Raw genomic sequence first — 53465 nt, forward strand, 5'->3', positions numbered from 1 at the left:
TGTTTCGGCTCGAAGCACGGGATCTCCCAGTGCGTCCGCAGGCTCGACACACGATTTGCCGTAAACGACAGTCCTGTGGCCGTTGTACGTCCTTGGCGATTGAGGATGCCGGCGATCTTGGTGTCGGGATAATGTGCAGCCAGTCGCCGCAGCAGATCGATCGTATCGTCGGCGGTGCGGATCGGCGATGGATGCGAGTGCGGCAATGGGACATTAACGTCACTGAAGGGACCGCCGTGCCAACGCAGCGTCAGGTGAGCGTTGTATTTATCGCGCTCGACTCTCAAGGTGACATCGTCGAGCAGCGTGCGGAGCAACTCCTTGCGATCGCGATCGCTCGTCGTGGGAGCGAACCAGATACGCTTGAGGTCTTTACCGAGTGCAAGAATCGCGTCGCGTTCTTCGTGCGTAAGCGAGTGCGGTCGGGCATGTTCGCGGTCCGAGAGTTCGGATTCGGCAGTCTTCAGTTCCAGCAGAGCGCTTTCCCATTCTGCTTCGAGTCCACGCGCGACGAGTCTATTCTCCGGGTCCACGGCGCGATAGCGTCGCTCGGCGCGCTGCGCGTTGTAGCGCGCACGCTCGACGTCGCGACGGAACTGCGCGAGAGTCGTCTCGTGATCGGCGTCGAATTGCTCGATCGCCTGGAGCGAGGCTTCCAGGCCTGCGGGCGCGAGAGCCGCAAGGAACGCTTCGGCAACAGCCGCATCGATCTGCACACCGCCGATGTTGAGGCAGTACTCGCCCCGGCCGTTGACGATGTTCTTGCCGGCGCAGTGATATCCGGGCGCCGAGAACCGGCCGCTGTAGTGTACGGCCAGGCGCCGACCGCAGTGTCCGCATACGGCGAGGCCTTGCAGGAGTGCTGCGCCTTCTCTCACGGCACCCCCGCTCTGGTGCGATCGAGGACGGATGTTCTGCGCCAGGCGCTTCTGGTTCGCCTCGAAGGTATTCCAATCGATGTATCCGGCATGATGGTCACGAATGAACACCGGCCACTGCTCGCGGTCGCGTTGTCTGATGCGCTTTCGGATTCGACCGCCGACATCGAGATAGCATGTCTGCTGGGTGCGGCCATACACATAAACGCCGGCATAGAACGGGTTGGTGAGGACCTGGTGGATCTTTGTGTAAGTGGGGGCGACCCAGCGGAGATCGACAAGGCTGTTGGAGTGCAGCGGAAAGCGCAGGCCTTGCGAGCGGAACCACAGTCACACGCGTCGTGCCGAGCCGAATTCGGCAAAGCGGTCGAAGACAGCATGGATCGCGGCTTGCACCGACTCGTCAGGATGCAACAGCACCTCCCCGTCGGCGTCGCCCCGTACCAGACCCACCGGCAGCCCGCGGTGCAGTTCTCCGCGTGCGGCCTTGTTGCGGATGCCACCGAGCAGCCGCGCACGCAGCACATGCAGCTCTGCCTCTGACATCGTACCTTTGAGCCCGAGCACCAGGCGGTCATTGAACAAGCCCGGATGATAAATCCCATCTCCATCACCGATGAGCGTGTGGGTCAGGCCACATAGATCGAGCAGACGGTACCAATCAGCATTATTGCGCGCTAGTCGCGAGACTTCCAAGCCGAGCACGATGCCCACCCGGCCGAGGCCGACCTCCGCGGTCATACGCGCGAAGCCGGTGCGCTCGGAAAGGCCGGAACCGGAAATACCGAGGTCCTCATCGATGACCTTCACCTGATCGCGTCGCCAACCGAGCCTCGCGGCGCGTTCGGCTAACTCGTACTGACGGGCAGTGGACTCGCGATTATGCTCGACCTGCGTCGTACTGGACTGACGCACGTAGACGATTGCGCATCGGCAGAGGTGCTCAGCGGTGATCTTGCTCAATTCGTTCATCGTTGTGATCTCCGGCAGTGGCGATTGCTCGGGCGATTAGTCGGGCGAGTCGCAGCACGAGATGTGCGCGCTGCTCTTTATCGAGGGCCTCCCATACGGGTGCGGCCCCGCGCTGAGGTGGTGGGTCGAGAAAGCTTACCTGCTGCATGGCTGTCCTCCGCTTCCGGTGGCAGGACAGTATGCGCGGCATCCAATTGCCGCAGCAAAGCGTCGACGATCGTCCGGGCGTGCTGCAGCTCGGCGTGGGAAGCCAGGAATGCCGCTCGAGCGCATTGCGGGCTTGCACGCGGTAAATGTTGTGCGATAGGCAGATCCGTCCACGCGGCCGGTACAAGGGCACGGGCACCATCGGGCAGTACAAGCGTCAGATGAAGTTCGCCGCGTCGATGACACCAGCCAAGCACATTAAGCGCAGATCCCTCAAAGGGATGGCGCGACCGAACGATGGTTACCTGATCGGGATAGTCGTCGAGATGATGAGTGCGGTGGTGGGTAGTCTGTCGAGTAGCCTTTCGACCGGGTCAACCACGACATCCTGATGAGGCTCGTTGCCAAGCGGGTGACTGACAAGCGCCTCCTGAAGCTGATCCGCGGAGTCCTGAATGCGGGTGTGCTGGAGAGAGGGCTGGTCAGTCCGACGGAAGAGGGTACGCCGCAGGGCGGTCCGCTCTCGCCGCTATTGTCGAACCTGATGCTGGATGTGCTGGACAGGGAACTGGAAAGACGCGGCCATCGCTTCGTGCGCTACGCCGATGACTGTGCGCCACGACGGCGCGGAGGAGGTGTGATGTAGAGCACGTTTGAGCAGCCTTGCTGCACAGAAGATGGGGGTCGGCCCCTCGAACTCGGGTTGCAGGATCAGGGTTCAAACCACCGGCTGCTGCTTCGGCCCAATGGTCGAGGTGGTGAGCGAGACCGGAAAAGGCAGAGCAAGACTCTGTCAGGTAAGGATCGAGGAGACGAGCGCAAGCGAACCACCGATGAACTGTCGAAAGCGTAGGGAAGACGTCAAAACCAAGGGGTAGTCGTTATCTTGGGATCAGTCTGAGCGATACCTGTTTACGGCTCAGGCGGCGTCCGGCAGGCGAGGTGGCGTGACCTCGGTTCAGGCTTCTGTGCGGAACGTGGGAACCTGTATCGCGATGCCAAGGGAATGGTTCAAGTGGAAGCCCCACAAGAGTCTGAGTACCAATGCGCGATGCAGGGACGGAGCCGTGTGTAGTAGTGACGAAGGCACTGTAATGGTGGCGGAGCGAAGGCACGGCACTGTCCCGCTTGATTGGAAGAGCAACCGGAAACGGGAGGACTCTTTTGCGTCAAGCAAAGCCGTATGACATGCCCAAGCGCTGGGTTTGGGAGGCGTACAAACGGGTTAAAGCAAATCGGGGCGCAGCCGGTGTGGACGAGCAGTCGATCGAGGTGTTCGAGGCAGACTTGCAGAGCAATCTGTACAAGCTCTGGAATCGAATGTCTTCGGGTAGCTACTTTCCACCGCCGGTCAAGCGTGTGCAGATCGACAAGCGCGACGGCGGGAAGAGGCCGCTAGGAATTCCTACGGTGTCGGATCGCGTTGCTCAGGCGGTCGTCAAAGGATATCTGGAGCCGGATTTGGAGAAACACTTTCATCCAGACTCGTTCGGATATCGACCCGGAAAATCGGCGCTCGATGCCGTTGGGGTTGCTCGCCAGCGATGCTGGCGGCATCCCTTCGTGCTCGATCTCGACATTCGGGCCTATTTTGACTCGATATCGCATGAGCTTTTGCTCAAGGCGATTCGGAAGCACACGGACTGCGCTTGGGTGTTGTTGTACATTGAACGGTGGCTTAAAGCTCCCGTTCAACTGGAAGACGGCACCCCTGAACCCCGAGAGAAGGGCACGCCGCAGGGCTCGGTGGTATCACCGCTGATGGCGAATCTCTTTCTCCACTATGCGTTCGACATGTGGATGCGAAGAAATCATCCGAGCATCCCGTTCGAGCGTTATGCCGATGATATTCTCTGCCATTGCGACAGTGAGCGGCAGGCACAAGAACTGAAGGAGGCGCTTGCGAAGCGCTTTGCCGAATGCGGACTGGAGCTTCATCCGGACAAGACGAAGATAGTCTATTGTAAGGATGACGACCGGCGAGGTGATTATCCTGAACAGAAATTCGACTTTTTGGGCTACACGTTCCGTGCCCGTCGGTCGAAGAATCGTTGGGGAAAGCACTTCGTCAACTTCAGCCCCGGTGTCAGCAATGCCGCGACGAAGGCAATCCGACAGGAAATCCGTGCCTGGCAACTACGCTGCCGGGTGGATAAGAGGATCGACGACCTGGCGAGGATGTTCAACCCGATCATTCGAGGCTGGATGAACTACTATGGTCGGTACTACAAGTCGGCGCTTTATCCGACACTACGCCATCTCGACCGATGTCTCGCGCGATGGGCGATGTCGAAATACAAACGTCTGCGGCGACATCGAAGACGGGCAGAGCACTGGGTACGGGACATTGCGTGCCGCACCCCCACGCTGTTGGCCCATTGGCCGATGCTGCACAAGACGGCGGCTGGACGGTAAGAGCCGGATGAGCGGAGACGTTCACGTCCGGATCTGTGAGCGCCTGGGGGTGAAACTCCCCCGGGCGACTCGACGGTTGGTACATTGTCGGAATGAGATGGAGGCGCGCAAAGCGTTCGCGAAGCGCTCCAGGCTCGGCTGGCGAAGTGCCGCCTGGAATTGCATCCTACGAAGACGAGGATCGTCTACTGCAAGGATGATCGACGCCGAGGTAAAAGCGAGACGGTCATGTTTGACTTTCTCGGTTATTGCTTCCGGCCACGATCGGTCCCTGGGGCCGCATTCGCAGAAGATGTTCTGTGGGTTCACCCCAGCGGTCAGCAAACCAGCGCTGAACGCCATGCGGGCAACGGTCCGAGGCTTGAAACTTCGCAGGCGAACCGAGGTGACGCTGGACGATATTGCTCGCGAGCTAAACCCGATGGTTAGGGGGTGGATCGCTTATTATGGGCAATACACGCGCTCAGCGCTTTATCCTTTGGCACGCTACATCAACCAGACGTTAGCTATTTGGCTGAAGCGAAAGTACAAGCGCTTCCATCACCGTTTAGGACGCGCGCGTCTCTTCCTGGAGAAGATCGCGCGTGAGAAGCGCAGGCTCTTTGTGCAGTGGCAACTCGGCGATGGCGGCAAGCTTGCCTGATGGGAGCCGGGTGAGGCGAGAGTCTCACGCCCGGTTCTGCGAGAGGCTGGAGGTGAAATCCCTCCGGCCTACTCACCCGACGGTGCCGGTGCTGGCCAAGCTTAAGACGGTTACCGGCCGGATCTGGACTTATGTTCGCGATGACCGGCCGTTTGGCGGCACGGATCCGCCGGCGGCCCTGTTCTACTACTCACGCAACCGGGCTGGAGAACATCCGCAAAGCCATCTTGCCGGCTATGTGGGCCTCATGCAGGCCGATGCCTTCGATGGATATAACCAGCTCTACAAGGCCCAAAGGAAGCCGGCTCCGATCCTGGAAGCGGCCTGTTGGAGCCACGGCCGCAGAAAGTTCTTCGACCTGGCGAAGTCTGGAGAGGCGCCGATTGCCAGCGAGGCCGTGCGACGCATCGATACCTTGTTCGAGATCGAGCGCACCATCAACGGCAAAACGCCGGAACAGCGGCTTGCGACACGTCGTGATCAGTCGAGGCCGATCGTCGCCGATCTCGAAATCTGGATGCGCCAGCAGCGAACCTTGCTCTCATCAGGCAACGATACTGCGAAGGCGATCAACTACCTGCTCAACCGCTGGGCGGCGTTCACCCGCTTCCTGGACGATGGCCGCATCTGCCTCTCGAACAACGCTGCCGAACGAGCGCTACGCGGTGTGGCTGTTGGAAGACGAAATTGGACCTTCGCCGGTTCAGATGCTGGCGGCAATCGTGCCGCCGCTGTCTATACCCTGATCGAAACCTGCAAGATGAACGACGTTGATCCGCAAGCCTGGCTCGCTGACGTGCTGGCCAGGCTTCCTGATCACCCCGTCAACAAAGTCGCCGACCTGCTCCCGTGGAATTGGAAGGCGACCCAACAGTCCAAAGCGGCTGCTGCCTGAACGCCGCGGCAGACCGGCGCGACTGCCCGGGGTGCTGGCCGGATGCGTACCTCTTTGGCGATCGCGCGCACGCTCCAGTGTGTTGCGGCCTTGGGCTTGCGAGCGAGGCCACCGCCTCATCCTCAACGGTGCGGGGCCTGCCGCTACGCATCTCGTCGTAGAGCCCCTCAATCCGATCGGTGATGAAGCGCTTGCGCCATTTGCCGATCGTATGGGGACCGACGCCAAGCCGCGCCGCCACGACGGCGTTGCTGGGCTCGCGCTCGCTCGCCAGCACAATCTTCACTCGCAACGTCAGTGCCGCCGGCAACGAGCGCGACCGCGTTATGGCCAACAGATGCGTGCGTTCGTCGTTCGATATCGTCAGTGTCGCTTTTGGCCGTCCGGTTCGCATCGGACGGAACACTAGGGCACCGGGACCAATTCTCTTGGTGGCGGGCTGTAACAAGATACTGCCGCCAATCATTCATCAATCTAAAAAAAGTCAATCGATCTTTACAGACCTGCCCCTCCCCATACCGTCAAACAGCGCGTGGGTGATACACGATGGGACCAGAAAGGAAGCGCTGCGTCGACGAAATGCAGTATCCCCTCCCTTCAATCCGCAGTGTGCGGACAACAGTCTAGAGTCGGCAAGTGTGCATCTTCCGCAAAAAACATATCGCTTAAGCCAGACATCGCTCGACTGCAGTAAGGAAATGCGCATTCGCAGAACAAGCGAACACCTTGGCTGGTCGGATATCAATGTCAGCATAACGGCCACCCAACCACACAGCTATGAGATCGTACATAGAGCTATTCCCGATCTCTGGATCCATCTAGCTCTGGCACCGATGGACCTGTCCTTTGTCATAGGCCAAAAGCAAATGCGTTTGGTCGGGCCGCCGCACCGCATTTCGCTCGTTCCACCGGAGACGTTGGCCAAAGTGAGGCGACACACAGAGTCCGACGAGCTCCACACGTTTCTGAAATGCGACGTTCTCGCGGAGGTCGCTGGTGACGTGCTTGATCGCCATCTGGGAGACATGGAAATCGAATTGACGCTCAATTGCGATGACCACAGCATGAGTTGCCTCCTTCTTTCTTTGAAAGAGGCACTGTTTGAGCCGGCGGAACACTCAAGATTGAAAATCGAGTACGCTTCACGTGCGCTCGCTCTCGACGTTCTCGGCAAGCATGCTCGTCAAAGGCACGGCGCCGTTGGCGGTACGGAAGTGCATCAACGGTTGACCGTGAGTCAGGTTCGCCTGATCTCCGAGTACATTCGCGAAAATCTTTCCGCGGATATTTCACTGAATGACCTAGCGGGCTTTGCAAAGCTAAGCCGCACGCTCTTCATCCAACGCTTTAAGGCGTCATTTCGTCAAACCCCACATCAGTATTTGATAGCGGAGCGTGTACAACGGGGGAGGGAACTGCTGACTAACAGTAGCCTGCCAGTGACGCAAATTGCGCTGGCCTGCGGCTTCTCGGATCAGGCGCACTTCGGCATGTGTTTCAAGCGCGCAATGGGTATATCACCATCGGCGTATAGAGCAAATCTCGAATAAGCACAAATAGGATGAATGATCTACTCGTCAGACGCGAGCATCGGCCCAAGCAGCGCGACAGTGCCGCTGTTCATGTCCGAAACTAGACATCGGCGACATCGCAGGAAGTTGTGGTCTGCTTTGCACATCATCGCCTCGATCGTATCCGCCCGATGGAGCCAAGCTAAGGCCGTCAGGCGGCGTGTTTCCATGGCATAAGCACGTCGATTTCGCCGCTCGGCCAACCGTTGGCAATACGCTGAAGCGTGAGAGCGAGCCAGGCGAGCGGATCATCGGCATTGGGGACGGCGATGAGCAAACCGCGGGATGATCGCCAGAAAGACCTGCCGCTTCCGGCGCTAGATCAAATCATCGACATGCGCCACCCGCTGGTGCGGTTGGCGGGGCTAATCGACTGGAAGTTTCTGGATGACCGCTTTTGTTCGGTGTGCCAGACCGATTCAAGGCAACCTGGCCTGCCGACGCGACTTGTCGCCGGCCTGTTCATCCTGAAGCACATGCACAATCTCTCGGATGAGGTGCTGTGCGCCCGCTGGATCGAGAACCCCTACTACCAATACTTCTGCGGCGAGTTGAGCTTCTGCCACCGCCTGCCGTTCGATCGATCGTCGCTGACGCGCTGGCGGCAGCGGCTCGGCGAGGAGCAACTCGTCGCGCTGATCCAGGAAAGTCTGGCGGCGGCGCACAAGACTGGCGCCATTGGTCCTACCGACCTGGAGCGGGTGGCGGTCGACACTACGGTGCAGCCCAAGGCCGTTGCGCATCCGACCGACGCGGGGCTGATGCATCGGGCAATCACCAAGCTCGTTGGGCTCGCCAAGCGCAACCGGGTGCCGCTGCGCCAGAGCTATCTGCGGTTGGCCAAGCGTGCCGCCATCATGGTCGGCCGCTATACCCACGCTCACCAGTTCAAACGCGCCCGGCGCCAGCTCAAGTTCCTGCGGACTCGGCTTGGCCGGCTCATCCGCGACATCCGCCGCAAGATTGATGGCGATGCGGTGCTGGAAGCTCGCTTCGGCCCGCTGCTCGATCTGGCGCAGCGGGTGCGCAGCCAGGATCAGCATCAGCGCGGTCCAAAGGTCTATGCGTTACACGACGCCCCGGAGGTCGAGTGCATCGGCAAGGGCAAAGCCCGCGCGCCTTACGAGTTCGGCTGCAAGGTAATTATCGCCACCCCCGTTGACCTCCCCGAAGGGCGGACAGTTCGTGCTCCATGCCAAGGCACTGCACGGCAATCTCTTCGACGGGACACGCTCGGCCCGTGGGTCGCCGACATAGAGAAGCTCACCGGCGTGGAGGCTCGCCGCATCCATGTCGACAAAGGGTACCGCGGCCACAACCACCCGCATCGGTTCAGGGTCTGGATCTCGGGGCAGGTTCGCCGCGTCACGGCTTCCATCCGGCGCGAGATGAAGCGTCGTGCGGCTGTCGAGCCCGTCATCGGCCACGTCAAGGCCGAGCACCGCATGGACCGCAACTATCTCAAAGGCCGCGTCGGCGACCGCATCAGTGCCGTCCTCGCCGCGGCCGGGCACAACAACTTCGGCCTGCTCCTGCGATGGCTCGCAGAACTCTTGCGTGCCACCATCCGGACCTTTGCAAAAACTTTCCTGGGCCAAAACATCGCTTAAATCAGCGGTCGCCCGCTTTCTTCACGGAGGACTAGTGATCATCTGTCTGTCAATTTTAGATTGTGTTGTTGGCGCAGTAGTAGTATCGCATCAAGATACTACTAGAGCGAGATTGCTTAAGTTCGACGACGCAGTCGCGTTCTCATCTCAGCAAGGGATTGTGTCATGACCCAATACAACGGCGTGCTATTGCGACAAAATCTGCAGGATCAGGGTTTGCTGCCTCGGACGGGCGGCTGGACTGCGAGCCCCGACCTGATCGCTGCGGGGACGCAGCCGATCCAGAACCCGGCTGCCTACTACTCGTCGGCGGGCAGTATGGGCAAGGATTTGACGCAGCCGGTCGTCATCAATGCCACCAACTACTTCTACCTTCGTGGAAAGAACCTGGGCACCAAGACCGTCCCGGCGGAAGGGCGCATTTTCTTTGCCCCACAATCGCTATTCCTCTATCCGCAGCAGTGGCTCAACAACGGCATGAAGACGGCCAAGGGGGCCGAGTTCAGTGCAATCAGTTCGATCGAGCCCAATGCGATCGGAGTGACCACTGATCCGCTGATCTGGCTTGCCCCGAATACTTCGGAGCACACCTGCCTGATCGGCTTCATCTCGACGGCAGGTTTTCCGTTTGCGAGCCAGAGGCCGCCCAATGCGGTGCATTCGCTCGACGATCTGGCTGCCTGGATCGGCAAGAACGGCGGCACCGGCTGGCACAACGTGCAGTTCACCAGCGCGGGCTCGCCGACTTTCACCAACTACACGACCTATCCGGCCTCGTCGAAGCCGGCCAAGGTCCAATTCGTGATCACGTGCCTCGGTTGCCCGGTCAATTCCCAGGTATCGTTCTCCTGTGGCACTCCCTTGCCCGATGGCACTTACATCAATCTGCCGCTGACCACGGTGACCAAGTCCGATCAGTTCGGCGTGATGTTGCAGTACGACATCCCCGCTGGATGGACCTCGTCAGTCACCTATTCCTATAAGGATAATGGCCTTCCGCCGGGAGATAACTTCAGCGTCTCCATGAGTGCGTCGATCGTGGAAACCACGCCAGGCGGGCATGCCTTCTCCGCCTTCGCGCGACCGGCAGCGGAGGTTTTCCCGAACCACGTCGCGCTAAATCCGAAAACGCTCGCAGTGACGGATATGCCGGTCGGCCTCGTGTTGCCGGTGGGCAGCGACATGACCAAGCGTCCTTGATTGATCGCAGGGCCGCGCGCCGACCCGCGCGCGGCACTGATCGCGACCTGGTCTCTGGACTGGTCTCAACGTTCGTCGTCGGCGATGCGAAAGGTCGGCAATGGCCCCCGTTCCGTCAAATGTGAAGCAGGCGTTTGACGTCGTCGCTCAGAAAGGAGGGGCCTACGATAGGGAGGATTCTCCGACCGATCGGTATTACGCCTTTCTCTTCGATGTCGAGAACGCCGTCAATCCGAAGAGCGGCGCGAAGCTGTGGTCGGTGCAGTTCGAGATGGTGCCGTTCGAGTGGATGGAGTCCGCGGTCCTTTCGCAGGACGGGGTGACCAGGAGTCCGCCGCCGAGTGGTCCTGCGTCGCTTCTTGTGTTCGACGACGCAGCGCCCGACGACCTCGCCAAGGCGCTGGGTACCCCGGTTGATGAGATCGTTTCCGGCGAGTGGTACGTCATTACGCTGGGAAAGGGCGGCTTGTCGGCGCAGCGGGCGCGGCCGGTTGCGGTGCCAAGCGTGCGGCGAACGACGGCGAAGGGCTACAAGGTGCCGCGGCGCCAGATGCTAAAGCTGAACAAGCGTTTTCGGCCTGTCAGCAGGTTCTCTATCAGAGCGATCGTGAAGATGCTGAGGGCGCGGATAGCGCGCGAAGTTGGCGTGATGGATGTTGGCCAGGCGTCATGCAACCTCGTTTACGACGCTTTCGGCTCCCCGCAGTTCTACGTCGATGTTGGCCTGCCCATGTTTTTCAATTTTGCGAGCATGCCGCCGGTCAACGGGCTCGGAAACGTCGAAATACTCAACCCGGGGCCATGCCTTCAAAACAATCCGATCGTGATCGTGACTCATTTCCACTTTGATCATTATTCGATGGCGGCAATGTCGGCGAACTGGGCCGCTCTGGTGAACCGCAACTGGTTGGTGCCCAATCAGGTGGTGGGACCGGTGGCCTGGTTGGTGATTAACAATGTAAACGCCTCCGTCAACGGGCAGATCCACGTCTTTCCGGTTGCCTTGGCGGGCCTGGTTGGCGGGTACGTGAACATCATCCAGTGTGCGCCGGCGATGGGCATGGCGCCGGGCAACCTCAACAATACGGGACTCGCCGTGGTCGTGACGATCAACGACCTGTTGCAGACCAACTCCCTGTTGCCCGGCGACGCCGCGTTTCAGGCGATTCCGGGCGTTGGCGGAATAGCCGGACTACGTTGGCTGGTTGCATCGCATCACGGGTCCGATACCGATCTCATTCCAGCCGTTGGGCCGTCCCCCATTCCAGCGCCGAACGTCGCTAACCAGGGCCGTCTCTCCTATTCCTACGGCATCAATGGCGGTCCTCCGCTTGGCGTTCATTGTTATGGCCACCCGGATGCACCGGCTGTCGCGGCGTATATCGGCGTCGGCTGGGGGACAGCGCCGGCCTTCGTTGCCAGCACTGCAGAAACCGGCCCCAACACCAACGTCGCCGGGCGCGGCAACATCATGATGTGCAATAACGTCATCCCGCCCGCCTGCGGGGTGGCTAACTGTCCCTTCCATGCCTTTCCGAAGCGTTTGGTGTGATCTGGAAAGCCGACAGCGCCATGCCGCAGATCGCCACCTATGATGCTCTTGCGAAACTGGCTTCAGGTCTGAAGCCAGGCGATACGCTGACGGTCGGGCCGAATGATGTCGCGCCAGCGATGCTACAGATACTTGAGGACCTCACGCTGGTCTTCACTCTCTCGGTCACCAAAGCGACGGTTTCCGCGCAGCCACCGGTCGTCACCGTTGAGGGAACGACAACGCTGTTCGGCCTCGCCGATATGGCGACGACGCTGACTTTCGTGCCGGAAACCGACAAGACCTTGACAGGGCCCTTCCTGATGAGCGTCATCGGGTCCCCCCAACAGGGCACCGAATGGGACCTCCTCAGCAACTTCCAGCTCACCGGCATCAACCTCAACTTCGCGCCCAATCCGGCGATCGAAAACTATGACGCGAGCATAAGCTGCAACCTCGTCGTCGGTGCAGCGCACTCGCTGACTATGCCAGTGACGGTTGCGCTTCCGGCATATCCTGGCTTGGACTGGGTGATCACAGGGCAGTTTGCAAAGCAGCCCTTGTCTGCCGATGCCTTCGCGGCCCTCGGCGGCGGCCTGTCGCTTTCGAACTATTTGCCATCGCCGCTGGATACCTTGGCCAAATTCGGCTTAAGTGAGATCGAGGTCGCCTTCAATCCAACCGCCGGCCACCTGTCCTACGTGTTCCTGACCATCACCTACACCGACGCGTGGTCGGTGCTGGGCATCATGGACGTTCCCGCAGACGGTGTCGCGCTGCGGTTCATGGTGGATTTCCGGAAGACCGGCCAAAGCTATGTCGAACTGGAGGCACAATTCGAAATCGCGACCGTACCGGTCGACATCGGCGCGCACTTTGCGCCGGATGATTTCGTGGTCTGGGGGCGGCTGCAGGATGGTAAGACAGTCGGCATCACCGATCTGTTCAAGCACTTCAAGGTAATCCTGCCCGATAAGTTTCCCGAGATTGAGATCGATCGGCTCTCGGTGCTCGCCAGCATCAGTGCCGGGAGCTATGACTTCGAGCTGGTCGCGCGGGTCGATGCCGGAGTGCAGCTCAAGCTTGAGAATCTGACCGCCAAGGTCCATGTTGCGACCAAGCCCTCGACGGTGGTCGACGCCTCCTTTCTCGGCACCATGGTGCTTGCCGCGGACGCAAGCGTGTTTCTCTCGGCCAAATATGATGGCGGGGGCGGCGGGCTCACGCTGGTCGGCGACGCCGAGAACATCCCGATCGGTACGCTCATCAGCTACTGGGCCGACCGGTTTGGCATCAGCGATGTCCCCGAGCCGATCAGCTCGCTTCTCCTCAAGACGCTGACCATCAGTTACAACACCGCGAGCGGCGATCTGCATTTCAAGTGTGTCGGCGGCTTCACCGTCCACGATACCGCGGTGCAGGTGACCTTCACCGTCGACCTCGTCCACACGGCGAGCGGTGGGGCGATCCCGGCAGGGGCGAAAGTCGGCAGCAAGGGCTACAGCGCCACCTTCGGCGGCTCGGTGACTTTCGCCGATCTCGAATTCGACATTCGCTTCAACACCAAGGACACCGGCGAGAAGATCTTCATTGCCGACTATGTCGACAGCGGCACCGCGCACCAGGTCAAGCTGCATGATCTGGTCGCCGACGTGTCCGGCGATCTGGCTAAGCTCGTTCCCGACGACGTCGCGATCAGCCTGCACGTCGTCAAGTTCGCCTATTTCAAGGACAGCGGCGGGGCCAACCGTTTCCTGTTCGGCGCCGAGCTTGGATCCGAGATCAGCCTGACCACGATCCCGCTGATTGGCGACAAGCTTCCCGAAGATGCGACGGTGAAGTTCAGCCAGTTGCAGTTCGTCTATTCGGACTCCGCCTTGCTCAAGGACCAGGCCGCCTCGATCAATGCACTGTTTCCGCAGGGCGTAGGAGGGCTGCCCGCCGCGGGACTCGACAAGGGTGTCCTCGTCTCCGCCGATCTGCAACTCGGCTCCAGCCACAAGACGATCTCGCTTCCGATCGCGATCGGCAAAGACCAGGCGTCGGCGCTGCTGGTCGATGCGCGTCCGGGCGGTGAAGGCGTCGTGCCAGCCGCCGCGCCGTCCACCGCATCGGCGCCGGCGTCGCTGTCGATCAACATCCAGAAGCAGTTCGGTCCGGTCGCGATCGAGAAGCTAGGCCTGATGTACGACAATCAGGTGCTCTACGTCACCGGCGATATCGGGCTGACCGCGCAATTGCTGTCGATCGGTCTCATCGGCCTCGGCGTCGGGTCGAAGATCACCAGCTTCTCACCCGAGGTAACGCTGTCCGGCTTGACCATCACCGTGGATGATGGACCGGTGCAGGTCCGCGGCGGCCTGCTCGGATCGATCCATCCGCTGAACTTCTATGGGGCCTTGTCGGTCACCGTGCCGTCGATGTCGATCGGCGCGCTCGGCGGCTATGCCCAGCTCGGACCCGATCCGTCGTTCTTCCTCTATGCGTCGGTCAATCGGCCGCTGTTCGGCTATCCCTTCTTCTATGTCGACGGCCTGGCCGGCGGCCTCGGCTTCAATCGCGACCTCCTGACCCCGGGCATCGACGGCGTCGCGGGTTTCCCGCTGGTCAGTTGGGCGATGGGCAAGGACGTGCCGCCTGCGGATCCCTCAGGCAATATCGGAAGCCAGATCGAGACCGTGATCAAGTCGTTGGGCGACACCATTCCGCCGCGCGTAGGCGAGTACTGGATCGCGGCGGGCATCAAGTTCTCCTCGTTCAGTATCCTGCATTCCTTCGCGCTGCTGACTGTCTCGTTCGGGACCGATTTCAAGGTCGCACTGCTGGGACTGACCACCGCCAGCCTGCCACCCGACACCGCAGCCGGGGTGCCGCCGATCGGCTATGTCGAGATGGCGCTGGAGGCGGTGTTCTCGCCTGACAACGGCATCCTCGAGATCGCGGCAAAGGTGACGCCGGCGTCGTACATCTTGACCAAGGACTGCCACCTGACCGGTGGCGTCGCCTACTACTCCTGGTTCAAGGACAATCCGGCAAACGATCCCGCGTCCTATCACGCCGGCGATTTCGTGGTCACGCTCGGCGGCTACAATCCCGCTTACGCGCGACCGGCCTATTTCCCGGTCGAACCGCTGCTCGGCTTCAACTGGCAGGTCGACAGCAACACCAGCATCAAGGGCGGCATCTATTTCGCGATCACGCCTTCGGCGATGATGGCCGGCGGACGTCTTGAGGCGGTGTGGGAGAGCGGCGATCTCAAGGCGTGGTTCATCGCCCATGCCGATTTCCTGCTCTGCTGGAAACCGTTCCACTACGAGATCGAGATCGGGCTCAGCATCGGCGTCTCCTACAAGCTGGACCTGCTGTTCACCAGCGTCACCATCTCGGTCAGCATCGGCGTCGATCTGTCGCTGTGGGGACCGAAGTTCGGCGGCACCATCTATGTCGATCTATCGGTGATTTCGTTCACCGTCGGGATAGGCAATCGCGACAAGCCCAAGGCGAGGCCGATTCCATGGAGCGAGTTCAAGACCTCGTTCCTGCCGGCGCCGCAGGGCGGCGCTCATCTTGCGCTTGCCGCTGGCGCGCCTATCGTCACCGACAGCTATTGTCATTCGAGCGTTGCGGCGGGGCTCGTCACGGCTATGACGGCGGCCAAGGTCAACCCGACCGATCCGGATTGGGTGGTCAATTCCGAGACCTTGCAACTCATGACCTTCACCGTGTTCCCGGCCAAGACAGCGACCCTGACGACGGCCGGAACCAAGACCACGCCGCTGCCGACCGGTCAGAGCAATTTTGGCGTCGGCCCGGTGGATGTCTCGATCGATCATTTCACGTCCGAGCACGCCATCACGATCCAGCGGCTGGTGAAGGGACAACCCGATTCGGCCTTCAATCTTGCCGACGTTGCGACCATCGTGCCGGTTCTTGCCAACATTCCGGCCGCAACCTGGTCGGGCAAGCTGACGGTGAACCCGAATATCGGTGACATCAACAAGTCGCCCGCCAATGTCGGCGGCGTGCTGGTCGGGTTCTCGATCACCATGAAGCGACGGCCACCGGACCACACGCCGTTGCCCATCGACATCGCGATCCTGCAGCAGGAGTCCGAAGGCACGGTCGGGTTCAGCTGGACTACCCCGACCGTTCCGTCGATGGATTCATTCGACCAATCCACCGCGATGAAGACCTTCTCGGACACCCTAGTGTCGGCCAAGGCCAACCGCGAAGCGGTCATCGGCGCGCTCAATGGAACGGGCCTCGACCTCGGCGTCGATGCCGATGTCGACATTCGGCTGCTGGCCGAGCAGGCGCCCGCGACCCTGCTCAAGGCGCCGGGGCTCCGCTATCTGGGAGAACAACGTGCTGCTTGATATCGCCGCACCGGCGTCGCCGCAGGAGGTTGGTCATGAGCGATGATCCAACCCAGGAAACCGGCAAGATCACCTTCGTTGCCAGCCACCGCCCGCCGCTGGAAGACGGCGAATATTCCGTCACCATCGTGCAGACGGTCAAGAACAGCGATCCAAATCCGCCGAAAGATGCGGTGTTCGACGAGGCCTATACCAACACGCGGCGCTTTCAGGTGCGCGGCGAACGCTTCGCGGTCGACGCAGCCGAAATCAGCAGCGTGTTTCCGCCGTCGTCGAGCACCGGCGAATATGCCAACGTGCTGCCTCACATCGTGTTCAGCAGGGTGACGCTGCCCTGGGAGCGCTCGGTCGGCGACGCCGCCGACAGCTCCTGGCTGGCGCTGCTGCTGTTTGACGAGGACGATCCCGTGCCGGAGCCCAAGTCGGTGTTTGCCGGCGACTTGACCCCCAATCCATTCCCGCACGCCAAAGGCGGTCCCGATCAACCAAGCGCGCTGCCCACTGGGACCGTATCCTATCCCGGGTTGACCTTCGACTATGGCGAGTTTCCCTATCAGCCGTGCAACGTCATCGATGTGCCGGTCGCGCTGTTCAATCAGGTCGTGCCGGGGCAGGTCGACATGCCGTGGCTGGCGCATGCGCGGATCCTCACGACCGACAAGCCGGCGCGCATGGGACTAACCACGGATCCGGGCACCGAGGTCAAGACCTCGGTCATCGTCGGCAACCGCTTGCCGAATTCCAATGCGCGCTGCACCGTTCATCTCGTATCGCTGGAGGGGATGGCGAGCCTTCTCCCCGCCGGCGACGACTACACGCCGGCAGCGATCAAGTCGCCCAACGGCGGTGCCGCCGACGCGGTGCGGCTCGTCACGCTCGCCAACTGGAGCTATCAGTCGGTCGATCCGAAGCAGACCTTCTCGGAATTGCTCAAGGCGCTGGATGCGGACGATAACCTTCGGGTGTTTGCGATCGCCGATGGCAGCACTGGAACGGGCCCGGCCGACAGCTTTGTCGCCAACGCGCTGCACATGGGATACACGCCGCTCAATCATCAGACGCGACAGGGCAGCAAGACAGTGTCGTGGTATCGCGGCCCGTTGGTGCCGTTCGCGGTGCCGCCGGACAGCATCGTGCCGGTGCCTGGCGATGGGACGCATTCGGAACCGATCGCGACCGCGGACGAGGCCGTTCGCTATGATCCCGACAACGGCATGATGGACATCTCCTATGCTGCCGCCTGGCAGATCGGGCGGTTGCTGGCGCTGCAGGACCAGGGCTTCTCGCAGGCGCTTTATGAATGGAAGCGCAGCAACACCCTTGCGGTGGTGACGGCATTCGAACGCCAGGTGCTCGAGCGCGAGTTCGGTGCAACGCTGGGCGTCACGGCGGGGCGGCATTCCGCCGAGGCCAATTTGATGCATCATTTGACCAGCAGCTTCATTCGCACGCGGCTGAAACCGCATCTGATGCGCGGACAGGCGCGCCGCAATCCGCCAGGTGAGGTGCAGTGATGGCCCGGTTGCTCGACAGGCAGGCGCATCTCGAAAGCCTTGCAGCGACGTTCGCCAACCGCGAGGCGATCGCGGCCGCCACGGCGGACATCGATCCGACCGTGCAGTTGAGCGATTGGCTGAAGCGGCTGGAGCAACTGCACGGCCTGCCGTATCGCTATTTGGTTGCCAATGAGCGCTTCTTGCCGAACGAGTCGATCCGCTTCTTCCAGATCGACTTCAACTGGCTTCACGCGCTGGTGGAGGGAGCGTGCAGCATCGGCCATGCCAGCGATGCCGAGGCCGCACAGCACGCCGTCACGCGACAGAAATTGCACGCCTCGGCGCGGCGCGGCGTCTCGGCCGACGACAAACCGGTTGCGGTCACCGGCTTCCTGCTGCGCTCCCAGGTCGTTCCCGGCTGGCCCAAGCTGGAGATCGTTCCGTTTGACCAGGCGGGCACCGAGCTTACCGACGTGATACGCATGGACCTGCTGTCGCCGTCGATCCTGCTCTACATAGTGGTCGGAACGATCGACCATGTCGTGATCCGCGAGCCGGCGGTCGGGCTTCATTCCGGAATCGACGTCGATGGCGGCAAGCCGTTGCGCTACGTCACCGTGCCGGCCACCGCGCCGCCGGGGACCAGACCCGGCGACCAGCTCGAGGGCGTGTCCGCCGCTGTCGACTACCGCGCCGGCAACCGGCGCGCGCTGCGTATCAACAAGCTGGCCGGCAACGTCAAGGATCTCCTCGACAAAAACAAGGCGAACAACGCGCCCAATGGTGACGCGTTGCCTTTCACCGCGGCGGAGTTTGCGCTCGAGATGGTCGAAGGCACGCAAGAGGTCACGTTTCGCAGCAAACCTGCGGCAGCAAAGTAATCCGGCATGGCAACGCTCCCTTCGGCCCTGGTCGTCCCAATCGATCTCTCCGCGCTTTGCGTCGGCAAGACGGACGTCAACGGGTCCTCGACCCATCCCTACGGGACCAAGGATTTTGCGCGCCTGGCGCCCGACTTCTCGCTGCTGCCCTATGCCGATCAGGGCATCGCCAACAACCCCGGGCCCTATACCAGCGATCAGGTCCTCACCACGGCGTTCCAGCCGTCCTCGCAACCGCTCGATGTCGGCATCCATCTGCATTGGGCGCTTCCGCAAAGCCTCGCGCACGGCACCCAGGATGCCACCGGCAAGATCACGTTCCCACCTGCACCCAACCGCTGGCTGGTGGTGAGAATCGCTTCCAATACCGCGGTCGCCACGGCCCCGGTGACCGAACTGACCGGCTGGGTCGTCGAGAGTGACCGGCTCTGGGACAAGCGCAACGACACGGTCCTGTTGCCGGTCCAGAACGCGGTCAGCCTCGATATTCCGATCAAGCCGAATCCGATCGCCGCCAGCAACAAGTCGTTCAAGACGATTGGCAGGATATTTCCCTATGTGGGCTGGGCCGAGGACACCACCGCCGAACGCGGGCAACTGACGGCGCTCGGCTTCGGCGAGGCGCATTACGCGGCCAGCTCGCAATATTGCACCAACGTCTTCGGCATGTGGGATCCGCTCGGCGATATCGACCAGACGCGGTTCCCGCCGGCCACGACGCGGATGTCCTATCTTCTGATCGGATGGCATGCCGACATCGTCGACGACCCGCTGTCGCGGGTGACTTATCCGTCGCAGGCCGATAACAAGCAGAAGCTTGCGGCGATCGCGGCGCAGCTCGATTGGAGCTTTGCGCTCGCCGCCGGCGCATCGATGCCGACCCGGACCATCTACAGCGCGCTGACGACCGCAATCCCGTGGGATCCCGACCGGCATTTCATCGACCCGCATGCTGCGTCGTCGGATCTCGAGATCGCCGTCGGCAACACCTCCGCGGAGGCGGTGTCCGCGCTGCTCGCCGCGCAGCCCGACCTGAAGTCGCTGCCCAAGATCGAGTTCGTGTTGAATGCGCTGCAGACCGGGATCCTCAGCCGCCTCACGCTGCCGGGCGGATTGGCCGACATGGACGAGGTGCTGCACCAGGCCGACTTCACCAGCACCAATGTCGGCCAGATCTGGGTGATCGTGCCGGTGAAGGCGAAGGACGGCGAGGTCGGCGCGTCCGACAGGATGTTGGCTGCCGCGCGAAACCTGAAGAGGAGTTTACCGGCGGGGGCAGGCGATGCGCTGAACGCACTCAATGAGACGCAAAGCCTGCTCGATCGAACGACCCAGGAAGTCGAAAGCCTGCGCGCGCGCATCTTCGCGGACTGGTACCGCTACATGTCCATCGAATATCCGCCGGCCCAGGCCCCGCCGAGTCCGATCTCGCCGAACGATGCGCGCACGTTCATCGAATCCGAGATCGCCGAGCTGAACGTCATGCTCGGCTCCATCACCACGATCAGGAACGACGTCAAGACCCAGGGCGATGCGCTGAAGCAGCTGATCGGCCCCGACTATATGCTCGATATGACCAACGGCCCCCGCTACTGGAGCCCGAGCAATCCGGTGGTGCTGTTTTCGGGCTCCGACGTTCAATCGGCCTATCGCAACCGGATGCCGGCGGCGCGAGACCCGAGCGGCAACCTGGTCTGTCGAACCGGCGCCGATCTCGTCAGCGCGATGATCGCCGGCAGTAGTGCGTTCACGATCCACGCGGCGAACCTGCCGACGCTTGGTCAGGCCGATCCGGACGGCCTCGGCGACGTCGTAGCCGCGTTGGTCGGCGAGGGCTTTTTCGTCGACGTCTGGCAGGCGCCGGTGCTGGCGGCAGCGGTTGCCGCGCTCGGCGGCAGTGGCAACCCGGCGGCGGATTATGCCGGCCTGGTCAGCGCGATCACGAGTGCCCAGCAAGGCGAAGCCGGCGGCAAGCAGCCGTCGATCACATTTGTGGGTACGCCGGGGGCGGCTGGATCGGTCAAGCCGTGGAGCCTGCCATGGGTCCCGATCATCCTGCAATGGCAGAGCAGCTTCTATGCCAACGGACTGCCGCCCTACGATTCCGGTTTCATTCTCAAGAACTATCAGCTCGACGAGGCCGATATCGACCTGCAATTCAAGGGCACGATTCCGGTCGATCCGAAGTACGTGCGGACCTATCAGGGCACCATCGTTCTCTCGCACAATAGCGAGATCGACCTCGCGCAACAGATCAAGACCTACCTTGCGAACTTCCCTGACGACGATGTTGACGGTGAGCTGAAGACCGTTCTCGACAACCTCGACCTGTCGGCCCAGGCGCAGGCGTTGAGCGGCTTCAATCAGGCGTTCCTGATGCTCGATCGCGTGCTGCAGATGGAGGTGTCCGATCCGCTCGCGATCCTGCAGGGACTGTTCTTCTCCAACTTCACCAACAGGGACGTGAAGGATGCGGTGGGCGTGCAGAACGTCGACTCGCCGCGCGGCAACAACAGCTTCTGTCCGCTGCGCAACGGCGCGTTTGCGATCGACCGGCTGCGCGTCGTCGATGCCTTCGGTCAGGTGCTGGATATCGAGCGGCCGAAAGTGATCCGCGCCGAGAGCCTGATCGCTCCGGGTGACAGCTCCGGGCTGATCAATCTGCCGGTACGGCTCTCGCAGGCCGCAGCGCTGCGCTTCAACTGGCTGGCGGCCGACAACGATCGGGTCGAGACCAACAGCGATCCCGCCACCACTCCGGTCATCGGCTGGGTGCTCTACAACCATCTCGACCATGCGCTCGCGATCTACGATACCGCCGGGACGGCGATCGGATCGTTCAACCTGCTCGGTCCGTTCTGGCAGGGCGCGCCGGGCAACACCGCGAACTATGGCCAGCCGATCGAGAAGGCGTTCGCCTCCGCCAATCCGCATCTGCGCGATTTCGCGCTGGGATTGGCGGGCAGTCCGACGCCGGTCGACTACCTCGGCGAAATCCTGGCCGCCATCGACAATGCGGCGGGCTTCATCTCGCCGCGGACCTACAAGCAGGATGGTGGATTGTCGGTCCTGATCGGGCGGCCGATTGCGCTGGTTCGCGCCGCGGTGAAGCTCGACCTGCTGGGGTTGCCGGCGATGGACCAGAGCATGTCGGCGTTCGGCGCCGCGATCGCCAGCGACAACGTGCTGGAGCGCCAGGACGGCCAGCTGCCGCAACTGCAGGTGCCGGTCCGAATCGGCGAGCTCTCCGATATCGACGACGGCATGGTCGGTTACTTCATCGAGGACGGCGAACCCTCGACCTATCAAACCTTCTACTCGCCGGCGGCGCGGAGCAGCGACAGCCACGGCGTCAAGAAGCCATCGTTCGGACAGGTCGTTGTAACGGCCGACCGCAGCGTGCCGCCGGTGTTGCTGACCCTGCTGGTCGACCCGCATGCTTCCGTCCACGCCACGACCGGGCTGCTTCCGATGAAGGAGCTGACGATTCCTCCCGCCGTGATCGCCGATGATCTTGCGAACATGGCCGTGACGTTCCTGACCACGCCGTTCGTCTCCGGCGGGCCGCCCGAAATACCGGTGCCTGCCGAAAGCGGCTTTGTCTGGAATTGGGTGACGCAGCCGAGCGGCGCGGGCTGGACGATCGAGCCTGTCCAATCCGCGAGCGTTGCGATCTCGACGCTTCCGCGACGTGCGGTCGAGGGATGGCTGAGCTTGAGCCAGGCCAAGAAGTCCACCAACCGGTGAGGAGGGGCGCGATGGAGACGACAGCGAAACCTGCCGTGCAGTTCCAGTTGCAGAACGCGCAGGGACAGAGCGTCCTCTATGTGACGCAGGACACCAGCCAGAATGTGCTGACCTTCACCATCACCTATAGCGGGACGGCGGCGGTAACCGTGAAGGGCGGCGCGCCGGTCAGCGAGGACAAGATCACTCCGGCCGGCCCGACCAGCTTCTATTTCACCGTGTCGTCGGTTCTCAGTCCGAAGGAGTTCGCGACCATGCGGGTCACGCCTCCGGCCGGATGGCAGGCAGCGCTGTTCGGATCCTGGGCCCTGACGCCGATCGCCGACACCAAGCTGGAGCCAGGGCAGAGCCTGGTTTTCACCCTGACGAAGATCACCGCCAACGGGCGGCCCGGCCCCGGATCGTTCAACATCGACTATTACAACATCTCGACCGTCGCCAACTCCGGCACGCAGCTGCCGCTCTCGCTGCAGAACCTGCCCAATCTGCACAAGCGCCTTGCGGATTCGATGTTCATCTCGATGGTGGGGGGCAACTCGGTCTACATCGACGTCAACGACCAGCACCTCATTCCGCCCAACACGCTCGTTCTGCAGTTGAACAATTCGACCGGCGGGCCGCTGGTGCCGCCCGGCGCCAAGCAGGGGAAGCCGGTGTTCTACCTGACCTTTGTCAGCGCCAGCGGGGCGCCGGGCTATGGCGCATTGACCACGATCGACCGCCTGAAGAATATCGTCGTCGGCACCAATGGCGATTACGGCACCGTCTGGGATGTCCAGGATCATCGGCAGAATGATCCGCCGTACTGGGCGATCTACCCGAAGAGTCCGGAAATTCTCGGCACCGGCGCCTCCGCGATCGCTGAATTCAGGATCAGCAACATCGTCACCGACTTCGATCCGTCGTCGACAAATCTGTATCTGCAGTCGGTCGACATTCCGACTTACGACGACGGCAGCATGACGCAGCCGCTGGTGAAGGCGGTGCCGACGCTTGCGCTCCAGGGCGTCGGGCCGCTCAAGGACAACGTCCCGAGCGGCACTCAGGTCGGCCTGACCTGGACCAGTTTCAACGCGAACCGCTGCACGGTCAGCCCGGTCGATGGCGGCGAGGTGCCGGCGCCAGCGCAGCCGGACAAGACCGGGTTTCCGGTCACGGTGGCGCGCACCACGACGTTCACCGTGACCGCCTACAACGACGCGCTCGGGACCAAGACCAGCGGGCCGGCGACCGTGAACGTGCTGCCCGTGACGGTCAGCGAGGCGCTCACCGCGGTTCCCGCCACGGGCTATCATTTCGGCGATCGGGTTTCACTGTCCTGGGCGTTTTCGTCGGCGCAATCCTGCACCGTCGATCCGCCGATCAATGGAAGTGCGTCGGTGCCCGCGCAGTCCGATGGCACCGCGATCTTTCCGACCGCCGCCCAGCGCTACACCATCACGGCGCAGGGCCAGGCCGGGCCGGCCGCGACCTCGCTCGATATCATCCCGATTCCCAATGGCTGGAAATCGGTGCCGGGCGCCGGCCCCTGGGACACGCGCGGGCGGCCGGTCCTGCTGGCCGAATTTCTCGATCAGATCTGGTTCCTGGCCGGTGGCGCCGACGATCTCAAAAGCATCGTGTTCAGCAGCCGCGACGGATTTACCTGGTCGATCGTCAACAATGCCGCCGCATTCTCGCCGCGCACTTCAGCGGCCGGCTGCGTGTTCGCGGGCAAGCTGTGGCTCACGGGAGGCGCAACGCTGAATGGCGGCGTGCTCGACGAAATCTGGTCCAGCAGCGATGGCGTGACTTGGACGAAGGTCGCTGCCACACAACATTGGCCGGCCCGGGCAGACCATGGCTGCGTGGCGTTCGCCGGTAAGATCTGGGTGATGGGTGGGCGCAATGCGTCCGGCACGCTCATGAACGACATCTGGAGTTCGACGGACGGTGTGTCATGGACCTGCGTCAAGCCGTCCGCGGTCTGGTCGGCTCGGTCGGCGTTCGGTCTCGTCAATTTCGGTAACGGCATGTGTGTGATAGCCGGCAGTGGCGCCGGCGGAGTACTCGCCGACGTTTGGCAAAGCGGAGACGGCGCGACTTGGAACGGTCTGAGCAACACCGTGCCCTGGCCCGCACGCTCCAGTCCGGGTGTGGCCGTGCTCGGCGAGCAACTCTACGTCGTCGGCGGCATGAGTCAGGCGGGTTTGGCGTTTTCCGACAGCAACATCGCTGATCAGTCCGGCAACTGGTCCATGGGGCTTGGACCGAATTGGGGCGCGACCGTGCTCGATCTGGGCACTACCGCATTTCGCGATGCAATGTGGTTTGCAGGAGGCTCTGCAAACGGCTTACCCAACACGACGGTCTGGGGCTTCGGCACCTAACGAGAGCTTAAGTGATCGACAACGGCGGCTGAAGCTAACAACGTCGCGCGTTGTTTCGGCGCGGCGCTCAGCGGCCGCGCGACAGTCTCGTGGAGCGCCGGTGCGGACAATCTTGCTGAAGTCAGGCTCGTGAGAAGAAGCGTAAAAATACGACGAATACGGCCTGATTGACGCATGCGCGCGGGCACAGTGAGCTCTATGATTGCTTGGGTGAAGGTCAGGCAGCCTGCTGGCGGGCTTGTCGCCTTGGCGCAGGAGCTTCCATTCCCATATGTGGACGGCTCCCTCCTTGCAAGATATTGTTCAGTGATTTGACGGATCGCTTGCCTCCGTATGTCCGGCCTTTGCATGCGGTCGCACATGACCGCTGGCCAAGATGGGTTCCGCAACGCGTGTTCCTAACAAGGCAGCGCCCCTCGGAGGGCCACTGGGAATGACGGAGTGTCACGAGTTTTGGATCGATCGATCGCACCATCTGCTCTTCTCATGCAAGTTCACAGCATCAGCGCAACGCGGTAGTTTCTGTTCTCACCGTGGTCGCCAATCCTCTATATAGCCTTTGGCTGTTCCTCTATTCGCCGATACGTTTCACCGCTCACCATGAGTTTCCAGGCAACGCGGGCGATCTTGTTGCAAGCGCCACGGCGACAAGTTTGGGGCTTTTTCGTTGCAGCAGGTCGGCAAGCCATCGGGAGGCATGTTTGCTTCGACCTACTCTTACATGCTGAAGAAGAGCGGTCGCGCCGACCACCAATGTGCTCCTCAACATTTCGTCGCCGGCACGTGTAATGACCCCAAGCTTGACCTTGCCGGCCGTCGAATGATCTCTGGGTGTAAGCCCTATCCAAGCCGCACAATCGCGGCCAGACTTAAACATACGAGGATCTGGTGTCTTCATCATCAAGAGTGACGCACCAACAGGACCGGCACCGGGAATTTTTGCAAGACGCTTGCTGCATTCATCGGCGCGGTGCAGTTCCATTAGCGTTTTCTCGACCGACCTGATTTGCGACAGCAGATCTCGAGCCGCGCGATCTTGACGACATAGTGCGAGAGCGTGCTTCGTCGAGAGCAATCGCCACCCCTGTCTTTCACAAAATGATCAAGAAGCCTGATTTCGGGATCTGTCAGCGCGGTTTGCGGTAGGGTATTCGGCGAGGAGCGATTGAGCATCGTCATCCAGAAGACGCGCCAACTCACAATGCAGAAGACCGCGACCAGATTGACCAGACGCTCAGCAGTTCGCAATTTTGAGTCCTCTGCTTTGCAGCCAGATTTGAGGATCTTATGGAAGACTTCGATCTTCCACCTCAACGCGTACCATTCGATCTTCTTGATGGCATCCTTGCGCGATCGGACCGGGAGATCGGTGAGGAGCTTCCACTCGATTTTCTTTCGCCGCTTCGGCCTTCCCCGCTCTTGAGCATGGATCACGGTCAGAGTGAGTGCGGGATATTTCGTCTGTTTGCCGATCGGCGGCAGGACGCATATCTTGCGGTACCTGATCTCAAGAACGGCGTCGTCGGGATCGCCTTTGTCGTCCTTGACCTTGATCCGATGCAAACCCTTGATCGTAACCTCGTCCATTTCGTCGGCAATTGTATGATTGCCGTCCCCGGCAAGCCGATCAACACAGGTTCGCACCAAAAAATGCGTTCCAACCTCCTCGGCCAGGCAAAACAGCTCATAGATGTCGCTCTCGCGATTACCAATATGAACGCATCGTTCAGGGGCAGCGAGAAGGTCGGTCGATTGCCGTAAATTCTCGAGCCAGCGGATGCTCTCCTTCTGCTCGATCGGCACCCGTGTCGGATTGATCTTTCGCTTCAGCGCCGTCGTCCCCTTGAACTTCTTGCGGGTCCAGAACTTGATTGCCGACAGTCCGAGCGGAAGCCCCTCGGTCGTCACGGCGAGACTAGAATGCATCAGGATGCCGCACTGTGTGCGTCCTGCCGTCTTGCCCGTAAAGCCGATCAGATCCGGCTTCTCGCGCTTGAAGCTGAATTCCGTCGTGTCATGGAGGACGAGGATCGGTCCCTCCGTCGCCGCTACGCGCCCGCGCGTCGCCTCGAAATGACCGCAAAGAATATCCGGCCTCATTGACCCGCTCGTTGGAGAAGAAGCGATAGGCGGCCTTCGTGTTGGCCCAGTCCTGACAAACCAACGGGATGCTTTGACCCATGTCGCTCCCGACTTGTGCGAGCAATTTGCAGAACCGGCGACCAAGCCGCTCATCCTTAAACTCGCATCCCGCAACTTCCTGATCAACCCACGTCTCGATACCAGTCGTCAATCGCTGAGCACGCGTCTCCGCGCGTTCCTTCACCAACCCCATCGAGCACCCCACTTCCGAATCAGGTGCTCAACAATGAATCACAACAGATTCTGCCGATTCAAGATTTCGCCCGCCGCGCCTCGCTCAAATCCGACGTCAAATGTGGGTAATTGAAAGCTATTGGGGTGGTGCCACTCATCAAGGTAGATCTACGGACTTTACGTGTTCTGAAGCCCGCGGATCATTGCCGAGGTTGCGACATGCGCACGTTAATGATCGTACTGGGAATATGGCTGTTGCTGAACGTCCTTGTCGTGGTGATCATGACGCCACCCCGCAAACCGCGACGGACTGAACCCGCAAACCGACGCGGCTGAGATCGTCGATCGACAACAACGCACACGTGCGTCGCATCCGTGATGGAGCTGCCGATGCCGTCCTCGGATTGGGTGGCGGTTCAGGACTGCGTACATAGCACATCTCCTCAGGCGCTTCGTAACGAGTATCTCGGCGTCGCTAGCTCCTGGCTTGATAATCGCAACGCCGAACGACTATATCCGATCGAGCAGATCAGTGAGTCTGAAAGACGCGGTATAAGAGAAGATGTGAGATATGCCGCACGCGGTGCTGGTTTCATCTCACCATTCGGGCCCAAGTACGGCCGCCACTTCTGCGAGAAGATTTGTCCGGGCGCCTGCCCCGGTGATCGCAAAACTTGATCTTCCCTTGCCGTACTACCGCCAGGCGGCGATGAACGCGGCGCGAGGGATTGCAGTCGACCGCTCGACGCTGCCCGGTTGGGTTAACTAGACGGCACCGCTGTTCGATCCCATTGTTACCTGCTCATCACGAGGTCCCCATAACAGCTACTCGATCGAATAATAACGCTAAAAGCGAAGATCATTTCTCAAGGAGCGGTCGGCACATTCCGAGCGAATGATCGCGGTGCATGGAAGAACGTCTTCGATGAGCGCGTTGGCGCTGGCCGCACAGCTCATGTTGACGATAGGCCGTTCGTGCGCAACGTAGAGACGTCGAGAACGCATTTACCACGCGGATCGAGTAGCGCAAAAACGACCGACTTCAAATGATCCCGGCCGATCATCAAATCAGTCCTGATCGGGATGTACTTCACGTAACGCGATGCAGGATAAATCATCCATAGATCGTTGTTGGTCGAGCGCCCTCTGGCACCATTCGGAAGTACACCTCAACGACGGAACGCCGGGCCCTCTGATCCTTAACGTCAAGAACGTGCAGTCGTCAGAGCTCTCGGCCGTACGCCATCCCGGCAGCTCGGCCGACTGCACAACGCAAGACGACGTGCTGTTCTCGAGTCCTGGACCGGGCAGGGTGTACAAAGCAGCATTATGGATCGCACTTGTGCCGAGCGCGATTGCAGGAGCTCAGCCAATTTGCCGCTGGCCGGTTGATACCCTTGCGCGGTTCTGACGCGTCATGTCTTTAACCAACTTAGCCGGCAGGGTTGGAAGGACGTTCTGCCAACAGGAGAACTCAAGAATGTTCATCGCAATAAACCGCTTTCAGGTGAATAAGGGCTTGGAGCAGGCGTTCGAGACAGTTTGGAAAACAGGCGAATCCCATCTCGGCGACGTCGAGGGCTTCATCGAGTTTCATCTGGTGAAGGGGCCGGAAGCCGAAGACCACACGCTCTACGCCACACATACGGTGTGGGCCGACTACGCCGCGTTTGACGCCTGGACGCGCTCGGAAGCGTTCAGCCGCGCGCATTCCAGTGCTGGCAACGAGACCGGCGGCAGCCTCTTCCTCGACCACCCCAAGTTCGAAGGCTTTGAGGTCCTGATCACCGAGCGCGCTTCCAGTACGGCGGCGTGACGGAAGCGTTTATGCCGCGCCGATTACATCATCCGCTTCAGCATCCTCGCGGACTTGGATTGAGCGAAGGGACGCGGCACGGACAGTGCGTCAACGCCGGGGAGGCGATCATGGGGGACAATTGGTTCAATACCGTCCGTCGGCACCTCGCGGTCACGGGCGATCTGGCTGCAGTAAAGGAGACGAGCCGTGATAGCGACGACGCACTCGCCAGATCATCCAGTTGGCGGCGCGCGGGATCAGCCTTCTCGGCGGCACCATCGAAGACGGCTTCGAGGGGCGCACCGTGTTCTAGTCGCAGCGAGCTTGGGCCACGTATTGCGCAGGATCCAGCTCGCCCGCAACCGCACTGAATGACCAGCGCAAAGCTTGGCCCGCGAGTGGAGCTGCCACCATCCGGGCGGATGGAGAATTAACTTGGTTCGAGTGTCGTGACATACCCTATCACAAGAATTGACGGGCTCGGTGCCTATGTCGCTTCCAAGCTAAAGGCTCAGAAGATTCGAACAACCGCTGCGCTGCTGGAGCACGCTAGGACAGTGAGGGCTCGAAAGGCGCTTTCGGCGAAAACCGGGATCAGCGAACGGCAACTGCTCGAGTGGGCAAATATCGCCGATTGCATGCGCATCAAAGGAATGGGCAGGGCTACGGTGGAACTACTGCGTGCCGCTGGCGTCTTCACCGTCAGGGACTTGGCTCATCGCAACCCCGCACGCCTAGCGCAGGCGATGAAGGAAGCCAATGAAACGCGAAAGGTCGTCATTGTCATGCCCTCGGAGAAGTCCATTGCTCACCTAGTCCAGCGTGCCCGCAACTTGCCCCTGAAGATCACTTACTAGATGCCGTAATGGGCCCTGCTCCGAGCAAGGGTGATGATGGTGGCTGTCCTCCGATAGATGATGAAACGGGGTCACAACGTTGAGTCGGCCCCAAGCATCTGGAGACGGAGGACAGCCGTGGAGAACTATGCCGGAATTGCGTGTCATTGGAACTGTCGAGCGTATGCGTTGTGGATGTCCAGGGTAAGACCCTGAAAGAGGTCGCGAGCGAACCCGACGCCTTCGTCCGCGCTGCCCCACAGCGACCCAGTACGTGGCATCGCAGTATGCCGCCGTCTGCCTTCCGGGCCTTCTGGATGTCCTCCTGGTCCGCCGCGCTGGCTTCAAAATACGCGCGAACGAGTCACGCTTCCTGTGCCCCCTTCTGAGCACATTGCCATCGGCCGGTATGGAGGCTGCCCGCCGAAAGCCCATTCCGTGGACCGTCGGAATGGGCCAGGCCCTCTACCGTGCCGGCCCGCGGATGGACGCCCGCTGGCCCGGCAGCTTCAGCTTCGGACCCGACATCAGGACGTCGCACGCGGGATAGAGCAAGCCCGCCGGGTCGTTCGAAGGACGACAAACAAGAGCGAACATGAACAGCCTGACACCGTCTTTCTCCTCGCCGCGATTCGCGCGTCACAAAAACGATCATTTTTAAAAGATGCAGGTGATTTTCAAGAGTCCAAGGCAGCGGAGCTGCTTGTATCCGGCTTGGCTAAATCGTAGTTCGACACGCTGTTCAGTTTGAATCGTGGGTGCGACGACGGGATGTTTTGGCGGTTGACGAGATCGAAACGGATGTTGTCGGGGCGACGATCGCTCTCGTTTACCTGTTCTGCGTGCTTGCGCCGGGTACAACCCTCGCCGTTGGGGCCGGACCGGCACCTTGCCTGGATGAGTTACAGGTTGTGGACGTCATCCATGTCTATGATCATGCGTAAGAATGTGCGTCCCCTGGACTCGCATCGTTATGCCAGTACTCAACACCAACACGTGGGCAAGAGTGCCGACGCAGCGGCGCGGCACGCCAACCACCATCATCCTCCGAAGAGCGCGCTGGGGCCTTGCTGTCCAATGCCGTGCGTCTCGGCTATTTGGGCGGATTTACCTTCTGTCGCGATCCCCTCCCAATCTCCGTCTACTTGCATCTCCGTTTCTTACCGGGGTCTGCACAGCGAGGCGTTCTCGCGCCTCTATCGTCCGCCCATCGTCTGATCTCGATGTCACCAACTGGCGCGCGTTCGATTTGGCGCGTGCATTCCTGCACAATCGACGCATCGGGAGTACGCATGTATTTGGGAGTTCTGGCGAAGTTCGCCACCATTGGGACGTTGGGCGAACGACGTCGCTTGTCTATCTTCGGCATGACCATTTTGGGCGCCGCTCTCGGCGGATGCCAGACTGTGGCGCCGCTTGTCGCATCCGCGGATCCGGGTGTCCAGGTGCGCCGCGTTGCCTATCGCTCAACCGTAGCGCCCTATTTTAGCTTGCGGCCATCGACACCCGCTCTTTGGCGCGAGCGCAACGAGGCCGTCACTCCGAAACGGAAAGGCGAGGGTGACGAACGATGAAGACATCCAGCACGAAATCGATCGCTCTCATCTGCACAGTCCTGTCGGCGGCGCTCCTCTCCGGATGCGCGTCCTTCTCGTCCGATAGCGGCTTCGCTGTCGTTTCAAACGCCACGGCCTCGATCGAAGGGAAGCAGGCTGCTTTCGTGCGCTCCCCGGACGACGCAGAACGCGCCACGATAGCGGTGCGCGGGTTGCTTGCGCGGACGCTTACGGAAGATTCAGCCGTGCAGGTCGCGCTCCTGAACAACAAGGGTCTTCAAGCGGCTTACAATGAGCTCGCACTCGCAGAGACGGACATGGTCGAGCAGAGCTTGCCGCCGAACCCGACGTTCTCCGTTTCCCGAATATCTGGCAACGGGGCGAGCGAGATCGAACGGCAGGTGGTGGGAGACATCCTGGCACTTGCGACGCTGCCGTTGCGCAGCGAGATCGCACGTGAACGCTTTCGGCAAGCGCAGCTCAGGGCAGCGCTTGCGACACTGCAGCTGGCCGCCGAGGTGCGTCGCGCTTACTTCCGGGCGGTGGTAGCAAACGAGATGGCAGTTCTGTTGAATGACGCCAAGTCTACCGCAGACTCCACGGCGCAGCTCGCCAAGAAGCTCGGCGAGACCGGTGCGATCAACAAGCTCGACCAAGCCAGAGAGCAGGTGTTTTACGCGGAGACCGCGGCGGATTTAGCGACCGTCCGGCAGGAGGCGATCAGTGGGCGCGAGCGGCTGGCGCGCCTTATGGGTCTGTGGGGTGCCGCGCTGTCGTACCGGATTCCAGACAAGCTACCGCCGTTGCCACGCCGTCCCCGGACACTACCGTACATCGAGATGGATGCTGTCGCGCATCGGCTCGACTTGCAGATCGCGCGGATGGAAGTCGTCGCGCTGGCGAAGGCGCTCGATCTCACCGAGGCGACCCGCTTCGTCACGCTGCTCGACGTCGCCGGTATCGACCGGCGCACCCGCGATCCGGAGGGCCCACCGTTCAGGGAGCGCGGGTTCGACGTCCAGTTCCAGATCCCGATCTTCGATGGCGGGGAGGTGCGGGTTCGCCAGGCGGCCGAGAACTATCACCTTGCGTTCAACCGGTTGACCGAGAAGGCGATCAACGTCCGTTCGGAGGCGCGCGACGCCTACCGCGTCTATCGCTCCACCTACGACATCGCCAGCCACTACCAGCGCGAGGTGCTGCCGCTGCGCCAGATCATCACCGAGGAGATGCAGCTTCGCTTTTCGAGCATGCAGGTCGACGTGTTCGCCCTGCTGACCGAGGCACGGCAGCGCATCGCCGCCTTGCGCGCGGCGATCGACGCCAAGCGCGACTTCTGGCTCGCGCAGTCCGACTTGCAGACCGCCGTGAATGGCGGCGGATCGGAGGGCGCCGCGGCGATGACTTCCGCTGTTGCCTCGACCGCGCAGCCGGCGGCCGGCGGCGGCGATTGAACGGAGACGGCAGATGTTTTCACGCAGAGGATTCTTGGGAACCGCCGCACTGGTCACCGCGGGCGCAGTCAGCGGCCGCGTGCAGGCCGCCGCTATTCCGGAGGCGCCGACGATGGACAAGGTGGTGATGCAGCCGCCGCTGCATCCGACCAGCGGGCCCGACTACCGGCCCGTCGTCACGCTGAACGGCTGGTCGCTGCCGTGGCGGATGAACGGCGACTGGAAGGAATTCCATCTCGTCGCCGAACCTGTTGTGCGCGAATTCGCCGACGGCATGAAGGCCAATCTCTGGGGCTATAACGGTCAGGCGCCGGGTCCGACCATCGAGGCGGTCGAGGGCGACAAGGTCCGCATCTTCGTCACCAACCAGCTGCCGGAGCACACCACGGTGCACTGGCACGGTATGATCATCCCAAGCGGCATGGACGGTGTCGGCGGGCTCAACCAGCCGCACATCCCGCCCGGCAAGACCTTCGTCTACGAGTTCGAGATGAAGAAGAGCGGGACGTTCATGTACCACCCGCATTCCGACGAGATGGTGCAGATGGCGATGGGCATGATGGGCATGTTCATCGTGCACCCGCGCGATCCGTCGTTCCGCCCCGTCGACCGCGACTTCGTTTTCTTGATGAGCACCTACCTCATCGACCCCGGCACTTACCTGCCGAAGGTCAACGAGATGACAGACTTTAACATGTGGACGTGGAACAGCCGCGTCTATCCCGGCATCGATCCGCTGGCGGTCAGACTCGGCGACAGGGTGCGCGTACGGATCGGTAACCTCAGCATGACCAACCATCCCATCCACCTGCATGGCCACAGCTTCGCGGTGACCTGCACCGACGGCGGTTGGGTGCCGGAGAGTGCGCAATATCCGGAGACCACGACCGACGTGCCGGTCGGCGCCGTCAGGGCCTTCGACATGCTCGCCGACAATCCCGGCGACTGGGCGTTCCACTGCCACAAGTCGCATCACACCATGAACGCGATGGGCCACGACATGCGCAACTTCATCGGCGTGTCGCGCAAGGACCTGGCGAAGGCGGTCGGCAAGCTCGCGCCAGACGCGATGGTGATGGGATCGACCGGCATGGCGATGGGCAACATGGAGATGCCGGCGCCCAACAACACGCTGCCGATGATGACCGGAACGGGGCAGTTCGGCCCGATCGAGATGGGCGGCATGTTCACGGTGATGAAGATCCGCGAGGGAATGGCGCACGACGACTATCGCGATCCAGGTACTTACAAGTATCCTGCGGGCAGCGTCGCCTACGAAGTCGCCGCACCGTCAGCTCAGCCAGCGCGTAAGGAAGCTCCGGTGACCTTTCCGAATGAGGGCAGCATGAAACAGATGAAAGGCATGCAGGGAATGAAGGGCATGTAGTCTGTCACACACTACTATGCAATAACACCGCAAGCCAACGGACCGACGGGAACGAGAAATATCACCATCACTGCATTTGCGGTCGCGACGGCGACGCTGATCTCCGCCGTCCCATGGCCAGGAGCCGGATCGACCGGCCATAGCCACGACGGCACCTTTACGCAGGTGAGCCCGGAGCTCCTAAGGACCCCTCACGGATGGTCCAGATCACCATGAGCGAGGAGGACGGAAAGATGATGTTTACGCCGACCACGATCGATGTGAAAAGCAAGGGGAACAGATCGCATTCGTTTTGCCCAACAATGGTGGACTGGACCACGAATTCGTTCTCGCTACAACAGCGGAGAACATCAGGCACGCCGAGGCCATGAAGAAGACCCTCGACATAGGGGCATGACGAGCCGATCGACAAGCGGCTTGCACCGAAGACACCCGACGAAATCGTCGCTACGGACAGTCGGATCTTCTCACCGTTTCACGGCTGATCAGACGGTGATCGAAACACTCGCGCAACAGCAGACCCATGGCTGGATCTTCAAACCCAAACACCGAAACGACCGCAAAGGCTCTTGGGCGCGCAACGATCACCCGGCTTATAGCGCTTGACGCTACCATCGTGTCAACAATCAATGCGCGACGCCCGATCGGCGTGGATCGATCACCTCTCGCCGACGTTACGCAGCGTGGAGGGAGATCTCCCTAAGCGATCGATCTCGGGTGCTTGTCCAACGCATTAGGCATAGCAATACAGTCCCGCCAGAAGGCAAGCACGCTCAACTGCGCGAAGCGGTTTCTCGGAGCAGCGCTTAGTGTTTGAGATCGTCGAGAGCGAGCAGATGGTTCTGAGGAATCAAACGCAGATGCGACGCGACGGAGCATAGTATATTGCGCGGATACGCAGCGTACTTCTGAAGGATCTTGCGAAGCTGGTAGGAGTCAGCCGCACGCTTTTTATCAAGCGATTTAGGGCATCGTTTCATCAGACGCCGCATCGATACCTGATGGAGACGCGTATTCGTCGTTGCCAAGAATTGTTGGCAACGACCAGCCTGCCCCTGACGCACATTGCACTGATCTGCGGTTTCGCTGATCAATCGCATTTGAGCATGTCCTTCAGGCGCGCCGTTGGCAAGTCGCCATCACAATATCGAAAACTCGCCTCCTAAGAGAACGCTTTAGAACGGATTACCTGGACGCGTCATCTGTGATCGCGCTATGCTATGCATGTGGACACGAGAGACGCGAGATCGCATTGCGGCGATCGAACAGACGACCTGACGCTATCCGACAGATCTCACGGATGAGACGTGGGAAAGGATTACCTAGTTCTTACCCAGGCCGAGAAGGCGGAGCCGCAAGCCAGGTGCGGACTTGCGCGAGGCGCTGAACGCGATCCTCCACATGACACCCTGGCGGAGGCTGGCGCATGCTGCCAAAGGATCTACCGCCCTCACCGTGTACCGGTGGCTTCGCCGTTTGGTACGAAACCCGCGTCTGGCGGCGGCGGACGCAATGCGGTTGACGCTGTTTCGTACCATCCATGGCGTCGCTTGCGGTTCGTTGGGTGGCGTTTGCAAGCGTAACAGCCTGCCGAACAGCCCTTGCGACGCAAACACCACCACCGCATTGCCTCACGCATCCATACTCCCGAGTACGGTCCGTTGTCTCATTTATTTTGCTCTCGACATTGGTTTTGAAGCCTGCCTCGCAAGCAGGCCCTTGCTCACCCCATCTGGCCTCCTATATTGCCATGTTTGACCATTCTCGATGCTGAGCATTTGTCACTGAGCGTTGAATGGCATCTGGCCTCTGAGTTTGACGGTCCAGGTCTGGAAGTTGGCGCCGATGCCGCCGTATTCGGCGCCTGCACCAACCATCACCCCATTTTCGAATCTGGCGTTGATGCCGGCGGCCGCCCGCGCTGACCAGCCCTGAAGCAGCGGTGTCGAGGCGAGCGGCAGGCCGCCTGCCTGCAGGATCGCGGCAGCATCGTCCAGGTTGAAATAGTAGTCGCCGTAAACACCGGCATAGGGAGCCAGCAGGATGCTGTCGGCCCAGGTGAAGGGATAGACCAACTTGACGCCGCCGGAGGCACGGCCGGTCGAGAAGTCATAGTTCGCCTGGCGGGTGCCGAGCGAGTCGACGTAAGCGCCCTGCTTCTCCCAAAGTGCGTAGACCTTGGCTGACGGTTCGATGGTGAAACCCAGCGCCTGGTAGGTGCCGGTCAGGCCGGTCGAGAGCATCCAGCGGTTGCCGCTGAAATTGCCCTGGGCGGTGCCGGCGACACCGTTGTAGCCGATGCCGGAATAGGCCACGGCTGCATCGTAGCGCAGCGAAGGCGTGATCTTCCAGCCCAGATATGAACCCACGGTCCAGCCGTTGCCGGTCAATTTGCCGTTGATGTCCTGCTCGGTGTAATTGAAGGTCTCATAGCCGCCGACCACACCGACAAGGAAGTTAGGCAACATCCTGTACGTCAGTCCCGCCAGCGCATTGACTTGTAGGCCGTAGAGCGGCGCAGCGGTCGTGGTCATGCCGGCCGCAGTGGTCGTCGAGGTCAGGCGATCTAGACCGGTGCCGCGAACGTCGACCCAGAACAGCCAGTCCTTGTTCTCCCGGATCCTCTTTGGCGACACCTTGCGCGGCGTCTGCGGATCGATCGCGGCGAAGGTGTCATTGATCCGCGACGCGGGATTGCGTCGGCTGCCGCCAGACGCGGGGGCCGCGCCATATGCGTTGCCTGCTCCGCTGTCGAAGATGTTGCTGCGGGGTCCGGTGCCGGACGTGGACGCCGCATCGCCCTGATCGTCGCGGCTCTCGTAAGGGTCCGCGGCGAAATTGAAACGGACGCCCAACTGGCCCGGGGTCGCGAAGATCCAGTCCTGGGCGAATCCCTCGCTGATCGCATCGTCGATCGCACCCGAGATCGCCTGTCCGGAGTTTTGCGCCACGATCCTGGAGAGGTTGACCTGCAGCTGACGCAGCTTGACACTGTCGGCCGGGATATTGACGGTCTGGCTGAGGACGGGCGAGGTGCTCGCGGCGAATACGGTGTTGCCACCATAGCTGGCCGTAATCGAATGAGTTCCGACCGCGAGCGTCGTGGTGGCGAAGGAGGCAATGCCTGCGGACAGCGTGGCGGAGCCGATCACCGCGCCGGCATCCTTGAAGACCACGGTCCCGGCCGGCGTTCCACCGGATCCGGTGACGGTCGCGGTGAGGGTGACGGGCTGACCGTAACTGCTGGGATTGAGCGACGACGCCAGCGTCACGCTCGTAATTGCCTGATAGCTGAATTTGTCGGCCGCGGACGTCGCGCTGGTGCCGCCCGGCGTGGTCACGGTGACGTCAACCGTGCCGGTCCCCGCCGGCGCCGTCGCGCTGATCGACGTCGCCGAATTGACCGTGAAGCTGGTGGCCGCGCTGGCGCCGAACTTCACCGCGCTCGCGCCAGTCAAGCCCGTGCCGGTGATCGTCACCGACGTGCCGCCGGACGCGGGTCCGGAGGCCGGCGACAGCGAGGTCACCGTCGCCGTCGGCGCCGGCGCATAGGTGAAGCGGCCCGGCGACACCGTGCCGCCCGGCGTCGTCACCGTGACATCGACCACACCGCTGCCGGCTGGCGAGGTCACCGTGAGCGACGTCGCCGAGTTCGCCGTGATCCGCGCCGCACTGGTGCCGAACGTCACCGCGCTGGCATTGGCCAGGTTGCTGCCGCTGATCGTCACCACCGTGCCGCCCGCTTCAGGACCCGACGTCGGCGACAGCGACGTCGCCGTCGGCGCCCCGACATAGGTGAAGCGGCCCGGCGACACCGTGCCACCGGCCGTCGTCACCGTGACATCGACCACACCGGTCCCCGCCGGCGAGGTCACCGTGAGCGACGTCGCCGAGTTCGCCGTGATCCGCGCCGCACTGGTGCCGAACGTCACCGCGCTGGCATTGGCCAGGTTGGTGCCGGCGATCGTCACCACCGTGCCGCCGGCCTCCGGACCGGACGTCGGCGACAGCGACGTCACCGTCGGCGCCCCGACATAGCTGAAGCGGCCCGGCGACACCGTGCCGCCCGGCGTCGTCACGGTGACATCGACCACACCGCTGCCGGCTGGCGAGGTCACCGTGAGCGACGTCGCCGAGTTCGCCGTGATCCGCGCCGCACTGGTGCCGAACGTCACCGCGCTGGCATTGGCCAGGTTGCTGCCGCTGATCGTCACCACCGTGCCGCCGGCCTCCGGACCGGACGTCGGCGACAGCGACGTCGCCGTCGGCGCCGGCGCATAGGTGAAGCGGCCCGGCGACACCGTGCCGCCCGGCGTCGTCACCGTGACATCGACCACACCGGTCCCCGCCGGCGAGGTCACCGTGAGCGACGTCGCCGAGTTCGCCGTGATCCGCGCCGCGCTGGCCCCGAACGTCACCGCGCTGGCATTGGCCAGGTTGCTGCCGCTGATCGTCACCACCGTGCCGCCCGCTTCAGGACCCGACGTCGGCGACAGCGACGTCGCCGTCGGCGCCGGCGCATAGGTGAAGCGGCCCGGCGACACCGTGCCGCCCGGCGTCGTCACCGTGACATCGACCACACCGCTGCCGGCTGGCGAGGTCACCGTGAGCGACGTCGCCGAGTTCGCCGTGATCCGCGCCGCACTGGCCCCGAACGTCACCGCGCTGGCATTGGCCAGGTTGCTGCCGCTGATCGTCACCACCGTGCCGCCCGCTTCAGGACCAGACGTCGGCGACAGCGACGTCGCCGTCGGCGCCCCGACATAGGTGAAGCGGCCCGGCGACACCGTGCCACCGGCCGTCGTCACCGTGACATCGACCACACCGGTCCCCGCCGGCGAGGTCACCGTGAGCGACGTCGCCGAGTTCGCCGTGATCCGCGCCGCACTGGTGCCGAACGTCACCGCGCTGGCATTGGCCAGGTTGGTGCCGGCGATCGTCACCACCGTGCCGCCGGCCTCCGGACCGGAGGTCGGCGACAGCGACGTCGCCGTCGGCGCCGCGACATAGCTGAAGCGGCCCGGCGACACCGTGCCGCCCGGCGTCGTCACCGTGACATCGACCACACCGCTGCCGGCTGGCGAGGTCACCGTGAGCGACGTCGCCGAGTTCGCCGTGATCCGCGCCGCACTGGTGCCGAACGTCACCGCGCTGGCATTGGCCAGGTTGGTGCCGGCGATCGTCACCACCGTGCCGCCGGCCTCCGGACCGGAGGTCGGCGACAGCGACGTCACCGTCGGCGCGCCGACATAGCTGAAGCGATCCGCAGCAGAGGTGGCCGAGGTCCCATAGTTTGTCACCACGGTAATATCTACCGTGCCGGTTCCGGCCGGCGACACCGCCACGATCCAAATGTGACGATTAAAGGCAGAGCCTCCCTGCTCAGATCTCACTTCGAAGCTTTGCGCATCGGCATTACCGAATTTTACCGCACTCACATGTATGTTTGGTACGCCCGTCGCAAGAAAATATGCGCCCTCAATCTTCACTTTGGTGCCGCCCGCCTCCGAGCCCCATGTTGGCGAGATCGACGTCACCGTGGGCGTCTTGTCATTCCCTAGGGCGCTCGCAGCGGTCATGGAGCCAGCGAGCACGACGGCGGCCAGAAAGATCAAGCGGATTGCACGGCCGAGAACGGCATAAAACGAATAAAGCACCACTTAACCCCCAAACGGCGTACGGATAGCCGTGGGGCGCGCATAAAATGTTTTGAACACCAGTTATCGGAATAACGGTCAGAATATTTGAAAAAAGAAATCTTCTAATCAGATGCCGCGAGCGCCCGCGGCGCTCGACCTGCCAGCTTCGCATGTCATGCCGCGCCCGCGCCGCCTGACGCCGGTTGTGCGCCGCTCGGCGCACTGCAGGATTTTGTGCCTTGCGCGCGCGTGATGGCCTGTCCTGTCTGGTCTCGGCAATCGTCAGAACCAGCCGGCAGGAGGCAGCGCCGCCATGTGCCAACCAGATCGCATCATTCGTCTCAAGATAGTGCTTTCCCGAACCGGTTATCTCGCTGCACCATCTGCATTGATCGGTGCAGACCGCAATCTCCGCCTTGCGAACGACAAGACGCAGGACGTGACGATCAAGAAGCTGACCCGAGGCAATCCGACGATGGCGGCGAAATTTGCTGAGCTCAAGAGCCCGCCCGCTGAAGCTGCGGAGTGAGGCAGGCAGGAGCCAAGCGAAACAAACGGTGATGTGAAACGATTGGCGATTTTGCGGCGCGCATAATGCTACCAACGAAGATAGTCGCCGCGCAAGTTCAAGATTTCCGATAATAGGAATATATTCCATAACGAAGATTATGCGAATTACAACAACAACGTCACGTCCGAACTGCTGTTAGGTTCTGTATCGCAACTGTCCTCTTAGAGTCTTAGGTCCGTCATGGGAATCGACGACCTTAACGGGGCATTTCGGGCAAGGCACACAGGCGTCCGGGTCAAGCGTTCCCGCAGCGTAAGCGAGGACAACGCTTGACCCGGCGGCGACACCACAAACTATTCAATGGGGTGCAGGCGAAGTCCTGCTAGAAACCAGTGCCGATCACTCGCGGGCCAAAATCCTAACGTCGTCTACGATTGCCGGTTTGTGTCGGTGCGGTCGAAGGACAATCGTCGCCCATCTATTGCCTGCGACAATCATGCACGGCATGATCTGCAGCATGCTTGACCCATTCGATCCGGACAGCTTCATTGTGCGCGCCGAGGTTCATATCCTCGGCATCGAGCCCAAGATCAGCCGCACTCTCGAACTGCCAATCACTCTCAACCTAGCCCAACTCCACGAGGTGCTGCAGGCCGCCTTTGGCTGGAGCGACAGCCATCTGCATCAGTTCAATATTGGCGGTCTCATCTACGGAGCTCCAGAGTTCGATGACGACGGTCTGTCCGACAGCAGGATCTTCGAGGCGACCGAGGTCAGGATGATCGACCTTCACTTCCCCCACGATCCCGGCGAAAACTCTCTCACGATCCTCTACGAATACGACTTCGGCGATAATTGGCGTCATCTGCTGCGCTTGGAGCGCGTCGCGCGCGAGGAGAGCGCCCAATATCCTCGCTGTATCGCCGCCGCACGCTCAGGCCCCCCCGAAGACGCTGGTGGGCCTTCAGGCTATGCCGACTTCCTTGAGGCCTGGCTCGACCCCGACCATGAAGAACATAAAGCGATGCACCGATGGGCTGGCCGCAAGTTCCACCCGGAGTCCTGCAATCTCGACGACATCAACGAGGCTATCGCCAAAGCACTGCGCGCATCAAAGGACGACTATCGCCTCCGTCGAGAAAAGCCATCGTGATTGACACCAACTGGCTGCGCTTCAGTGCCAAGGCTGACCAGCATGCCGGGCGCCGGCTTCGGGGCACGCCAGAGACTTGTGCAGTTCTATTGCGTGGAACCGATCTGCGGTTGACGAACCTGCGGTTGACGAAGTTTGACAAAGTTGCCTCCATATCCAGGGGGCGGAGTTGAGATCATGTCCAAGGCACAGTCAAAGGCCACCGGTAACAAGGATCTGTCCTCCGTCCACGAGGACGGAGTGATGATGGTACTTAAGCAGAAGCCCTCCGCTTTGAAGAGCCTGGCTCTTCCCGCAGACGCTCAGGTCGCGATTGTTTCCAAGAGTGCGACGGCGCTGCGGAAGATTCGTGAGCGCAATAAGCAACTGGCGGGTCAAGCGTTTCGGTTCTTCTCTGGAGCAGCGAAGAAGACCCGTGTCGTTAACAAGGAGGCATTTGCGCCCGACGCCCGTGCTCTCGCTGTCCTCGAGGGCGTCCGCATTGCGCAAGAGGATCTTCGGCGATCAGGAGGCGCGTACGATCTGGACCAGGTCAGAACCCTGCTGCGGGGAATCTCCCGGCAGGCTGTCGACAAGCGCGTGCAGGAAGGTAGTCTCCTTGCCGTTCCCGGTCCCAGCAACCACCGGAGCTTTCCGACCCTTCAGTTCAACGCGGACGGCACTGTCGTCGAGGGTCTTAAGTCCGTCCAGGAAGCGCTGCCGACCGACAATCCCTGGACCATTCTGAATTTCCTGGTTCAGCCAGATGATCGGCTGGGTGGCCGCAAGCCCATCGACCTGCTCAAGGAAGGCAAGGTTGAAGTTGTGATCGAGGCCGCTCAGCGAATGGCCCAGCAAGGCGCGTGACCGCTCCGCTGCCGCCGGACGCTTGATCGCCGCCGTCCCCGCCCGGTCCAGCTGCGGCGGGGTACGGTGGTTCATCGGCTCTACACCGCCGAGTACGATCCGATCTTTTTCGACACGTCGCGTCTCGGCCGGCTGAACGCCCCTGATGGAAGCTACGGCGTTCTCTATGCAGCCCGGGAGCCCTTCGGCGCATTTGCAGAGACATTCCTTCGCGTGCCGGGACGGACCCTGATAGATGCCGGCCTGCTGCGTCGCAAAGCCTACGCTCGTCTCGAGATCACCGCAGATCTTTCGCTCATCAGACGGGCTGGCCCCTCGCTCGCTATTCTCGGTGCGACCGCCGAGGTGGTGCATGGCGGACTGCCTTACGACGTGCCGCAGGCCTGGTCGAGGGCGCTATTGGGCCATCCGCTTAGTCCCGACGGCATCGCCTATTACGCTCGCCACGACGACGATGGCCTTTGCTATGCGCTGTTTGATCGCACTCGCAGCTCAATCCGGGAGATCGATCGACAGACCAACCTGGACCAAGACTGGTTCTGGCGGCTTGCGCAACGATATAAGGTCGGACTAGCGCCTGGCTGACTCTCGTTGAAGCCGGCAGCCCGGACACTGCCCGTCGTCGCTGAAGGAGTCGAGGCAAATGAGCAGTTTGACTTCCTGGCCTGCCATGACGTTCAAGGCTCCTTCATGGCCGACCGGGTCCGAGATCGGGGTCGTCGCCCTCCAGGGATTGGTTGATGGCCGCGTCTATACTCCCGTGCCTTGGCCCGCGAGCTCGATCCTTCCGGCGCATTCTGCGGCCTGAGTTCCTGGCTCCGTGCTCCGTGCTGGAGGCAAGATTATCCGCCCAGCGCCGAGACGTGCTCCAGATCCTGCCGTCGCTGCCTGGCGCGGCGTTCGTAGCTGGCCTGGTTCTTGGTAGCGACCAGCGTGTGGGGACTGCCGCGTCTTTCCGTCGCGAGGTCAAGGTCGCACGTCGCGCTCCGGACCCTTTGCTCGACATGGGTCCTCCGGTCCTGGACCGCCTTCAGGCGCCATTGCTGTTGATCCGGCGCAGTCAGGAACGCGCCCAGCCCGCGGCAGTCGCCGCACGTGCATTTGAGCGGGTTGGTCCTGGTCCAGTCCCGTGGCGCCTCCAGCGGCAGGGCGATGCGCCTGTGCAGGTGGTTGAGCGCGGCCTCCCGGAGCCGCGCGACCACCGGCCACGCCCTGCTCTCCTCCAGCTTGGCAATCGCCAGAGCAGCGGGGACCAGCACATCGTCCGGCTTGTATGTCTTCGGCCAGGCCATTAGGTGCTGGATCGCGCGCGCTGCGAGCCCCGCATCGATCCGACTTGTCGCTGTCAGGAGGTCGACGACAAAGCCTGGCTTCACCGGCGCTGGCCGGGTCCAGACATCGACCTGCTGCTGCGTGGTGGGGTCGCCCGGCATCGCATCTATTAAGGCTTGGCCGATCTGTTCGAGGGGCAGACCTGCCGGCGCCGCAACGCAGCGCGACAGCAGATCGCCGCAGGCGCTGAGATGGGCCGAAGCGTTACGGCTGACAATCCGGATCAGCAATTCCGTTGCGCGCGAGGCAGGCAGAAGCGCGACAGCGCGCACGATCGACCCGTTGTCGGGCGCAGCGTAATGGCCTTCGGCGGACAGTTCAGCGAGAAGCGCATCGATGCGCCCGACGTTCCCAAGCCGGATCTGCAAATCGAGCATCCGGCCAGCTGCCACGTCGTCGTCTGCCCGCGAGGTGCGCGGCCAGGAGCGCAGCATGTGCCCCGAGAGCTCATCGGCCTCATGCCACAACGGCGACGAGATCGATGCGTCGCTCGCCTCCCAGCGCGCCGTCAGATCTTCGAGATAGGGCAACGTTGTGCCGAGGCCGGCCTGGTTCAGCACTGCGAGCCTTCGGGCTGCCGGCCACAACACGAGACCAGCGCGGCGATAGGCGCGCTCGAAGGACGCGCCTTCGTTACCCGTGGCTTCGTGAAAATGCTGCTCGTCCGGCATCAGATTCTCGAAAGCATCTGCCGGGCACAACTCGTCCTCGGCGAATGGAAAATCGCCGAACCCGGCCTCGCCGCCGTCTGGGCGCCGCCACTCGGATAGGATCAGCGCCCGGTCGAAGATTTCGGCAACCTCGAACTCCTCATCGTCTCGACTCAAGCGGTTGCGACGGCCGAAATAGGGGCTATGTTCGGCGCTGCCGCCCTCCTCGATCGACACGAGAGCGAGGTGGAGATCGCAATTCGCGTCAGCAGCGGCCTTCGCCAGCACGGACGCCACGCCCGCATCGGCCCCCTTGAGTGCACCGAACGACAACTCGGCTGGCGTGTAAACGTGCTCTAACGGCAGAATCAGCTTGTCAGGCTCGTCCTCAGCGCCCGCCCAGGTCCGCAGCAACTCCACCACTTGCCCGTGTTCCGCCCGATAATCGGGTGCCTTCAGCGCGCGGCTCGTGCCGGCGAAACGCAAATTGTAGACGAGGGTCAGACGCCATCCCGTCTTAACGGGGCGCACCTCATGCACGCAGTCAGCGTAGAAGGCCGCAAATCCGATCTCCGACGGCTCCTCCGGCCGCAGCTCGAGCACCACCTCCCGGCCGAGATGCTTGACAATCAGCTCGCCACCGCTATGGGCCGAGGGCAGTATGAGCACCAACGTCGCGAACATGCCGGCGACCTTTTCGGTATCTCGGTGATCAACGAAAAAGCTGCCGGTGTCGTAGACAAGAAGCTTATAGAAGTCGGCCGCAACCGGCTCGCCCACGCCGAGCCGGCGGGCTATGTCGGCGACAAGGCCGGCCAGGGTCTTGTCCCAGTGACGTCCTGCGATCCGAACGTTGGCCGAATCGACCTGCCAGGTTCTCCGGACTTCGCGATCGACCAATGTCTCCTCGCCGCGCCCAAAGGGAGCAGCCTCTGCGATTGCGACGAGCCGCTCCGCTTGGGCCGGCAGAACCGGAAAGGCGAGCCTGCCCACGCCGTCGACGTCGATCGTTGGCATGAAAATCTCGCGAATTCCACCGACACAGAAGTCACCCGGGCGCTCAACGGATCGCAGACTGTTGAGCAACCTGGTACCGATCGACGACATGCTAATCCTCCGGCAAGTTGGACGGTGTTTCGTGGATGACCGTCAAGTCGACGCGATCCCACACGGTCGGGGGACAGACCTGTCTGGCCACTTGGCTCGACACCCCGAACAGGTGCGTGAAGTTAATTTTTACCTAGACCGATCTCGGTGGAATCCGCGCGAACGACGTCCCCTTTCTATCACGCGTCATTGCAGCACGTGAACCTGTCGCTCTCCCTTCTAAAGGTACCAGCGTCTCGCGGTGCGATCCTTCACCACACGGACTGTACGGATGTCGTCTTGGGGGCACGAGACGGGGCCGCTGCGCCCGGCAAGGCCGCGGGACAATGACAATTCTTAAGCTTGGTCTGATAGCCTTCGAGCGCGCATCGTGCAGCTTCGATCGCGACCGCCTTGCGGTTCTCAGAAACCTCCGATCCAAGACCTCACGTATAGCGCGACAATCTGGGTGGGAAGCCGCTGTCACCCCGATTGCCGCGCGGCACTCGCGACCGAGAAATGCATCTCCGTCATTTCGAAGAAGCCGGGCGCATATCGCTCAAGGCAGGCGTCACATGGCGGTGGCAAGAGAATCGCGTCAGTTGCACGCTGTGGCCGCGACGTGACGTTCGGCCACAAGATTCACGACAGCTTCCACGCGCTGCAGGTGATGCAGATTCAACACCGCGCCTGCATATTCAAAGAGCTGGAGTATGCGCTTAGATACGTCCGCGCTCGGCGGCCATCCGGCGAGCCCCGATCTCGAGATAGAGTCGAGCGGCGCGGGTACGCTTAACATTGTTCGGGTCGCATTCCTTGAGGAGACGCACAAATCTGGTCATGCGCCACATTTCAATGCGCTGCAATCGTTGCAGTAAGGATATGATAGCTCGATGCCAGACTCTACGGCCTTAGCCTGCTCTCTGGTCAATCGCCCCTCCCCTAGCTGTGCGAGCAGGCTAGCACAGCCTCGCGAGATTTGAAGGTTCATTGGCGGTATCTACGTCTAGTCCTCGCAAAAGGATTGACCAATGCGGGAGTCAGATTGGCCACATGGCTAGTATTGTGGCGCCTGCGCAGGCGTCTGTTCCACTTAGGATGCGGATGTTTACCACCATCGGAATGACGAAGGCCCCCCCCCCGTCATTCAAGCGGCTGGTGTCGACCATCGCTTTTCTTGATCGAGCAGAGCGAAGATGTCGTCGGCCGCGACCGGCCGACCGATGAGGTATCCTTGCACTTCGTCACAATTGGCTTTTCGCAAATAGTCGAGCTGCTCGGCGGTTTCGACGCCTTCGGCGACCACGCCGATCCGCAGGTCCTGCGTCAGTGTGATGATTGATTTCACGATCGCCGCGCTCTCCGGTCGGCTCAACATGTCTCGTATGAAGGACTGATCGATCTTGATGCGAGTGTAAGGCAGTTTCAGCAAATAGGTCAGCGACGAATATCCCGTCCCGAAATCGTCAAGTGCCACCGTCACTCCCAATTGTAGGAGTGAGTTCAGGATCGATGATGCCGGCGCGTACTTCGAGATCAGCATCGACTCGGTTATTTCGATTTCGAGACGGTGAGGAGCAACTCTGGCTTGCGAAAGGGCCTGCACGATGGTCTCAAGGATGCTGACGTTATGGAATTGAGCTGCCGAAAAATTCACCGCGATCCTGAGGTCCGACGGCCAGTTCGATAGGGTCGCGCAGGCGCGTCGCACCACCCACTCACCGATTCCGTGGATCAGTCCGGTTTCTTCGGCGATTGGGATGAACTCGGTCGGGGAAATTACCCCACGGACGGGGTGGCGCCAGCGCAGCAACGCCTCAAAGCCAGTGATTCGGTTCGCGTGAATATCAAAGAACGGTTGGTAGAGGAGGAACAGTTCATCTCTATCGATCGCGAGCTCCAGATCCCGCTGCAACGCCCTGCGCTCGTGCGCAGATTTGTCGTCGTTGATCTCAAAGAAGCAGATCGTTCCCGGCCCCGTTTGCTTGGCACGATAGAGCGCAATGTCGGCATTCCTCAGGAGCTCATGAGGCACGTCGCCGTCGCGCGGGGCCACTGCGATTCCGACGCTGGCCGCCCCCGCGATCTCGCATTTTTCGATGGCGAATGGTTGGGCGAAGGCGCCGACGAACCGCTCGGCGACTTCGAAGGCATCCTCAACCTTTGTCAGATTGGTCATAACAAGCGCAAATTCATCGCCGCCGATGCGCGCAACAGTATCAGTCTGCCGTACGCATCGCTGTAGTCTTGCCGCAGCCTGCACGAGAAATTCATCGCCAGCGGGGTGGCCGAATTTGTCGTTCACGTCCTTGAAGCGATCGAGGTCGAGAAGAAGAACCGCGAACTCCTCGCCCGTGCGAGCGAGCCTGTTGAGGGCACCTTCGAGGCACTCATTGAAGGCGAAACGGTTCGGCAGTTGGGTCAGCGGATCCCGTCGCCCCCTCCTTTCGGCCTCCAGTTGAGCAATGGCGCGTCTGGTAAACGCGAACGAATTGGCGAAAACGCCGCGCAGGAGCACGAAGCCATAGGCCACGACCAGGATAGCGACGAGCAGATAGGCTAAATCGTCGTTTCTGCCGAGGCAAATTGCCGTACCCACAAAGATCGGAGCCGTGAACGCAACTGCCGCCACCGGAATCGTGGCGAAGGCAAACGCACCACCTGCAAGCATCCCAGAGCAGAGACATGTTATGACGAGCTGCCCGCCATTGGAGGCGTTCGCGAAGAAAGCCACCGGCACAATTGCCCAGGCGGTTCCGAGAACCAGCGCATTCCGTACCAACCGGTGCATGGCCTGGCGCGACACGAACTGGGGCTTCGTCAACTGTCGTGATGAACGCGCTCTCAGGCCTATCGATAGCGCGCCGCAGACGACAGTCGCCGCCCAGATCAGGGCAAAGTTTCTGTCTGGCGAATGCCAAAGCGCAATTGCGAGCACGGCCGCATTGCAGGCGTTGGCCAGCATGATGCCCAGCGAATAGCCAAGCACGAGGGAGATCTGCTCGGCACGAATGTATCCTGCAGCCGCTTCATCGGTGGCCGGCCCGCCAAATGCCGCCAAATCTCCGGCTAGGAGCTTCGAGAGCCAGGAGTTCAGATATGCCCTCATTCCGGGACCCTGCAGGACTGGTTATGGCGGTGGCGCCAGCTCTGGAAGGTCGCGGCAAATCTTTGACAAAGGATAAACTCTTGATTGTACCAGCCGCCTCGCGACACCTCACGGCGCGCTGGATTCATTGTTGAGGCGTGGACCGGTTAAAATTGAAGACGAACTCTGTTCGTTTCGTACAGACGACCTATTGCTTTGATAGATCGCAAATTTGAGTTAACTCGCGCGCGGACAGCCTCAGCGCCAACGAGATGAAACGGCGGGGTGCGAGATCGATCGGGCTCGACGAAGGTGTGGCGACGGCGCATTCCGTAGTTGAGTCGCTTGCTCCGACGACTTTCTCCCTTTACGTGGGCCTCATGGTTCGCTTTCTTGCTGCACGGCACGCCAGCCAATAAAACGGCCGGTCTTTCGGTAGAGGTGCCGATTATCCTTTTTGTTCGATCGAGCCAGCCTTCATTGCCGTCGGCGAAACCGTTGTGGCGCGCGAAACCCTCGCGAGTGCGCTAGATAGCGCCACCAACAACCACAAGGACGAAACCATCTTCGTCCGCGCCGACAAGTCGCTGAGCTATGGCGAGCTGATGGAGGTGATGAACACCTCGCGCGACGGCGGCTATCTCAAGCTCGCGCTGGTCGGGCTGGAAGCGCCGGCGGCGAAGCCATGAACGCCCGCGCCCTGCATCTGCCTGACAATCGCGGCGTATCACGTTGGACGCTGGCCGCGCTGTCAATCCTGCTGGCGCATGCCGCAATCGTGGCCGCCATTGCACTGTGGTATTCCCGCAGGCCCGTCGAGCCCAACATCATTCCTGCGATCAGCGTGACGCTCGCCCCAGTCGAAGCCAGCTCGCCCGAAATCCAGAACCAGGACATCAGCGCGCGATAGCTATCTCGCGCCGGTCGCTTTCGCGCGCTGACGTCTGCCGTGAGATCAATAGTTTCGTCGCGATGAGGATTTTCCATGCCGGGGACTGGAGATCTGGAGCAATAGACCGCACGGTCAGAGCAGCAGACCAACCCATTTGCCTCGGTCGAAGCGCTTCACCGGCGCGGCATTTCCATATCGGCCGATCGCCCGGACTTGAACCCTATACCCCATATGGGAGATGAGTGGCGTTGTCGCATTCGCTTTATCTGTGTCAGCCTCACAGTGGAGCAGCTCGATTTGAGCAAGCAGACATACTTCGGTCCTAAATTCGATATTTTCACCTGCAGTCCGCCTTCATTCGCCGCGTTAGGCGCTGTATGCATTCTAGTGGGCGCCGCACTCGCTCTGAGGGTGGACGTGCATAAGTCGCGCGCCGCACTTGTGGAAACCTGTGCAGGGGCGTTCTTTATCCTCGGCCTCGGTTTGCTGGGACACGCATTGCCACACATTCCCTGATTGTTGGCGGTCGGTTAAGTCTAATCAAAAAGAGCCGACCGCCTGACAGATTGAGTCGGATGGGAACGGATTGAGTAGCATTTTCTTGCCTTCCAGTCAGTGATGGCCACACCCGAGTGAATGCCGCCGGCAGGGCCACTTTCGAAAAGTGCTCTCAAGAGCACCAATTCGTCTTCGCGCTTGAGTGCGTCCGTCCTTATCCCGAATGGGAGATGCTCCGGGTCATCGTCTGCGGCTTAAAGAGGAAAGTTAGATTGTCACGCCCTCTGGCATGAGTCATGTCCGATCCGAACAAATATTTCTGTTGCCCCAAGCTTCTTGGTTTGACTGACCGTGAAAGTTCGCGAGTTTGCGCAAATTGATGCACTACCACCCGTGGACACTGAAGGAAAAATCGCGTGGACCTTCGAAGGCGTTCCACTCACTGCGCGAGAGCATCGCTGGCTCACCTGTATGACAAGCACCGGAGGACGGTACGCGCCCAAGGTCATACCGAGGGCGGGTCGAGCTTGACGGCGCTGCCAATTCGGCTGTTAGGCGATTCATCATCTCAATGGCGAAGTTCTGGAGATATACCTGGGAGCGCTCGATGATTACGAAAATGGCGACCCTGCTCTCGTGTTGGTTGGTGATCTTTGCCTCAACATTTGCAGGCGCGCGGGCGCAGAATTTGTCAAGTGCGGAGGCGCGCTTGAGAGAGAAGAACATCACGCTGCCGGCTGATGCCATACCAGCCGGAAACTATGTCAACGCGGTGCAAGTTGGAAATCTCCTGTTCCTGGCCGGCAACGCGTCAGGCGGGGTGAAGGGTAAGGTCGGACGGGATTTGACAGTCGAACAAGGCTATGACGCCGCCCGGCAGGCCGGCTTGATCATGCTGGCAAAAGTGCGGGCGGCGCTGGGTGGTCTCGATCGGGTGAAACGTGTGGTCAAAGTGGTCGGCATGGTGAACTCGGCCGACGACTTCACTGACCAGCCTAAGGTGGTCAATGGATTTTCCGACCTGATGGTCGAGGTATTCGGCGCATCGGTTGGTAAGCACGCTCGCTCCTCGTTGGGCGTGGCGGCACTTCCTAACAATGCCCCGGTCGAAGTGGAAATGATCCTTGAGATCGATCCAGTCGAAGCAGGATGGGTTCTCGAGGTAGAGTAGCCTTGTCGCTGGTCGCAATCAGTTACACACAATGCTCTTGCCGAAGGAGATTCTAATGCGGGCGTTGACGACAATCGCTGCGTCGACATGCTTGACCGGATTTCTCATGGCGGCACAAAGCGCCGAGGCTCGCATTACGCGCATCGAGATAACCAAGATCGAGGCCGCTTTTGCCGGTCAAAGCTTTGGCAAGGTTGGTTCCTATGAGAGAGTGGTCGGCAACGCTTACGGGGAGGTTGATCCGACGGCCGAGAGCAACGTAATCATCCAGGATATCAACCTGGCGCCACGCAATCAGCGGGGCATGGTCGAGTATGTCACGGACATCGACATTCTAAGGCCAGCCGACCTTGGCAAGAGCAACGGCGTGCTGTTCTTCAATATCGTCAACCGCGGCAACAAGGGTGGCCTCTCCCTGTTCAACGTGGACATGCCGTTCGAAACCACCGCCAACAACAACCTCGCCAGTGCAGGGGACGGCTTCCTGCAACGGCAGGGGTACGTTATCGTCTGGTTCGGTTGGCAAGCCGACGTGGCGCCCGGAAGCGATCGGCTGACCATGCACGTGCCGATTGCCCGTAATCCGGATCAATCATCGATCACGGGTCTTGTGCGAAGTGAACTGACGACCAGTCCACTGATCGTTCCGCCAGCGGCAACAACGACGCTAGACCTGTCGAGTGGTTGGTTCACAAAGCTGGCCACTCACCCTTATCCTACTGTCAGTCTCGCGAACCGCACTTCGCTCCCTGATGGTTTTCTGCCTCGGCTCACTGTCCGCCGGCATGAATTCGAGCCGCGGACTCCGATCCCGAACACCGAGTGGGCGTTCGGTGCCTGCGGGTCCGGCGAGCCCGCGACCAGCGACACGCAGATCTGTTATCCTGCGGGATTCAGGCCGGGCTTCCTCTATGAATTGACATATCGCGCAAAGGACCCGCTGGTGCTCGGGCTCGGTTTTGCGGCAGCTTGCAACCCTTTCACCTATCGCTTGCCAAACGCACCAAAGCACCGTGCACCGACGTGACAACGAGAGCGCTGCCCTTCAAAGAATTGATTGCCACCGAACTGGCGCGCATCGAGGCCCGCCTTGCGAATACGCCACACGGGCCGGAGCGCGAACTGCTTGACCGCAAACTGCGTCGGCTCAGGACTGCGTTCAACGTCGATAATTGGGCGTGTCCGACCGAGTCGAAACCTTCTGATTAGGCGACGCCAATGGGAGCCGCCTGGCGCTGACAGAGTTTGCTTCAGATCGGAACGGCCAAGTCCAATTTTTCTGCTACAGACCCTTGCTCCAGAAAAACACTGTCCTATTTCAGCTGCGCCCGCGTTGGCACTCGCGGGCGAGGATTGCTAGCAATCCAGAAATTGTCAACTCATGCAGATGTTTAGGAGGTCCGTATGAATTTCCGTCCGCTTCACGACCGCGTCGTGGTCAGGCGCATCGACGCTGAAGAGAAGACCGCTGGCGGTATCATCATTCCCGACACAGCCAAGGAAAAGCCCTCGCAAGGCGAAGTCATCGCCGTTGGGCCGGGCGGCCGCGATGAGACCGGCAAGCTGATTCCGATCGACGTCCAGGTCGGCGACCGCGTGCTGTTTGGCAAGTGGTCGGGCACCGAGGTCAAGATCGACGGCCAGGAGCTCTTGATCATGAAGGAGAGCGACATCATGGGCGTTCTCACCAACGTGTCTTCCAGCAAGAAGGCCGCCTAATCCACCGCTCGCACCGCTCACCCCTGAGGAGCGCCTGCCGGGCGCCCGCCAAGGGTGAGAAAAAACGAAACTCAGGGAAATCAACTATGTCAGCCAAAGAAGTCAAATTCGGCGTGGACGCACGCGACCGCATGCTGCGCGGTGTCGACATCCTTGCCAACGCGGTGAAGGTCACCCTCGGTCCGAAGGGCCGCAACGTGGTGCTCGACAAGTCGTTCGGCGCGCCCCGCATCACCAAGGACGGCGTCACCGTCGCCAAGGAGATCGAGCTCGACGACAAGTTCGAGAACATGGGCGCCCAGATGGTGCGCGAAGTCGCCTCCAAGTCCGCTGACGCGGCCGGCGACGGCACCACCACGGCGACCGTGCTTGCGGCTGCGATCGTCCGCGAGGGCGCCAAGTCGGTCGCCGCCGGCATGAACCCGATGGATCTGAAGCGCGGTATCGACCTCGCGGTCGAAGCCGTCGTGGCCGACCTCCAGAAGAACTCGAAGAAGGTCACCTCGAACGAGGAGATCGCCCAGGTCGGCACCATTTCGGCCAACGGCGATGCCGAGATCGGCAAGTTCCTCGCCGACGCCATGAAGAAGGTCGGCAACGAGGGCGTGATCACGGTCGAGGAAGCCAAGTCGCTCGAGACCGAACTCGACGTCGTCGAGGGCATGCAGTTCGACCGCGGCTACATCTCGCCCTACTTCGTCACCAACGCCGACAAGATGCGCGTTGAGATGGACGACGCCTACATCCTCATCAACGAGAAGAAGCTCTCCTCGCTGAACGAGCTGCTGCCGCTGCTCGAGGC

32 protein-coding genes and 6 pseudogenes (1 of these 38 only partly in view) are annotated in these 53465 nt (G+C 61.3%); 28 read left to right on the forward strand and 10 right to left on the reverse strand.

Annotated features, from left to right (window positions below; genetic code table 11):
- Together J2R78_RS44450 and J2R78_RS44455 are read right to left on the reverse strand one after the other, a co-directional pair.
- A protein-coding gene (locus J2R78_RS44450; protein ID WP_309145067.1) for a recombinase family protein crosses the window boundary here: on the reverse strand, positions 1-1208 show its 5' portion. The gene continues 148 nt to the left of window position 1, outside the view; the window shows 1208 of its 1356 coding nt (coding positions 1-1208); the start codon lies at positions 1206-1208; the stop codon falls past the left edge of the window.
- Positions 1209-1850 (reverse strand): recombinase family protein, encoded by a 642-nt coding sequence (locus tag J2R78_RS44455; RefSeq protein WP_253610408.1) that lies wholly within the window; start codon positions 1848-1850, stop codon positions 1209-1211. It abuts the gene before it with no gap.
- A 511-nt stretch (positions 1851-2361) separates the two neighbouring features.
- Here J2R78_RS44455 and J2R78_RS44460 point away from each other — a divergent pair.
- The 4 genes and pseudogenes from J2R78_RS44460 to J2R78_RS44475 form a co-directional block, all read left to right on the forward strand.
- A pseudogene (locus tag J2R78_RS44460) lies at positions 2362-2610 on the forward strand (reverse transcriptase domain-containing protein); the annotation flags it as partial.
- 575 nt (positions 2611-3185) lie between these two features.
- Positions 3186-4412, forward strand: coding sequence for a group II intron reverse transcriptase/maturase (gene ltrA, locus J2R78_RS44465; protein WP_375167202.1), 1227 nt, complete (start codon positions 3186-3188; stop codon positions 4410-4412).
- Between the two features lie 196 nt (positions 4413-4608).
- Positions 4609-5055 (forward strand): group II intron maturase-specific domain-containing protein, encoded by a 447-nt coding sequence (locus J2R78_RS44470; protein ID WP_253610406.1) that lies wholly within the window; start codon positions 4609-4611, stop codon positions 5053-5055.
- Between the two features lie 13 nt (positions 5056-5068).
- Positions 5069-5950, forward strand: a pseudogene (locus J2R78_RS44475) (IS66 family transposase); the annotation flags it as partial.
- On the opposite strand, the gene J2R78_RS45595 reads toward J2R78_RS44475, so the two are convergent.
- Positions 5880-6236, reverse strand: coding sequence for a helix-turn-helix domain-containing protein (locus J2R78_RS45595; RefSeq protein ID WP_375167182.1), 357 nt, complete (start codon positions 6234-6236; stop codon positions 5880-5882). The pseudogene J2R78_RS44475 and the gene J2R78_RS45595 overlap by 71 nt on opposite strands.
- On the opposite strand from J2R78_RS45595, the gene J2R78_RS44480 reads away from it, so the two are divergent.
- Positions 6133-7500 (forward strand): AraC family transcriptional regulator, encoded by a 1368-nt coding sequence (locus J2R78_RS44480; protein ID WP_253610405.1) that lies wholly within the window; start codon positions 6133-6135, stop codon positions 7498-7500. The genes J2R78_RS45595 and J2R78_RS44480 overlap by 104 nt on opposite strands.
- 172 nt (positions 7501-7672) lie before the next feature.
- On the opposite strand, the gene J2R78_RS44485 is transcribed toward J2R78_RS44480, so the two are convergent.
- On the reverse strand, positions 7673-7798 hold the full coding sequence (locus tag J2R78_RS44485) for a transposase domain-containing protein (protein ID WP_375167183.1): 126 nt from the start codon (positions 7796-7798) through the stop codon (positions 7673-7675).
- Between J2R78_RS44485 and J2R78_RS44490 the strand changes: the two genes are divergently transcribed.
- From J2R78_RS44490 to J2R78_RS44525, 8 genes are all read left to right on the forward strand, one after another.
- Complete coding sequence (locus J2R78_RS44490) at positions 7791-9131, forward strand: IS5 family transposase (protein WP_253610404.1); 1341 nt, start codon at positions 7791-7793, stop codon at positions 9129-9131. The two genes, J2R78_RS44485 and J2R78_RS44490, sit on opposite strands and share 8 nt — an antisense overlap.
- Before the next feature lie 165 nt (positions 9132-9296).
- Positions 9297-10331: a hypothetical protein gene (locus tag J2R78_RS44495; protein WP_253610403.1), complete on the forward strand. Its 1035-nt coding sequence runs from the start codon at positions 9297-9299 to the stop codon at positions 10329-10331.
- A 100-nt stretch (positions 10332-10431) separates the two neighbouring features.
- A complete protein-coding gene (locus J2R78_RS44500; protein WP_253610402.1) occupies positions 10432-11883 on the forward strand; it encodes a hypothetical protein in 1452 nt (483 codons plus the stop codon).
- Positions 11880-16238, forward strand: coding sequence for a DUF6603 domain-containing protein (locus J2R78_RS44505; protein ID WP_253610401.1), 4359 nt, complete (start codon positions 11880-11882; stop codon positions 16236-16238). The genes J2R78_RS44500 and J2R78_RS44505 overlap by 4 nt, the downstream gene beginning before the upstream one ends.
- Positions 16239-16273: 35 nt before the next feature.
- Positions 16274-17752 (forward strand): hypothetical protein, encoded by a 1479-nt coding sequence (locus tag J2R78_RS44510; RefSeq protein WP_253610400.1) that lies wholly within the window; start codon positions 16274-16276, stop codon positions 17750-17752.
- On the forward strand, positions 17752-18615 hold the full coding sequence (locus tag J2R78_RS44515) for a hypothetical protein (protein WP_253610399.1): 864 nt from the start codon (positions 17752-17754) through the stop codon (positions 18613-18615). The genes J2R78_RS44510 and J2R78_RS44515 overlap by 1 nt, the downstream gene beginning before the upstream one ends.
- 6 nt (positions 18616-18621) lie before the next feature.
- A complete protein-coding gene (locus J2R78_RS44520) occupies positions 18622-22362 on the forward strand; it encodes a hypothetical protein (RefSeq protein WP_253610398.1) in 3741 nt (1246 codons plus the stop codon).
- 11 nt (positions 22363-22373) lie between these two features.
- On the forward strand, positions 22374-24731 hold the full coding sequence (locus J2R78_RS44525) for a kelch repeat-containing protein (protein ID WP_253610397.1): 2358 nt from the start codon (positions 22374-22376) through the stop codon (positions 24729-24731).
- A gap of 548 nt (positions 24732-25279) precedes the next feature.
- On the opposite strand, the pseudogene J2R78_RS44530 reads toward J2R78_RS44525, so the two are convergent.
- From J2R78_RS44530 to J2R78_RS44540, 3 genes and pseudogenes are all read right to left on the reverse strand, one after another.
- Positions 25280-25719 (reverse strand): annotated as a pseudogene (locus J2R78_RS44530) (transposase); the annotation flags it as partial.
- Complete coding sequence (locus J2R78_RS44535) at positions 25713-26831, reverse strand: IS4 family transposase (RefSeq protein WP_253610396.1); 1119 nt, start codon at positions 26829-26831, stop codon at positions 25713-25715. The gene J2R78_RS44535 and the pseudogene J2R78_RS44530, both read right to left, overlap by 7 nt.
- A complete protein-coding gene (locus J2R78_RS44540; RefSeq protein WP_253610395.1) occupies positions 26746-27066 on the reverse strand; it encodes a transposase in 321 nt (106 codons plus the stop codon). Before J2R78_RS44540 ends, J2R78_RS44535 begins: the two co-directional genes overlap by 86 nt.
- 1461 nt (positions 27067-28527) lie before the next feature.
- Between J2R78_RS44540 and J2R78_RS44545 the strand changes: the two genes are divergently transcribed.
- The 5 genes from J2R78_RS44545 (at position 28528) to J2R78_RS45600 (ending at position 35244) form a co-directional block, all read left to right on the forward strand.
- Entirely contained in the window at positions 28528-28863 is a 336-nt protein-coding gene (locus J2R78_RS44545; protein WP_253610394.1) for an antibiotic biosynthesis monooxygenase, read from the forward strand.
- A gap of 431 nt (positions 28864-29294) precedes the next feature.
- Positions 29295-29702: a DUF4332 domain-containing protein gene (locus tag J2R78_RS44550; protein WP_253610393.1), complete on the forward strand. Its 408-nt coding sequence runs from the start codon at positions 29295-29297 to the stop codon at positions 29700-29702.
- Positions 29703-31251: 1549 nt separating this feature from the next.
- Complete coding sequence (locus J2R78_RS44560) at positions 31252-32691, forward strand: TolC family protein (RefSeq protein ID WP_253610391.1); 1440 nt, start codon at positions 31252-31254, stop codon at positions 32689-32691.
- A gap of 13 nt (positions 32692-32704) precedes the next feature.
- A complete protein-coding gene (locus J2R78_RS44565; protein WP_253610390.1) occupies positions 32705-34078 on the forward strand; it encodes a multicopper oxidase family protein in 1374 nt (457 codons plus the stop codon).
- A 926-nt stretch (positions 34079-35004) separates the two neighbouring features.
- Positions 35005-35244: a helix-turn-helix domain-containing protein gene (locus J2R78_RS45600; RefSeq protein WP_375167203.1), complete on the forward strand. Its 240-nt coding sequence runs from the start codon at positions 35005-35007 to the stop codon at positions 35242-35244.
- Between the two features lie 615 nt (positions 35245-35859).
- Here the strand turns inward: J2R78_RS45600 and J2R78_RS44570 are convergent.
- Positions 35860-39657: an IPT/TIG domain-containing protein gene (locus tag J2R78_RS44570; protein WP_253610635.1), complete on the reverse strand. Its 3798-nt coding sequence runs from the start codon at positions 39655-39657 to the stop codon at positions 35860-35862.
- Positions 39658-40102: 445 nt separating this feature from the next.
- Between J2R78_RS44570 and J2R78_RS44575 the strand changes: the two are divergent.
- The 4 genes and pseudogenes from J2R78_RS44575 to J2R78_RS44590 form a co-directional block, all read left to right on the forward strand.
- Positions 40103-40246: pseudogene (locus tag J2R78_RS44575) on the forward strand (DUF2130 domain-containing protein); the annotation flags it as partial.
- A gap of 487 nt (positions 40247-40733) precedes the next feature.
- Positions 40734-41385: pseudogene (locus J2R78_RS44580) on the forward strand (plasmid pRiA4b ORF-3 family protein).
- Between the two features lie 173 nt (positions 41386-41558).
- Positions 41559-42227: a hypothetical protein gene (locus J2R78_RS44585; protein ID WP_253610389.1), complete on the forward strand. Its 669-nt coding sequence runs from the start codon at positions 41559-41561 to the stop codon at positions 42225-42227.
- 66 nt (positions 42228-42293) lie between these two features.
- The gene (locus J2R78_RS44590) at positions 42294-42812 is read left to right on the forward strand and encodes an RES family NAD+ phosphorylase (RefSeq protein ID WP_253610388.1); all 519 of its coding nucleotides are present in this window, start codon (positions 42294-42296) and stop codon (positions 42810-42812) included.
- A gap of 257 nt (positions 42813-43069) precedes the next feature.
- Here the strand turns inward: J2R78_RS44590 and J2R78_RS44595 are convergent, their stop codons facing one another.
- Positions 43070-45316, reverse strand: a complete 2247-nt coding sequence (locus tag J2R78_RS44595; RefSeq protein WP_253610387.1) for a 2OG-Fe(II) oxygenase — start codon at positions 45314-45316, stop codon at positions 43070-43072.
- A 1126-nt stretch (positions 45317-46442) separates the two neighbouring features.
- Complete coding sequence (locus J2R78_RS44600; RefSeq protein ID WP_253610386.1) at positions 46443-48404, reverse strand: bifunctional diguanylate cyclase/phosphodiesterase; 1962 nt, start codon at positions 48402-48404, stop codon at positions 46443-46445.
- A 458-nt stretch (positions 48405-48862) separates the two neighbouring features.
- Here J2R78_RS44600 and J2R78_RS44605 point away from each other — a divergent pair.
- The 6 genes and pseudogenes from J2R78_RS44605 to groEL form a co-directional block, all read left to right on the forward strand.
- A pseudogene (locus J2R78_RS44605) lies at positions 48863-49072 on the forward strand (biopolymer transporter ExbD); the annotation flags it as partial.
- Complete coding sequence (locus J2R78_RS44610; protein WP_253610384.1) at positions 49069-49293, forward strand: hypothetical protein; 225 nt, start codon at positions 49069-49071, stop codon at positions 49291-49293. The pseudogene J2R78_RS44605 and the gene J2R78_RS44610, both read left to right, overlap by 4 nt.
- A 1051-nt stretch (positions 49294-50344) precedes the next feature.
- Positions 50345-50944: a RidA family protein gene (locus J2R78_RS44615; protein ID WP_309145060.1), complete on the forward strand. Its 600-nt coding sequence runs from the start codon at positions 50345-50347 to the stop codon at positions 50942-50944.
- Positions 50945-50999: 55 nt separating this feature from the next.
- Entirely contained in the window at positions 51000-51971 is a 972-nt protein-coding gene (locus J2R78_RS44620; RefSeq protein WP_253610382.1) for a hypothetical protein, read from the forward strand.
- A 377-nt stretch (positions 51972-52348) separates the two neighbouring features.
- Positions 52349-52663, forward strand: a complete 315-nt coding sequence (gene groES, locus J2R78_RS44625) for a co-chaperone GroES (protein ID WP_253610381.1) — start codon at positions 52349-52351, stop codon at positions 52661-52663.
- Between the two features lie 86 nt (positions 52664-52749).
- On the forward strand, positions 52750-53465 hold a 716-nt coding region (groEL, locus tag J2R78_RS44630; RefSeq protein WP_253636062.1), incomplete at its 3' end, for a chaperonin GroEL.

Source organism: Bradyrhizobium sp. USDA 4538 (assembly GCF_024171045.1).
In the GTDB taxonomy this organism is placed as follows: Bacteria; Pseudomonadota; Alphaproteobacteria; order Rhizobiales; family Xanthobacteraceae; genus Bradyrhizobium; species Bradyrhizobium australafricanum.

Coding starts and splice junctions, on each gene's coding strand:
- J2R78_RS44455 (WP_253610408.1), bottom strand. CDS start 1,850: ATGAACGAATTGAGCAAGATCACCGCTGAGCACCTCTGCCGATGCGCA.
- ltrA (WP_375167202.1), top strand. CDS start 3,186: ATGCCCAAGCGCTGGGTTTGGGAGGCGTACAAACGGGTTAAAGCAAAT.
- J2R78_RS44470 (WP_253610406.1), top strand. CDS start 4,609: ATGATCGACGCCGAGGTAAAAGCGAGACGGTCATGTTTGACTTTCTCG.
- J2R78_RS44480 (WP_253610405.1), top strand. CDS start 6,133: ATGAAGCGCTTGCGCCATTTGCCGATCGTATGGGGACCGACGCCAAGC.
- J2R78_RS44490 (WP_253610404.1), top strand. CDS start 7,791: ATGAGCAAACCGCGGGATGATCGCCAGAAAGACCTGCCGCTTCCGGCG.
- J2R78_RS44495 (WP_253610403.1), top strand. CDS start 9,297: ATGACCCAATACAACGGCGTGCTATTGCGACAAAATCTGCAGGATCAG.
- J2R78_RS44500 (WP_253610402.1), top strand. CDS start 10,432: ATGGCCCCCGTTCCGTCAAATGTGAAGCAGGCGTTTGACGTCGTCGCT.
- J2R78_RS44510 (WP_253610400.1), top strand. CDS start 16,274: ATGAGCGATGATCCAACCCAGGAAACCGGCAAGATCACCTTCGTTGCC.
- J2R78_RS44515 (WP_253610399.1), top strand. CDS start 17,752: ATGGCCCGGTTGCTCGACAGGCAGGCGCATCTCGAAAGCCTTGCAGCG.
- J2R78_RS44520 (WP_253610398.1), top strand. CDS start 18,622: ATGGCAACGCTCCCTTCGGCCCTGGTCGTCCCAATCGATCTCTCCGCG.
- J2R78_RS44525 (WP_253610397.1), top strand. CDS start 22,374: ATGGAGACGACAGCGAAACCTGCCGTGCAGTTCCAGTTGCAGAACGCG.
- J2R78_RS44535 (WP_253610396.1), bottom strand. CDS start 26,831: ATGAGGCCGGATATTCTTTGCGGTCATTTCGAGGCGACGCGCGGGCGC.
- J2R78_RS44540 (WP_253610395.1), bottom strand. CDS start 27,066: ATGGGGTTGGTGAAGGAACGCGCGGAGACGCGTGCTCAGCGATTGACG.
- J2R78_RS44545 (WP_253610394.1), top strand. CDS start 28,528: ATGTTCATCGCAATAAACCGCTTTCAGGTGAATAAGGGCTTGGAGCAG.
- J2R78_RS44560 (WP_253610391.1), top strand. CDS start 31,252: ATGAAGACATCCAGCACGAAATCGATCGCTCTCATCTGCACAGTCCTG.
- J2R78_RS44565 (WP_253610390.1), top strand. CDS start 32,705: ATGTTTTCACGCAGAGGATTCTTGGGAACCGCCGCACTGGTCACCGCG.
- J2R78_RS44570 (WP_253610635.1), bottom strand. CDS start 39,657: ATGACCGCTGCGAGCGCCCTAGGGAATGACAAGACGCCCACGGTGACG.
- J2R78_RS44585 (WP_253610389.1), top strand. CDS start 41,559: ATGTCCAAGGCACAGTCAAAGGCCACCGGTAACAAGGATCTGTCCTCC.
- J2R78_RS44595 (WP_253610387.1), bottom strand. CDS start 45,316: ATGTCGTCGATCGGTACCAGGTTGCTCAACAGTCTGCGATCCGTTGAG.
- J2R78_RS44600 (WP_253610386.1), bottom strand. CDS start 48,404: ATGAGGGCATATCTGAACTCCTGGCTCTCGAAGCTCCTAGCCGGAGAT.
- J2R78_RS44610 (WP_253610384.1), top strand. CDS start 49,069: ATGAACGCCCGCGCCCTGCATCTGCCTGACAATCGCGGCGTATCACGT.
- J2R78_RS44615 (WP_309145060.1), top strand. CDS start 50,345: ATGGCGAAGTTCTGGAGATATACCTGGGAGCGCTCGATGATTACGAAA.
- J2R78_RS44620 (WP_253610382.1), top strand. CDS start 51,000: ATGCGGGCGTTGACGACAATCGCTGCGTCGACATGCTTGACCGGATTT.
- groES (WP_253610381.1), top strand. CDS start 52,349: ATGAATTTCCGTCCGCTTCACGACCGCGTCGTGGTCAGGCGCATCGAC.